The sequence below is a fragment of the Coleofasciculaceae cyanobacterium genome, assembly GCA_036703275.1.
GTDB lineage: Bacteria > Cyanobacteriota > Cyanobacteriia > Cyanobacteriales > Xenococcaceae > Waterburya.
In genome coordinates, this window is record DATNPK010000099.1 from 1 (window position 1) to 51002 (window position 51002).

At 38.0% G+C, this 51002-nt stretch carries 46 protein-coding genes and 2 tRNA genes; 25 read left to right on the top strand and 23 right to left on the bottom strand.

Going from position 1 to position 51002, the window contains the following annotated elements; translation table 11 throughout:
* Positions 1-224: hypothetical protein (locus V6C71_21790; protein HEY9771092.1), on the bottom strand; the 224-nt coding region annotated here is incomplete at its 3' end.
* Between the two features lie 255 nt (positions 225-479).
* Here V6C71_21790 and V6C71_21795 point away from each other — a divergent pair.
* Positions 480-1298: a Fic family protein gene (locus tag V6C71_21795; GenBank protein HEY9771093.1), complete on the top strand. Its 819-nt coding sequence runs from the start codon at positions 480-482 to the stop codon at positions 1296-1298.
* 22 nt (positions 1299-1320) lie between these two features.
* Here V6C71_21795 and V6C71_21800 read toward each other — a convergent pair whose 3' ends face one another.
* Both V6C71_21800 and V6C71_21805 read right to left on the bottom strand, forming a co-directional pair.
* Positions 1321-2475 (bottom strand): tyrosine-type recombinase/integrase, encoded by a 1155-nt coding sequence (locus tag V6C71_21800; protein ID HEY9771094.1) that lies wholly within the window; start codon positions 2473-2475, stop codon positions 1321-1323.
* Between the two features lie 181 nt (positions 2476-2656).
* Positions 2657-2730, bottom strand: a tRNA-Met gene (locus V6C71_21805).
* Between the two features lie 246 nt (positions 2731-2976).
* Between V6C71_21805 and V6C71_21810 the strand changes: the two genes are divergently transcribed.
* On the top strand, positions 2977-3906 hold the full coding sequence (locus V6C71_21810; protein HEY9771095.1) for a farnesyl diphosphate synthase: 930 nt from the start codon (positions 2977-2979) through the stop codon (positions 3904-3906).
* Between the two features lie 45 nt (positions 3907-3951).
* Positions 3952-4419 (top strand): divergent PAP2 family protein, encoded by a 468-nt coding sequence (locus V6C71_21815; GenBank protein HEY9771096.1) that lies wholly within the window; start codon positions 3952-3954, stop codon positions 4417-4419.
* Between the two features lie 107 nt (positions 4420-4526).
* On the opposite strand, the gene V6C71_21820 is transcribed toward V6C71_21815, so the two are convergent.
* Positions 4527-6227: a GTPase gene (locus V6C71_21820; GenBank protein ID HEY9771097.1), complete on the bottom strand. Its 1701-nt coding sequence runs from the start codon at positions 6225-6227 to the stop codon at positions 4527-4529.
* A gap of 291 nt (positions 6228-6518) precedes the next feature.
* Positions 6519-8744, bottom strand: coding sequence for a GTPase (locus tag V6C71_21825; GenBank protein HEY9771098.1), 2226 nt, complete (start codon positions 8742-8744; stop codon positions 6519-6521).
* A gap of 270 nt (positions 8745-9014) precedes the next feature.
* On the opposite strand from V6C71_21825, the gene V6C71_21830 reads away from it, so the two are divergent.
* Both V6C71_21830 and V6C71_21835 read left to right on the top strand, forming a co-directional pair.
* On the top strand, positions 9015-10559 hold the full coding sequence (locus tag V6C71_21830; protein HEY9771099.1) for a glycosyltransferase family 39 protein: 1545 nt from the start codon (positions 9015-9017) through the stop codon (positions 10557-10559).
* 42 nt (positions 10560-10601) lie between these two features.
* Positions 10602-11420 carry a sulfotransferase family 2 domain-containing protein gene (locus V6C71_21835; protein ID HEY9771100.1) on the top strand — a complete coding sequence of 273 codons (819 nt, stop codon included), beginning with the start codon at positions 10602-10604 and terminating at the stop codon, positions 11418-11420.
* On the opposite strand, the gene V6C71_21840 is transcribed toward V6C71_21835, so the two are convergent.
* Positions 11407-13173 (bottom strand): fibronectin type III domain-containing protein, encoded by a 1767-nt coding sequence (locus V6C71_21840; protein ID HEY9771101.1) that lies wholly within the window; start codon positions 13171-13173, stop codon positions 11407-11409. The genes V6C71_21835 and V6C71_21840 overlap by 14 nt on opposite strands.
* 826 nt (positions 13174-13999) lie before the next feature.
* A complete protein-coding gene (gene dapF / locus V6C71_21845) occupies positions 14000-14842 on the bottom strand; it encodes a diaminopimelate epimerase (protein ID HEY9771102.1) in 843 nt (280 codons plus the stop codon).
* Positions 14843-14880: 38 nt separating this feature from the next.
* On the opposite strand from dapF, the gene V6C71_21850 reads away from it, so the two are divergent.
* On the top strand, positions 14881-15093 hold the full coding sequence (locus V6C71_21850; GenBank protein ID HEY9771103.1) for an RNA-binding protein hfq: 213 nt from the start codon (positions 14881-14883) through the stop codon (positions 15091-15093).
* A gap of 79 nt (positions 15094-15172) precedes the next feature.
* Here the strand turns inward: V6C71_21850 and V6C71_21855 are convergent, their stop codons facing one another.
* Positions 15173-15628 (bottom strand): GatB/YqeY domain-containing protein, encoded by a 456-nt coding sequence (locus V6C71_21855; protein HEY9771104.1) that lies wholly within the window; start codon positions 15626-15628, stop codon positions 15173-15175.
* Between the two features lie 181 nt (positions 15629-15809).
* Between V6C71_21855 and V6C71_21860 the strand changes: the two genes are divergently transcribed.
* On the top strand, positions 15810-16769 hold the full coding sequence (locus V6C71_21860; protein ID HEY9771105.1) for a class I SAM-dependent methyltransferase: 960 nt from the start codon (positions 15810-15812) through the stop codon (positions 16767-16769).
* A gap of 309 nt (positions 16770-17078) precedes the next feature.
* On the opposite strand, the gene V6C71_21865 is transcribed toward V6C71_21860, so the two are convergent.
* Together V6C71_21865 and V6C71_21870 are read right to left on the bottom strand one after the other, a co-directional pair.
* Positions 17079-17152, bottom strand: a tRNA-Pro gene (locus V6C71_21865).
* A gap of 80 nt (positions 17153-17232) precedes the next feature.
* Entirely contained in the window at positions 17233-17382 is a 150-nt protein-coding gene (locus V6C71_21870) for a hypothetical protein (GenBank protein HEY9771106.1), read from the bottom strand.
* A 343-nt stretch (positions 17383-17725) separates the two neighbouring features.
* Here V6C71_21870 and V6C71_21875 point away from each other — a divergent pair, with 343 nt between their 5' ends.
* From V6C71_21875 to V6C71_21890, 4 genes are all read left to right on the top strand, one after another.
* Positions 17726-18862, top strand: a complete 1137-nt coding sequence (locus V6C71_21875) for a hypothetical protein (protein ID HEY9771107.1) — start codon at positions 17726-17728, stop codon at positions 18860-18862.
* Positions 18863-18871: 9 nt separating this feature from the next.
* Positions 18872-22225 carry a tubulin-like doman-containing protein gene (locus V6C71_21880; GenBank protein ID HEY9771108.1) on the top strand — a complete coding sequence of 1118 codons (3354 nt, stop codon included), beginning with the start codon at positions 18872-18874 and terminating at the stop codon, positions 22223-22225.
* A gap of 48 nt (positions 22226-22273) precedes the next feature.
* Entirely contained in the window at positions 22274-24247 is a 1974-nt protein-coding gene (locus tag V6C71_21885) for a hypothetical protein (protein HEY9771109.1), read from the top strand.
* A gap of 62 nt (positions 24248-24309) precedes the next feature.
* Positions 24310-24954 carry a hypothetical protein gene (locus tag V6C71_21890; GenBank protein ID HEY9771110.1) on the top strand — a complete coding sequence of 215 codons (645 nt, stop codon included), beginning with the start codon at positions 24310-24312 and terminating at the stop codon, positions 24952-24954.
* 177 nt (positions 24955-25131) lie between these two features.
* Here the strand turns inward: V6C71_21890 and V6C71_21895 are convergent, their stop codons facing one another.
* On the bottom strand, positions 25132-25554 hold the full coding sequence (locus V6C71_21895) for a nuclear transport factor 2 family protein (protein HEY9771111.1): 423 nt from the start codon (positions 25552-25554) through the stop codon (positions 25132-25134).
* Between the two features lie 118 nt (positions 25555-25672).
* On the opposite strand from V6C71_21895, the gene V6C71_21900 reads away from it, so the two are divergent.
* From V6C71_21900 to V6C71_21925, 6 genes are all read left to right on the top strand, one after another.
* Positions 25673-26689, top strand: coding sequence for an AI-2E family transporter (locus V6C71_21900; GenBank protein ID HEY9771112.1), 1017 nt, complete (start codon positions 25673-25675; stop codon positions 26687-26689).
* A 567-nt stretch (positions 26690-27256) separates the two neighbouring features.
* Entirely contained in the window at positions 27257-28285 is a 1029-nt protein-coding gene (locus tag V6C71_21905; GenBank protein HEY9771113.1) for an iron ABC transporter permease, read from the top strand.
* Between the two features lie 37 nt (positions 28286-28322).
* Entirely contained in the window at positions 28323-28817 is a 495-nt protein-coding gene (locus tag V6C71_21910) for a four helix bundle protein (GenBank protein HEY9771114.1), read from the top strand.
* Positions 28805-29914, top strand: coding sequence for an iron ABC transporter permease (locus V6C71_21915; GenBank protein ID HEY9771115.1), 1110 nt, complete (start codon positions 28805-28807; stop codon positions 29912-29914). Before V6C71_21910 ends, V6C71_21915 begins: the two co-directional genes overlap by 13 nt.
* A complete protein-coding gene (locus V6C71_21920) occupies positions 29911-30759 on the top strand; it encodes an ABC transporter ATP-binding protein (protein HEY9771116.1) in 849 nt (282 codons plus the stop codon). Before V6C71_21915 ends, V6C71_21920 begins: the two co-directional genes overlap by 4 nt.
* Before the next feature lie 155 nt (positions 30760-30914).
* Positions 30915-31652, top strand: coding sequence for a polysaccharide deacetylase family protein (locus V6C71_21925; protein ID HEY9771117.1), 738 nt, complete (start codon positions 30915-30917; stop codon positions 31650-31652).
* Between the two features lie 145 nt (positions 31653-31797).
* Here the strand turns inward: V6C71_21925 and V6C71_21930 are convergent, their stop codons facing one another.
* Positions 31798-32064 (bottom strand): hypothetical protein, encoded by a 267-nt coding sequence (locus V6C71_21930; GenBank protein ID HEY9771118.1) that lies wholly within the window; start codon positions 32062-32064, stop codon positions 31798-31800.
* A 230-nt stretch (positions 32065-32294) separates the two neighbouring features.
* Entirely contained in the window at positions 32295-32927 is a 633-nt protein-coding gene (locus tag V6C71_21935; protein HEY9771119.1) for an L-threonylcarbamoyladenylate synthase, read from the bottom strand.
* Positions 32928-33316: 389 nt separating this feature from the next.
* Here V6C71_21935 and V6C71_21940 point away from each other — a divergent pair, with 389 nt between their 5' ends.
* Positions 33317-33883, top strand: coding sequence for an HPP family protein (locus V6C71_21940; GenBank protein HEY9771120.1), 567 nt, complete (start codon positions 33317-33319; stop codon positions 33881-33883).
* 54 nt (positions 33884-33937) lie between these two features.
* Here the strand turns inward: V6C71_21940 and V6C71_21945 are convergent, their stop codons facing one another.
* From V6C71_21945 to V6C71_21955, 3 genes are all read right to left on the bottom strand, one after another.
* Positions 33938-36799, bottom strand: a complete 2862-nt coding sequence (locus V6C71_21945) for a hypothetical protein (protein HEY9771121.1) — start codon at positions 36797-36799, stop codon at positions 33938-33940.
* A gap of 22 nt (positions 36800-36821) precedes the next feature.
* A complete protein-coding gene (locus V6C71_21950) occupies positions 36822-37559 on the bottom strand; it encodes a hypothetical protein (GenBank protein HEY9771122.1) in 738 nt (245 codons plus the stop codon).
* A gap of 85 nt (positions 37560-37644) precedes the next feature.
* Positions 37645-37917, bottom strand: a complete 273-nt coding sequence (locus V6C71_21955) for a DUF3303 family protein (GenBank protein HEY9771123.1) — start codon at positions 37915-37917, stop codon at positions 37645-37647.
* A gap of 274 nt (positions 37918-38191) precedes the next feature.
* Here V6C71_21955 and V6C71_21960 point away from each other — a divergent pair, with 274 nt between their 5' ends.
* Positions 38192-38932: a DUF2993 domain-containing protein gene (locus V6C71_21960; GenBank protein ID HEY9771124.1), complete on the top strand. Its 741-nt coding sequence runs from the start codon at positions 38192-38194 to the stop codon at positions 38930-38932.
* 304 nt (positions 38933-39236) lie between these two features.
* Here the strand turns inward: V6C71_21960 and V6C71_21965 are convergent, their stop codons facing one another.
* The 4 genes from V6C71_21965 to V6C71_21980 all read right to left on the bottom strand — a co-directional run bounded on the left by V6C71_21965 (position 39237) and on the right by V6C71_21980 (position 40931).
* On the bottom strand, positions 39237-39470 hold the full coding sequence (locus V6C71_21965; GenBank protein ID HEY9771125.1) for a DUF6335 family protein: 234 nt from the start codon (positions 39468-39470) through the stop codon (positions 39237-39239).
* 318 nt (positions 39471-39788) lie between these two features.
* On the bottom strand, positions 39789-40082 hold the full coding sequence (locus V6C71_21970) for a hypothetical protein (protein ID HEY9771126.1): 294 nt from the start codon (positions 40080-40082) through the stop codon (positions 39789-39791).
* A 40-nt stretch (positions 40083-40122) separates the two neighbouring features.
* A complete protein-coding gene (locus V6C71_21975) occupies positions 40123-40443 on the bottom strand; it encodes a hypothetical protein (protein ID HEY9771127.1) in 321 nt (106 codons plus the stop codon).
* Positions 40444-40538: 95 nt separating this feature from the next.
* Positions 40539-40931, bottom strand: a complete 393-nt coding sequence (locus V6C71_21980) for a rhodanese-like domain-containing protein (protein ID HEY9771128.1) — start codon at positions 40929-40931, stop codon at positions 40539-40541.
* A 365-nt stretch (positions 40932-41296) separates the two neighbouring features.
* Between V6C71_21980 and V6C71_21985 the strand changes: the two genes are divergently transcribed.
* The 4 genes from V6C71_21985 to V6C71_22000 all read left to right on the top strand — a co-directional run bounded on the left by V6C71_21985 (position 41297) and on the right by V6C71_22000 (position 44691).
* Positions 41297-42169, top strand: coding sequence for an SDR family oxidoreductase (locus V6C71_21985; protein ID HEY9771129.1), 873 nt, complete (start codon positions 41297-41299; stop codon positions 42167-42169).
* 164 nt (positions 42170-42333) lie between these two features.
* Positions 42334-43200, top strand: coding sequence for an SDR family oxidoreductase (locus tag V6C71_21990; protein ID HEY9771130.1), 867 nt, complete (start codon positions 42334-42336; stop codon positions 43198-43200).
* A gap of 100 nt (positions 43201-43300) precedes the next feature.
* The gene (uvsE, locus tag V6C71_21995; protein ID HEY9771131.1) at positions 43301-44224 is read left to right on the top strand and encodes a UV DNA damage repair endonuclease UvsE; all 924 of its coding nucleotides are present in this window, start codon (positions 43301-43303) and stop codon (positions 44222-44224) included.
* 5 nt (positions 44225-44229) lie between these two features.
* Complete coding sequence (locus V6C71_22000) at positions 44230-44691, top strand: DoxX family protein (protein HEY9771132.1); 462 nt, start codon at positions 44230-44232, stop codon at positions 44689-44691.
* Between the two features lie 17 nt (positions 44692-44708).
* On the opposite strand, the gene V6C71_22005 is transcribed toward V6C71_22000, so the two are convergent.
* The 3 genes from V6C71_22005 to V6C71_22015 all read right to left on the bottom strand — a co-directional run bounded on the left by V6C71_22005 (position 44709) and on the right by V6C71_22015 (position 47836).
* On the bottom strand, positions 44709-45119 hold the full coding sequence (locus V6C71_22005; GenBank protein HEY9771133.1) for a VOC family protein: 411 nt from the start codon (positions 45117-45119) through the stop codon (positions 44709-44711).
* 108 nt (positions 45120-45227) lie between these two features.
* Positions 45228-45416 carry a copper chaperone gene (locus tag V6C71_22010; GenBank protein ID HEY9771134.1) on the bottom strand — a complete coding sequence of 63 codons (189 nt, stop codon included), beginning with the start codon at positions 45414-45416 and terminating at the stop codon, positions 45228-45230.
* Positions 45417-45688: 272 nt separating this feature from the next.
* The gene (locus V6C71_22015; GenBank protein ID HEY9771135.1) at positions 45689-47836 is read right to left on the bottom strand and encodes an AAA family ATPase; all 2148 of its coding nucleotides are present in this window, start codon (positions 47834-47836) and stop codon (positions 45689-45691) included.
* 599 nt (positions 47837-48435) lie between these two features.
* On the opposite strand from V6C71_22015, the gene V6C71_22020 reads away from it, so the two are divergent.
* Both V6C71_22020 and V6C71_22025 read left to right on the top strand, forming a co-directional pair.
* Complete coding sequence (locus tag V6C71_22020; protein HEY9771136.1) at positions 48436-49686, top strand: WecB/TagA/CpsF family glycosyltransferase; 1251 nt, start codon at positions 48436-48438, stop codon at positions 49684-49686.
* 152 nt (positions 49687-49838) lie between these two features.
* Positions 49839-51002: carbohydrate-binding domain-containing protein (locus tag V6C71_22025; GenBank protein ID HEY9771137.1), on the top strand; the 1164-nt coding region annotated here is incomplete at its 3' end.

The following is a 51002-nucleotide window of genomic DNA, read 5'->3' on the forward strand; positions in this document are numbered from 1 at the left end:
CCTTCCAAGGCGGTCTTGTGTGGGATGAATAGGAACGAAAGATTGTACCGAAAGAACCAGGAGTAGCCGTGTGCGGTGAAAGTCGCAAGCACGGTTTTGAATGGGAGTGTCGAGGAGCGATCCTCGGCTCGACCCCTAACATCTTTAAGCAGTTGTATTTTTTCCTCACGAGTCATCTTCGATGCTGACTCTTTTACTTTTTTGGTGAGTTCTCGAATATCCATAATTCTAGTGCCTCATATATTTAGATTTCTATTCTACCATCACGGTTTTCTAGCATGAAAATTGAAATACAATCGATGATAGAAGCTGCATAAGTCAAATTCATGACATTAAAAAATCCCCCAAATGAATCATGTAAAAATGCCAGTGTCAATTGTGAGTCAACTTTGTACGATGAATTTTTAGCGAGGCTTATCGAGCGACATACACATCAAAGGGAATTTAATATAGATTGTCTAATTGAGCGTTATTTTTCTATGAGCAGCCTGTCCAAATTTGAACAACTAGATCGACTCAAAAGCTGGTTAGATAGTTTTCGACCTCTTTCGCCAATTATTGTTGAGGAACTGAAAAAACTATACGACGTTCAGTTTATCTACAATTCCAATGCAATTGAGGGCAATACTTTAACTCAAAGTGAAACTGAATTAGTTCTATCCAAAGGTATTACTGTCGGTGGCAAAACTTTGATCGAACACCTAGAAGTAATTGGACATAAAGACGCGATTGATTATGTTGAATCTCTATCTCAGCAAAAGCAAGCTTTAGGAGAATGGGAAATCAAGCAAATTCATAACTTAATCCTGAGAAAAATTGCTCCAGAGGAAGCGGGAAAATATAGACAACTAGATGTCAAAGCAGCAGGAACAAACTACTTGTATCCAGCTCATTATCTAATATCTCAATTGATGAATGATTTTATTGATTGGCTCAACTCAGAGGCAGCGCAAAATTTGCATCCCGTGGAATTTGCTACTGTTGCACATTACCGCTTTGTTTCAATTCATCCCTTTCGCGACGGTAATGGAAGAACAGGGAGATTATTAATGAACTTACTATTATTACGTGTGGGATATCCTATTGTGGTTATTTCCAATCAGCAGCGAAATAACTATATTGACGCTATAGCTTACGGACAAAAGAATAGTGATGATGTCAGTCAGCTTGTAGATTTAGTTTTATCAGCGACTAAAAGCTCTTTAATTGAAACACTGAGATTAGTTGTTACTGCTGCTGACAGTCGTGGTAGGGGAAAACCTTTTTATCAAGAAATGATGGCTATTTTAGATGACTAATTTGATATGAATAAAATTGCGTTTACAGAAGATTTGGTGGTTCAAGATTAGTAAAATTAGTAGCCCCATAATGCTTATCAATCATTTTGGCAGATGTTCCTGTCCATCTTCCAATTGCTGTACTGTTGTAATGTGCTTCGACACACATAGTAATAAAGGTATGTCTCGTCTGATAACTCTTGCGATATGGAATTCCAGACTTCTTTAAAATTGATTTCCAAGCTCTGTTCGAGAAATTGTGATGATCTAAGATTTTACCTTGACGACTAGTAAATATAAAAGAATCTGATTTCGTTGAATCAGGTCTGATTTTTTGGAGAATTTCTTTTACCTCAGCATTTATCGGAAAATCTCTTTTCTTTTGAGTTTTCAATCCTTCTTTGCAAACCAATCCAGACTCAGACATAACAATAGCTTGTCGAAACTTAATTACACTCTTAGCAATATGTTTCCACTGCAAGGCAATTGCTTCAGAAGGTCTACATCCAGTGAAGAAAAGAAACCGAACATAAGGCGCATAGTAAGAATAATAGCGATCGCTTTCAAAGGTTTGAATAATCAGATCTCTTTCTTGTTTGGAAAAAGGATTAACATCAGCCTCTTCATCTGTTCCTTTTGGGAGTGAAATTGTCATCAAATCAAATGGATTTGTTTCAATCAAGCCTTCTTTGATAGACCATTTACAACAAGCTTTAAGTTGTGTTAGACATCTTTTAGCAGTACTGACAGTTTTATGTGTAAGCAACCAGTCTCGAATAGCTGATGCCTCATCTAAAGAACGAGTTGGAAAAGCTGCTATATGGTTTCGATATCTTTGGAAATCTTTAGCATAAGTACTTGGACTTACTTGAGGCTTTTTAAACTCGCTATATTTTTGCCACAGCTCATACAAGCTGAGCTTATCAGCTTCGGCAGACAAAGTTAAAGCAATTTTCTCGCGATCGCCAGCCGATTTATATTTTGCAAGTGTAGTGTCAAATTTTTCCTTGAAAATGTCTTGTTCTATTTCTGCTGCTTTTAACTCAGCAAATCTTCGATTGATAAGAGTATCTGATAGTCCAAGGGAAATATAGCGACGTTTGCCGCCAAAACGAAAGCGTAACTGTAGGCGATCGTGAGATTTAAAAACTACTACCGAACCTTTGGAGGATTTTTTGCCAGGAATTTTAGATGTCATCTCAGTAGATGGGTGTAATTATTACACCTTTATCCTGACAAAATTTACACCCAATTTACACCCAAAAATTGTCTAAACTCACCTGAAAATACCCCAAAAAATTTTCTTAGGAGAATTTGCCTTTTAATTACACAAGCCTCCAAAAGCTTCTCAAAAGCTGAATCCAGCGTTATTATTAAAGTGTCAGAGGGGAGACTTGAACTCCCGACCCTCGGCTTATGAGTCCGATGCTCTAACCAACTGAGCTACTCTGACTTGATTCGAGACAATAATGATAAATATAACAAAAATAGGTAATTAAGTAAAATTTATTTCCCGAGGCTAAATCACTATCGATTTGGTATTTATGTACTTATTTAGGATGGGCGATCGCAATTGATGAAGATCGATGCCGATCTCAACAAAACTCAACAGCAGTTATTGTAACCTCCAGAAATTTGGTTAAAATACCCAAGCAAGAGATAATGAATAATAGATTAGTGAAGTAAATTTTCCTGCTATATGGTACAAGCCGATAAGAAACCCAGAGAGTCAGAAACACTTACCATATTTGACTTGAACAGCTATTTAAAACAGCAAAAAGCGATAGTTGAACAGGCATTAGAGCACTCAATTACAGTGGCTAGACCCGAAAAGATATATGAGGCAATGCGCTATTCTTTGCTTGCTGGTGGCAAAAGGCTACGTCCGATTCTGTGTTTGGCAACTTGCAATCTGACTGGTGGCAGGTCAGAAATGGCAATGCCAACTGCCTGTGCTTTGGAAATGATTCATACGATGTCGCTAATTCACGACGATCTTCCCGCAATGGATAATGACGATTTTCGTCGGGGTAAACCAACTAACCATAAAGTGTACGGGGATGATATCGCGATTTTGGCAGGAGATGGTTTATTGGCTTATGCTTTTGAATATGTTGCTACCCAAACTAGAAATGTCGAACCCCAAAATATTCTGCGGGTGGTAGCTTGTTTAGGTCGTACTGTAGGTGCTGCAGGTTTAGTTGGCGGGCAGGTATTAGATCTAGAATCTGAAGGGAAAACAGATATTACCGCCGAGACTTTGAGCTTTATTCATACTCATAAAACAGGGGCGTTATTAGAAGCATCGGTTGTGTCTGGAGCCATACTAGCTAATGCTTCAGAAGCAGACATAAATCGACTATCGCAGTATGCTCAAAATATTGGTCTAGCTTTTCAGATAATTGATGATATTTTAGATATTACGGCCACAGATGAACAGTTAGGCAAAACTGCGGGTAAAGACCTAGAGGCGCAAAAAGCTACTTATCCTAGTTTATGGGGGTTAGAAAAATCCCGGCTCAAAGCACAGGAATTAGTGGATAGTGCGATCGGCCAGTTATCTGTATATGGGGTAAAAGCTGAGCCACTAAGAGCCGTAGCTAACTACATAGTGACTCGCGATCGCTGATAAAATCCACTTATATAAAGTTTTTTGGGGCAAAAAAGACAAACTATGCAGGAAGTTGCTGATATCTTACACAATCAGATATTGTTGATCGCACTTATAGCCTGTATTTCAGCTCAGGGATTGAAGTTAATAATTGATTTAATTACAAGTCGGAAGTTAAACGTTACTTATTTACTCTCTCCAGGCGGAATGCCGAGCGCGCACTCAGCTTTAGTTGGTGCATTGGCAACTAGTGTTGGCTTAACGAAAGGATTATCTTCCGCCGAATTTGCGATCGCCTGTCTATTTGCGATTATTGTCATGTACGATGCAGCAGGGGTTCGTCAAGCAGCGGGAAAACAGGCAAAAATACTCAATCAAATTATTGATGAATTATTTCAGGAAGAACATAACCTTAACGAAGAAAGATTAAAAGAGCTACTGGGACATACTCCTTTTCAGGTTTTAGTCGGTCTTAGCTTGGGAATTGGTATTGCCATGGTCTTTTCCAAATATGTTTGGATAGTTAGTTGAATTGGCGACACTTGCTAACTATAGTCATTCCAACTTAGTTTCCGTGTGTTGATAGATGTTGTTAGAACAGTTAATCCCTTAAGGGCGAAGGGGTTCTTCGCCCTTACCTAATCCTGTGTTTTTATATTGGGCATGACTATAAATGAACTAATTTTGGCCAATATTTGGTTAAAAGCTGCACGAACTTCTAACAGTTCTTTTAACCAAATATTTGATGATGCGATCGCTTGTTCATTTTGTTTTCTTGCTTCAGCAATTTTTTGTTCAATTTCTCCATAAACTTGTCGATCAAATTCGTAAAATTGAATTTCTACCTGATGTTCTAAGTCTTTGGCTAGTTTTTGAAATTGACTAGTAATTTGCCAACGTGCATCAGCCATATCTTGTTCGAGTTTTCTTTCTTTAGATACTTCGAGTAGATCTAAACCCAAAGCACCTACCGCAAAAATTGGACCTAAACATTTAGCAAAGTTACCAATATTTTTAGCCATTCCCACCGCTTGCCAAGGTTTAAACTTGAAGCCGATAGCTTTACCCATACCTAAAACTCTTTGATGTAAGCCACCGCCAGCAACATCAATGCCCCGTAAAAAAACTTTTTTACCAGCAGTGTTTAAGAAACCTCTACTGGCATTTTTCAAAATATTCGCACCTGCAAATTCAGCAATACCATTTAACTTACTAAACTGCTCTCTTAATGCGTCAATATTAATTCCCTCATATATGTGATTTACAAATATATCTAAGGACTTCTGAATATAGGCAATATAAGCTTGAACTAAATCACCTTCTAATACTTTTTCTACTTCTTGCTTTATATCTTCTACTGCTATATCAACGACAGCTTGCATTTCTCGTCCAGCTTTTTCATAGTATTGTTCTGCTTCTAAATTAATTGTTTTCAGCTTGTATTCCCATTCCGTTTCACTACTAACTTTGCCAACATAGTTAGCTAATTCTACTCCTGATTGAGCAATTGCTGAAGCTTGTTTTAAAGCAATACTTTGAATTTTGATTTTGACACGGTTACGTTCATTTTTTACTTGACGAGATAACTGATTGAGAATTTCAAAATATGTTGAATCTCCACCAGAGTTACGAGTAAGTTCGGCTTGTGCTTCGTTAACTGCACTCAAGGCGATACGAACGGGAGTATCTAATTTTGCTAAAAAACCACGACGTTCAACAAACTGATTTAATTCTTGAATAAAGGTTTCAAAACGACTAATTTCACATAAAAATTCATCATCTTCATCAATTCCATCGCAATAGTCTTTAGCATCAATAAAACAAACAGGAAAATCATCAAGAGAATAAGGCTTGACTGCTTCTGCCAAACTGTGACGATAGTTGACAATTTTTTCTGCTTCTTCTCCTGCTTCATCAGACATTTTATTAACTACCAGCATCATTTTCCAAGCATAGCCTTTTTCATAAGCTAGCTTTTTAAAGTTCTCTACCGTAAGAGAATCAAACAGCATATAAGTCAGAGAGAAAACTAATAAATCAGCTTGATCAATTGCCTCATAAGTAATAGCATCATGATCTTTACGCTCTGTAAATAGCCCAGGTGTATCAATTATCTTGATATCATTCCAGTTATAAGCAGTGGTTTTATCTGTAGCAATATCGGCATCAATTTTAATATCTCTTTTGCCTGTAAGTGCTGAAATTATGGTTGATTTACCTGCGCTGTATTGTCCGACAAAAGCAACACTAATTAATCCTTCTCGTTGATAATTCTTTAAATCTTGCTCTAATTTTTCTTTGATATGATGGAGATTTTCATTTGAGTTGTGTGACAGCAAGTTGTTGAAATTATTGCAAGCATTATTAAATTTTTGAGTGAGAGTAGCAGCGTTAAATTTTTAATTTTGATTTATGATTAAATACCTAATAATTTTTAATAGTAAGATATATGTTTAGCTTGCATTTAATTGAGAAAATAATCTTTTTAGTAAACCTCGATTGAGATATCTTCTTGAATAACTTGTTTTATCTCTTCTAAAGATTTTTTAATTTTAATTTTAGTTTTAGTTTGAATAGTTATGCTTTGTCCAAATTTTCGATCAACTTTGGCAATTACTTTATTGCTGCTTTCAATGGTTCAAAGGTTCGTATTCATCTTTTGACCAATCAATTATGCGTTTGGCATATCCACAGTTAAGATAATTAACAGTTGCATCTAGACTATTTTGTGCTTTTTCTAATTGATTTGATATATTATTTAAACCTCCTAATAGTTCATTAAAATAACTGTTGATATTTTTAGATACATCAGAACAATATTTTTCAAGATTTTCAACTGCCTTGTCAATAATAGCTCGTCTTTGCTTCAAGACTTGATAGCGAAGAGAACGTTGAATTTGTTCTACAGCTTTACGGCGTTTTTCTTGTTTCGATGTAAACAAGTTGGACATCAAACTTATACCTAAACCAATAGCTCCTAATGCAGCACCTATGGGAGCAGCAATTAGTCCTAAAGGCGCAAAAGCAGCTATCAATACTATTAATCCTCCTCCCATCTGAAGCAAAGTTTTTATATTAAATGTATCTTGGCTGTTTAATTTAAAGTTACCAACATTCAATTTAGAAGCAAGCTCTAATTCTCTACCTATCTCTTTTAATGATTCTTTGATTTCTTGCTTGAATTTCTCTACGGCTTCCTCATTAGATAACTGAAGTCGCTTTTCAAGTCTAATGTCTTGTATTTTTTGTTTCCAAGCTCGATTTAATTCACGTTTATCTGCTTCCCAATGGTTTTCGGAAAATTGAGGAATGGTATTAAGAAGATCCTGAAAAATAACTTTAATTTGTTGCTCTAAATATTCACAACTATCTCTTTGAGCTTTTCTAATATCCTCACGAATAGTTTCTTGCTTGGACTTTAAAGTATTACTAAAACTTTTATAAGCTTGTTTTTCTTCGGTTATCCATTTATCGGGTTTTTTAATTGAACCAATAGTAGAACCTAAAAAAGTTTGCGATCGCCTGATTGCACCGTGCTTAATTAAAGATTCCCGAATTGAGTCAAGGAAGTCTTGTATTCTACTAGCTTTATAAAGCTTATCTTTATTTTCTTGATGTTCTGCATCACTAGATAATTGTGCAGCTAACAGCATTACAGGAACAATATCAAAATAGTCATTATAGTTTTTACTTACATGACGGCGAATACGATCTATGTGTCCACTAATGCTACTTTCCCCATCCTTGGTAAATAGTTTATTAGGGTTTTTCAGAAAGTGTTGTAAGCGTTTGGAATCGCAAAGATTATGTTTAAGATTGAGAATAATAATTAAAGGTTTTGCTTTTTCTTTTAATTGCTCTAAAAACTTAAACTCTGTTTCTTGAATACTGTCATTAGTAACGACATAACCAATAACATCAGCTTCATCAACAATACTTTTAGCAATCTCCTCATCATCTCTTCCCCCAGCATCAGCAGCACCAATACCAGGAGTATCAATAATCCGAATGTTTTTCCATTCATAAATACGATTAAAGCGAGTCGTGCGCTGTTTTCCTACTCCAATTGATTCCCAACCATCTTGGGTAATAATTGAATGCAGTGTACTTTTACCTGCTTTAGTTCTTCCCATGAAGGCGATAGTAAAATAGCTTAAAGCTCTTTGTTTGGCTTGATGCGATTCTTTAACTCGATCTAATTTTTTAATAATTTCTGCTTCGAAAGATTTTTTACTGTCTTCAAGTTGCTTGACGACTTCTTTGCCAGTTATACCTTTACTATTGTTGTTTTTAATTCTGCTAATTACTGATTCCAAATTAGAATTTAAAGTGTTGAGAGTTTTTTCCGTTTTCTGAAAAGCTAATTCTGCATACTTATAATCTTCTTGAGCAATCTGGCTACAGCTTTCAACTGCTTTAATGTATTCTTCTCCAATCAGCAGTGTTTCCTGTTTGACCTTCGCTTTTCGACTATCGGCAAATTTTTCGGCGCATTGTCGATGCCAATCAATTTCTTCTTCTGACCAATTCCAAATTTTGCCTATTTTGTGAATTAACTCTTTTTCTAAAAAAGCAAAATCTCCATCAACATGAGCCATTGCCAGAATCTGTCGAATTAATTCTGATTGTTGGCTTGTAGAAATAAAATTTATAATTTTGTCTACGGTAAGATGATTCGGATCTTGTGCAAAAATCTTGTCCATCTCATCTTTAGTCTGTTGTGAGTTAGCGCGATCGCTTAATTCATTAAGATATTTAATCTCTTCAGAATGAATTTGTTTATCTGCACAGATAAGATGAGTAAGTAATAAAAATCCGTAATCTAATTGCTCTGAGACAAGTGGAGAGTTAGACATGGATAACTTAATTCTCAATGGTAATTGCTTTAATCTATAGTTCCCGATTCAATAAACAATCAATACAACCTGATTAGAGAACCCTAAGCCTATAACTATTGATTTATCGCTCTTGCTCAGATAAATAAATTTTTTGGGGCTGTTTACTCGCAGTATTTCGTTAGTCCAAACTACAGACATAACCCCTAAATAAGCATTAAAGCTATTGGCAGTTTGACTAGGTAAAGCTATTCGTGTAAAACAACAATCAATCATCAAAGATGTTTTACAGTGTTAAATATAAGTTTTTCAGAACGGATAAACTGGTCAAAACTTTGTCATCGCCTGAGTTTGGGCTTGGTTTTTATCGGTGTCTTGGTTCGCCTAGTTCAGTATCTGAGCAATCGTTCACTTTGGGGTGATGAAGTCAATCTGGCTTTGAACATTATCGATCGCTCCTACGGGGAATTATCTCAACCATTGGATAACAATCAGGCAGCACCGTTAGGATTTCTCTGGGTTGAAAAGTTAGCCACACAGATCGGGGGAAATAGTGAATATGCTTTAAGGCTATTACCCTTTATTGCCAGTATCGTATCTTTGAGTCTATTTTATCGACTGGTACGCCGATACAGCTCAGCTTTAGCTGCACCTATAGCGATCGCTTTGTTGGCTGGGGGTCGTTACACGCTTTACTTTGCTACAGAATTGAAGCCTTATTCTAGCGATCTAGCGATCGCCCTGATTTTATTTTGGTTACTAACTTCAGCGCCTCAGCAAATTTTGCCAGTAAAAACAAGAATTAGTTTTGCCTGTTTAGGCGGCTTGGCTATTTGGTTTTCTTATCCCTCCATTTTCGTTTTAGCGGGTTTGGCAGGCTGGAATCTGGTAACCGCTGAAAAAAGATACTTAGCTAAAATTCTCATCAATCGAAGCGGCATATATTTAACCTGGCTGGTTAGCTTTGGTTTATTCTATTTCCTAACCATTGCTAATACTTTAAACAACGAAGATTTAAATTCATCTTGGGAGTCGCGATATCCAGATTCTTTTGGCGATATTATCTGGTTGTTTGATGCTTTGGGCAGGTTTTTTTATCATCCAATGGGTTTTGTGGGCGTAACTGATGGGATCGGCATCTTTGCCTTTATTGTGGGCTGTATTATCTGGTATCGCCATAACCGAACTATCTTTTTAGCTTTAATTGCTCCTTTTATTGCCACCATAATTGCTGCTTACCTCCATAAATATCCTTTTCGCGATCGCTTGATTCTCTTTTTAGCTCCCTTGGGAATGATCATTGTCGCCGAAGGGATTGCGTTTATGCTGATCAAATTGAGCCGAGTTAATCGAGCTAATGCCCCAAAATTTGCTTGGCTGTTTGGCTTACTAGGAATTGTCTGTCTTTGCGCCTTAACTTTTCCCGCAATTTATCGCGCTGGCAATTTGATTATTCACCCTGAATTAAAACATGAGGTCAAACCAGTATTGAGCTATGTTGCCCAGCACAATCAACCAGGAGATAAAATTTACGTCTATGAAGAGGGAAGTCAAGCCTTTGCTTACTATCTGCAATTAAAAAACTATTCAGATTTAGATTACATTTACGGTACAGCTAACTTTTCCTCTAAGGAGCAAAAATTATCAGCTAAGCTGCGGGAATTGAGCGAAGATCTCCAACCGCTAAAAAATCATCCAGTTTGGTTTATACTCCGCGCCGAGCGTCCAGAAGAGCTAGAAATACTTCGCTATCTCGATCAAATCGGTCAGCAGCAAGATGCTTACAAACATACTGGAGCATCAGCCTATCTTTACGATTTGAATAATTTCAATTAATTATAGAGCAGCAGTAAATTTTCTTATCCCAGTCGACACTGAATGAATACTAGTTATCAATCCCTGTCTTTAAATCCACAAGCTCGCACTCAAAAAGTTATTGTGGCTCATTATCATCTATTTAAAAATGCTGGAACATCTGTAGACGCTATTTTAGCCAAGAATTTTGGCTCGAATTGGAGCAAGATTGAGTTTGACAAGATCGATCGCCAATCAAATTCTCAGCTAGTGCAAAATTGGCTATCAAATCATCAGTCAATCTCGGCTTTTTCATCTCATACCGCTCTATTTCCTTTGCCGACTATAGCTAATATTTCTCTGATACCGATTGTCTTTCTACGCCATCCAATCGCTCGCCTCTGGTCTGTCTATAAATTTGAACGCAAGCATAAAAAGATTCTCAATGAAAGTATCAAACTAGCTCAAGAACATGATTTTACTGGCTATCTCAACTATCAATTAGACCAGACTCACAATAGATCCTGTCGCAATTTTCAGACCTATAGATTTTCTTGGTTAAATCCTCAACAAAACTTGACCGAATTACAACAGGCGTTGCATGGTTTAGATTCTTTGCCCATAGTAGGAATTGTCGAGGAGTTTGACTTATCAATGAAGCGTTATCAACAGGCGATCGCTCAATATTACCCATCTTTTCAGGTAAAATCGGTACATAAAAACATTACCTCTCAGCCAAACTTATCTTTAGCCGAAAAACTCGATCTGATTCGTTCCAATTTAGATCGGGCAACCTATCAAAAATTGCTTGACTCTAATTGTGACGACCTTAAACTATATCAAGCAGCTAAGCGCAAATTATTGAACTCCAAGGTAACAAAAGCTTACCTTAGTTGTCTTTAAGCTTAAACTGGTCAAACTTAATCGCGGCAGAATTTGGCTGACGAGTATCATAGCGATAGCTACTAACTATTCCTGTTGCGGTATTAAAAATACTAAAGACTGTAATATCGTTACTGGCAATATAGGGTAACGGTTGCCCAGAATCATCAACCAAAGGAGCAATATTGGGGACAATAGGCGGTAAACCGTGGGGATTTCCCGTTGCAGCAAAGTTTTGCGGACTATAGGTGGGAATTTCGCGTCGATTATCTCCTAAGTGCGCTCCATAACTATTACCGACGTTCGAGGATTCTAAGAAATGCATCCCTGAATTACTTTGAAACCGATTCCAAAGATGGGAATGTCCATAATAAACTAGCTGTACCCCTGCCGATTCTAAAAGAGGAATTAAATCGCGAATGATATAGTCATTTTCAATCGGGTAATCATAATAACGAGACTGCACCTCTCCATCTTCCGAGTAATATAATTTGGGTTGCGGATCGGTATAGGGCGGAACAATGTTTCCTCCAAGGGTGTGGGGTGGATGATGCAGCATGACTATTTTATATTTAGCCTGCTGGTAAGCTTGGCTTTGCAATTGCTGGGTTAACCACTCATATTGAGGACTACCTTGGGCGATTGGTTCAAAAATATGTTGTCCATATCCCCAGGTTTTGGGCTTGTTTAAGTCGGTATTGCTTTCTTTATATCTACCCTGAACATCGGCTTCTAAGCTGGAACTACGCCAAATATTGGTAACATAAAGCGAGATTAGTCTAATATCGCCAAAGGTTGTCGCATAATAACGTTCCCCCCCAGTGCTACTTTTGGGCAGAGTAAAAATCTCTTCGTAGGTATCAGTGTTAAAAGAATTGTTCTTAATCCAGTCTGCCTCTACCCGCGGATTATTGGTCGGATTGACTTTAGCAGTCGATTGATAAAATTCTTTGGCTACCTGACGAGGATGAGGTTGGTTAAATTCTTGTTTGAGCGTACTATCAGGGGATACTTTTCCCATCACTTCGTGATTGCCTATTGCGGTAAAAAGAGGCGCGTGCTGAATTATTTGTCCTCCATGATAGGTAGTCGTAATACCATTACTTTCGAGCTTATAGTTGGCTTTCCCTTGCAGACTGGGAAAAAATGCTCCACCGCGAAGGTCATCAAACCATTCTGACGCGCGATCGGCAATATTAACTAAGTCTCCTGGAAAAAAAACCGCATCGACTTGACCGACAGTTTTTACCACCTGTTCTAAATTAGCAGTGGTCATCGGCATTAACTGATGATCGGAAGTAAGGAGAATTTGAAGTGAAGTACCAACTGTAGGCTGGCTGGCAAGGGTAAAGCGATCGCTCTTTACAACTTGTCGCTCCTGAATGCTTTCAACCTTATATGGTACTCGCTGATTGGGAGTTAAACCTGTAACTACGGCTTCGTGTCGCCAGATATCTCTAAAAGATTTAGCCTGAGGGTTATCTAGTTGAGAATCTCGATCTTCGCGTACGCGACTTAACTTAGTGGTACTAGCGATCGCTTGTTGTCTTAATTGCTTCCCATATTTAACCACATGGCGATCGCCTTTAAATTCTGTAAACCAGACTACATTCACACTATTTTCAGTAGGTAACTGTAGAAAAGGATCGCTCAAAAGCGAGATCTCGTTAGCTGTTTCTAGCTGTTTTTGAGAGGCAAAGGTCATAGATAAATTATTAATAGCGATCGTCGTAAAGATTGTCAGAGACAGCAATACTAGTTTAGCGATTTTCATTGACTCAACTAACTATTTGAACCTGTTTGTCGAGGTAGATTTATTTTTGGGTAAAGTAGGGCTTTCAATAGGTCAATACTTACTAGATATTATCGATCAGTAAAATTAACTATTAGTTCAATAACTTACCTATAAATCGGGTAAAAACGTACCTGAATAAAGCTTTTCAACCATTATAAATGGTGATTATCAAACGTCTTTATAAAGTTAAGGTTACGAGATAATCTAATAAAATTATGATTAACTAAATTTGTTATTTTTATTTTTTACAGCTTAAAATGTATGCGCAATAACGACTTGAGCTTTTATTTGTGATTAATTATCTGCTACTCTTAATAATGAATTAATTCCACTCAAACCTTTTGGTATCAGATAAATTGGCGTTTTATAGGTGCTTTAATGCTGGTTTTTAAGAGTTTGATAAAGCAAATAAAAGTCCTAGATATTTTTAACTAAAAGAGTCTATAATGATAATTAAGAAATAAAGTAATTCTACTAGGTTATTTAACCAAGAATATAGTAAAGCCGATCAATAAACTTGCTGCTGGATAAGCTTTTTTAGCTGTTTTTAGGTCGCCTGAGGATTATGGATTTTTGTGTGTTTTGTGGTATCCTTCATTGTCCCACGCTCGATTAATTGAGCAGTGGGATTTTTTATCTTTAGGGCTAGGAATTTCACGCTGTTTCTTACCAGATAAAGGTTAATAGCTAATAACTATATGCCCTAAAGGACTAGCCCTAAAGGATTAGCTCCTTACGTCGCGTCCTCCGCGTCGTCCTTTAGGACAAACCAATAAATCGTAATTAAGTAAATTTACATGCAGTCTTAGAAATACTTACCTGTAAATACTTCGGTAGCTGGACCTGTCATATAAACCCGATTATCGGCTGCGGACCAATTAATCTGTAAACATCCTCCAGGTAGTTCTACTGTGCAGGAGCGAGCGCACATATTATTTAACACTCCAGCTACCACCGAGGCACAAGCGCCAGTACCGCAGGCGAGGGTAATTCCAGCACCTCGTTCCCAAACGCGCATCTTAACGTAGTCTGGTCTGATTACTTGAATAAACTCGGTATTGGTACGCTGGGGAAAGGCGGAATGATGTTCAAACAGGGGGCCAATTTCTTCTAGGGCGATCGCGTCGCTGTCTTCAACAAAAGTAATACAGTGAGGATTTCCCATGTTGACAGTGGTAACCGACCAAGTGCGATCGCCAACTTCTAGAGGTTGGGCAATAACCTTGCCCTCAACAGCGCCAAGCGTAGTGGGGATTTTGGCTGCGGTTAATTCGGGTTCTCCCATGTCTACCGTAACCTCGCCATTGCTGGTTAGCTTAGGAACAATTACCCCTGCTAGGGTCTGAATTTTATAAGACTGATTAACTGCTGAATTTCCTTCTAGTTGGGCAATAAACTTCGCCAGACAGCGGATGCCATTGCCACACATTTCTGGTTCAGAACCATCACAATTGTATATTCTCATGGTGTAATCTGTCTTTTCTGTTCCTGGTAGCACAAAAATTACGCCATCACCGCCAATACCAAAATGCCGATCACACATTTTGATTGCTTGTTCAGGGTCAATAATTGGTTCGCTATTATGGCGATTATCAATCAAAATAAAATCATTGCCTAATCCCTGGTATTTGCTAAACTCGATTACCATCTTTGATTTTCCTCAAAACAATACGAGAACTGAAAAACATGACTGAATTTGATACTGCTTTACCTGGCGTAAGACAAATCCAAAACTTTATTCAAGAAAAGCAGGAAGTTGAACTCAAGCTAATTACCGACGATTTAGTCATTGGCAAAATTACTTGGCAAGATGCTGATTGTCTCTGTTTAATGGATCATTACAACCAGCAAACGCTCATTTGGCGACAAGCATTAGTTTATCTCAAAGCCAAAGGATAATAGCTATAGACTTTTTGAAGTACCTTTTTATTTTTAACAGTGTAGAGTGGGCAATTGCCCACCTTGTAATTAGCGAAAACTAAGACAGTTTACTTTTGACTAGTGCCTGAATTTTTTTGCCATCAGCTTTGCCTTTTAGCTGCTTCATGGCAGGGCCCATTACCTTGCCCAAATCTTTGATTGTAGCTGAACCAGAAGCGGCGATCAGATCGTCAATAATAGTTTCTAATTCGCGATCGCTTATTTGTTCGGGTAGATAGGTTTCAATTATGGCTAGCTCTTGACTTTCCTTTTCTGCCAGATCGTCTCTGCCTGCATTATGAAACTGCTCGATAGAATCACGGCGTTGTTTTGCCTGTTGGGAAAGTAATTCTATTTCTTGTTCTGAGGTAAGGCTATCTTGACCCTTCGGACGTAGTTCTACTTCTTTATCTAAGATGGCTTTTTTAATGCTGCGTACCGTTTGGAGGCGAATTTTGTCTTTCGCCTTCATTGCCGTTTTAATGTCTTCTCCAATTTGATCTTTAAGACTCATCTTCCTATCCATTACATGAGCTAACTATTATAAAATACTTTTTACGTAATACAAAAGAAATCATCTTAACTGCGATCGATTCATGAAAATTTAAGATGGGATCAAACTTTTTTTTAGATCGAGTCAGAGATGACTCACTTCAGACGTATAATGCTTTGATAAACCTAAATTGCAGCTTATAGTGACATCCACCACAGACAAATTAAAACCAGATTGGGCAGGAGAAGATTTACTTTCTCGCTTAGTCAACCTTTTAATTAAAACCAAGCCAATTTATGGCGTGATGCAACACCAAGCGCGACAGGTGTTGATCAAAACCGCCGAAAAAAATGGTATCCCCTGGCGCGACAATTACCAAAAGTTAGAGCAATCTTCCGCTAAAGATTTGTTAGCTGTTTTGACTAACCAGGAAATAGTTTATCCCGATTATTATCAAGTACCCTTTCATGCTTATGACAAAGGTAATCTTTGTTGGCAAGCAGCTTTTGAAGCAGCTTCGGCAACATACTCTATGGCATTACGGGTGTGGAAAGATGAGGAGATTACCTGGCAAGATGCACAGCAACGACTGCGCTATAGCTTTTATCAAATATTAGAGCAATATACTCCTGCAAAGGTTACTAATATTTTAGATATAGGTTGTTCTGTCGGTATTTCTACACTAACACTGCATCAATACTTTTCTCAAAAGCAAGACAGCGCGATTAACACCATTGGTTTAGATTTGTCTCCCTATATGTTAGCAGTAGCGAAAACAACCGATACTCAACAAGAAATCGACCAATGGATTCATGGTTTGGGCGAATCAACAGGGTTAGCGGATAATTCCCTAGATTTAGTAACTCTGCAATTTGTCATTCATGAATTACCTCGCCAGGCAACAAAAGAGATTTTTCAAGAAGTGTTACGCATCCTTAAGCCAGGCGGAATTATCGCCATAGTAGATAATAATCCTGCTTCGCCAGTAATTCAAAGTTTACCTCCTGTACTGTTTACCCTAATGAAAAGTACTGAACCTTGGAGTGACGATTACTATACTTTTGATGTGGAAGCTGCTATCGAGGAAGTAGGTTTTGAGTATCAAACTACCGTAGCCAGCGATCCGCGCCATCGAACTATGATTGGTATCAAACCTAGTTAATTGCCAAATTTATTACAGTATGTAGTCTTTTATAGCTTTAAAATTGTCGATACATCTATGACAATGCTATTAGCAATAACTAGTGTTTTTAACAAAGCGATCGCCATTGACTAAAAAATATTGTGAAGTATTAATGTGTTTGGCGATCGCTTTGCGCCATAGAGGTTTCAGAGACTAAAATTTGTCTACCAATTTTAGCTTTAAACCCCCTGAAAAATACAAAACAAACCTTGCTTATTGAGAATTAGGAACGGTTTCAAAATATTTCTACAAACAACAAAACCCTCTCAATGAGAAGGTTTCAATGTATCGGAGCGGCGGGATTTGAACCCACGACCCCCACTACCCCAAAGTGGTACGCTACCAAGCTGCGCTACGCCCCGTTGTTTGCCTGAAACTAAATTGTACGGGTTTGCGTGGTTTTATGCAAGCAGTTTGGCGAAAGGGGCAGGGCAAACGCATACTAATAATTGAGAGATCCTGAAAATGGTACTACCTTTTCTTTTTTGGCTGAATCAGTAAAGGCGATCGCCACATTGCTAATAGAGATATTAGCCACCGTCAAACTTACTCCATCGGGTAAGGAATTGAGATGAAATGAGCCTGATATCAATCTGAGTATTCAAGGTTTGTTGTTGGATATTTTTGGTAGCAACGTTCGTCAAACCAAGTCTATATTTTTGTATTGAGTCGAGATCGCTTTAAAACAATCGGCAATGAAATTGATAATTCGCTATGCAGTCGAGTATTTTTATTCCCGTCTCATTTCTATTACTTCAGTGACATTAGTCAATTTGCCAAATACAGCATAAATAGGCATCTTTAGCCTTCTTTTTGGCAAATTCATAGTAAATGTCAGTAAATTCCTAGTGGTGGTTTATTCAAGTCCAAAAATAGGATTGTAAGAAATTACATCAGTGATTTACCTTACCTGTATTTTTAGTAGATAAACAGTTTTGACAAACAACTGCACGGCGATCGCGACTGGAAATAGTGTTAAGTCTTGGCAACAGTTTGGTTTAAACTTAGCCTCGCGGATCTACGGTGGGCGAGATGTGGTAATTGCCATTGATTTAACCGAAAGTGTCGGTTTAAATGCTGAAGGGCGTTTACGCTTAACTCAAATTATTGAAGATAGTTTGCGATCGGGAGATACAGTCTATGTTGTGCCTTTTGCCTCTGTGGTTAATCCCCTACAACCTGATATTAATCCTTTAACCAAGCAACAGGGGATTAAATTTAGAGGGAAACCAGCAGATATTGAATCTATTCTCAACGTTCTTCCTTTTGAATCGGAAATTAATCTCAATAACACAGATATTCAAAACGCCGAGTTATTTGCTTATCGTGGACTCGCACAGCTTAATCAATGTCGTCTGGGGGAAAATACTGCACTTAAGCCCCAGTCTATTGTTTGGTTAACAGATGCACCTCTATTGACTAAGCCTGGAATTGATTCGGCTACTTGGGTGGAAACTCCCGCAACTAGTCCTTTTCGTCTTTTAAATTCTCCTGCTAGCAAAGAGAGACAAAGCTGGTTAGAAGCTTTACCTATCAAAGAGCGATCGCAAACTATTACTACCGATAATAATCGCTCTTATCAGCTTTCGGTAGTGGATCTTGCTCCTACTGTACAGGAATTTTGTACCCCTACACCAGGAGGCAAAGAAACCTGCTTGGTAACGCCTTACTTGGCTAAATTACTACTATTTCCCACCTTAATAACAATTAGTTTATTAGTTGCTGGTTGTTTTTGGGGGAAATATTTAATAAGTGTTAACAAAAGATGGAGACTTAAGATTAGCTTTGAATCTGATCGAGATAAGGAAGAACAAGTTTGTTATTTAAAAAATAAGCAAAAAATTGCTATTGGCGATGAAAATTTAAACTCGATTTATTGTCCTGGAAATGAGATCAGAGGGTATTTACACAGAAAAGGTAATCGTCTTCATTTGATTCCTTTGAAAAGCCAGCCAGTTTTTTATCGCGAACAAGAAGTAAAGAAAGATATAGCCATTGAACGTAATAGTTTTAGGCTTAATTGCCCTTTCGAAGACAAAAACTTCGACCTTGCTATTAAATTAATTAAATAAATAAGCTCTATGAATATTAAATCAGAAGCTCAAAGCCAAAAAATTAGACGTACTATCTGTATTGGATTGGGTGGAACAGGAAAAGATGTCTTAATGCGTATTCGTCGCTTAATTGTTGATAAATATGGTAGTTTAGATGCGCTACCTGTAGTTAGTTTTGTTCATATAGATACGGATAAAGCTAGTAGTAATGTTACAGGATTGCGGACAGGAAATTTTTATCACGGGGTTGATTTACGTTTTAGTAATGCAGAGAAGGTTGCAGCAACAATGAGCAGAAATGAAGTTGGCAACTTTCAGGGAGAAATGAAACGTAAATCGAGTAATTACGAAGGTTCACCAGGGGTTTATAAAAACATCGAATGTTGGTTTCCACCACAGCTATTAGGGGATTTAAAAGCAATTGATGAAGGGGCACAAGGAATTAGACCTGTAGGAAGATTAGCCTTTTTTCATAATCATCGTAAGATTAAAACCGCTATAGAAACAGCAGAGAAAAAAACCATAGGACATGAAAGTAGATTAATTCAACAGGGATTGCTTGTTGATAACAAACTCAGCATTTTTGTAGTTGGTTCTTTGTGTGGCGGTACGGGTAGCGGAATATTTTTAGATACCGCTTATTATTTGCAGAGAATGTATGGCGATCGCGAGGCACAAATCAGTGGTTATTTAGTAATTAGTCCCGAACTTTATGGTAATACTCCGAGTATGAATGCTAATGCCTATGCTGCACTCAAAGAGTTAAATTATTATGCCACTGCGGGAACTAATTTTAAAGCTTATTACGATTTACACAATCTTCAGTATGTAGAAGAATCTCGTCCACCTTTTGATTATGTTTATTTAATATCTAATCGTACTAATAGTGATTATCGCATCTTAGAAAAAAGTAAACTGTGTAATATTATTGCTCATAAAATAAATCTTGTTTTCGCAGGAGAATTATCTTCAGCAGTTACCGCAGATCGGGATAACTATTTAGAGCATTTCATTGAATTAGATAAACACCCTCGTCCTAACGTACAACGTTATTTAACCTTTGGATTAGCCAAAATATATTTTCCTCGTGATATTGCCGTACAGGTATCTTTAAATCGAATCAAAATTAAATTAGTCAAATATTGGTTGCAGGGAGAAGGACAAAGCCCAGATGCCAAAATACTCCTAGAAAGGTTTTTAAATCAATGGTATACAGAGGGCGATCGCTCTGAGGGATTAATTAACAAACTGCGTCAAGCAGCTACTGATAGTAATAAGACTTTTAGTAATGCTTTAAGTAGCTGGCGTAATGGTTTAGAAAATAGTATTGCTGAATGCGAAACTAAAGACGATCGCGAGAATTTAATTACTCAATTATCTAGAGAGATTCGCGAACAATTTCGTAAAGTTCAGCCAGGAGAAAGCGATAGTAACCGTGGGGTTTGGCTGACTAATATAAAACAAGCCCGTGAGGTTATTACTCAAGAATTAACTAAAGATATTACTCGGTTTTTAAGCGAACTACTTCATCCTAATCAGTCTTATTTTTCATTGGGTAATACTCGCTCTTGGCTAGAAGCTTTGACTACCGAATTAAATCAATCCTATCGCAATCTTGAAGAAAGAGTAAACAGCAACAGTAAAATTCACAGTCTCGAAGAGATTGAAAGAAAATGGCTAGATGCTGCCAAAACTATTGAAGATATTGAAAGTAAAGGAGGCTTGTTACCATTTAATAAAAAGAAAAAAAATAGTCAAATTCAAGAAGAAGCTAAACGCATCGTCGCAGAGGTTAATAAATTAATCAAGCATAATTTTGATTTTGTTTTAACCCGTGAAACTTTAGAAATTGTTAAAACTCTTCAGCACTACGTTAACGACTTAACTACTAAAACTAGTAATTTTTATAACCTGCTGAACAATATTCAACTGGCTTACAAAAAAACCGAAACCGAACTCAAACAACTAAACGTCGATGAAATGAGTGGGGAGGCAATCTTTGCTGATGCTGATACTGATGATTGCTATCAAAGTCTTTTACCCGATCGCGATCGCGCTACACAGCTAGCATTAGTAACAACTAAAATTACTGAAAAGATAGGCTTGGAAGAATCTTTAGCTACTTGTCTGGATGCGGGTTTGATTGACGAAACCCAATTAATCGAAGAAATTAATTTAATTGTCGATGGCTTATTTGGTTCACGCAGTTTAGATAGTGTACAGTCTGCGGTTAAACGCTTTTTAGAAAACTATTCTTTAAGCGATCGTGCAACTCGTCTCGAACAAATATGGAGAGAAGCCGAACCTTTATTACCTCTAAATATTAACGATCCTTACTTCGATCCAATTCCAGAAAGTAAAATTCAGATTAGTATCGGCTTTAAGGACACCGATAACCGTGAGGTTGCTCAATTTAAACATATTCTATCCAACGATATAGGGATATCCAAAGATAAAAAAGAGTTTAAGCCAATACAAGCCGAAGATGAAATCATATTTGTTCGCCACTACGGTGCTTTTCCCTTACGGCTAATTCAAGGCTTAGAACAAATGCGGAGACATTACCTAAACCAGAGAAGTTATGGTAAAAGTTTTCTACACAATGACTATCGCATCATGTTTACGGATATTGTTCCTCCAGATGCGCGGGAAATGAAACAGCTACAGGATATTTTTTATCCCTCTCTAGCATTTGGCTTACTTCCCTATAACCAGCAAACGGGTTTACATGAACTGCAATATTACGATCGCCTGCGAGATACCCGTCAAATTAATACCCTCAGTCGGGTTTGGGATGAGGCTTTAGAACAACTGGCAAATGTTAAAGATATGGCGGTAGCTTTGAATCAAGAATTAGATAAAGCGATCGACGATATTACCAACAACCCAAATAAATGGGAATCACATTATTTACCTAAGCTGCGAGAATTTGTAGCTTTAGTTGATGAGTTACCCCAAGACGATCCTAATTACCTATATAAAGAAATAGTCGTCGGTACGAGAGAAACCTTAGATACCAAAGCACAGGAAGGAATTATTAATCGTTTCTGGCGACGGATGGAAGAAAAGTTTAATCAGCAACTACAAGCAAAAATCCCCCCTTCTTTTTTCGATCAAAACCAACAAAAGTTATCAGGAACAACTTCTACTATAAATAACAGCCAAACACCAACTAAAGTTACCGAAGATTTAGTGATTGCTGAATCCTTACCAAATCATAATGCGGTTTTGGATGCAGAAATTGATGATAGCAATCTATTAAATGATAATACACAAATCGTAACCAAACTAGCACAACTAAGACAATTGAAGGATGCAGGAGTAATTACAGAAGAAGCATTTAAACTCAAGGAAAAAGAAATATTAGACTCATATTTTTAAACCTAATTACTCAACTAGAAACAGCAAATTACTACTGCCCTAAAACTTATGCTGAATATTTTAAATATTTTCCCACCTTCTTTAATGTTGCTGACGGTTATTTTAGTAATATTACCCACAGTTATGGCAATATTATTACGTCACTCTCTTTATCGTTATTTGATAAGTTCAGCGAATAAAGTATCGAGGCTATTAAGCTACGAAAGCAGAGGCAAGCAACCACAAATTGTCGAAAACTTAGAAGCTAGATTTAAACAAGCAAGCCAGAAGCTAGAACAAGTAAATACTATTGCCTTAATCGATGGTTTATACAGTCAGGAAAGATTAAACTTTTTAGGTATATCTCTACGTTGCGAACAGTGGGATTATTTTTGTCAGACATTACCCAATTTATTATTAGCTTTTGGTTTATTAGGAACTTTTTTTGGTATTAGTTCCAATTTATATAATCTCAGTCAAACCATTAATCAAAGTACTACAGATATTGATAATTTAGTGGCACAATTACAAATACCATTACAAAATATGGGAATTGCCTTTTCAACTAGTTTAGCTGCAATATTATGTAGTTCTATTTTGATTGTAGTTAATCTACGCTACAATACCAACTTCGCTAAATCTCTCTTAATTAGTTCTTTAGAAGACTATCTTGATAATATTTTTAAGGTCAAGGTTCAGGGTGATACTCGTTTAGATAAAGCTGTCGATCGCATGGTCAAACAACAGCAAGAATTTTTGGAAAGATTTCACGATAAGGTAGGACAAGTGTTAGAAACTACTATTGGTAATGCTGCTCATAAAATGGTAGCTGCCAATCAAGGTTTTCAAAATAATGTTGACAGTATGGTTAACAGGTTTAACGATATATCTAGTTCTATGGCTACAAGTACTGATAGCTTTCAAGCATCTGCTTTTAGCCTCAAAGAACAAATGCAAACTGTCACTAAAATAATACCTAAGTTTGAAACCGCAGCTAATAAAATTGAATTTAGTTCTCAAAAATATTTACAAGGTGCAGAAAAAATAGAAGCCAGTAAATTTTCCGAACATTTAGAAAGTCTTACTGCTGAGTTAGCTATCACGCAAAAAGCTTTTTCTCAGTCTACAGCTTTCTTAGGGAATCAGGTATATAAAATGAGCGAAAATCATCAGCAAGCAACTGAATTAGCTCAACAAGTTTACACTCAGTTACAAATTACTTCTAATCAATTACAAGAGAGTGCGGTAGGTTTTATCGAAGCAGCCGAAACATTTAAACAAAGTGACTTTGCCGATAAATTAACTACTGCCACCAACGAACTAGTAACTATTCCCCAACAATTTAACCAATCAACCGCTATTTTACATCAATCTACTGATGCTATAGGTAGAGCAATTGATAATATTAATATCTTCACTCAAGAAACTAATAGTTTAATCGCACAAGTAAATAACCTTAGTCACAAATCTGGTGAATTACTAGAAAGAAGCGATCGCAATATCCAGCAACAAATCGGCAGCTTTAATAATATCCAATCCGAATTAAGTAGTATAGTAACAACCTTAGAACAACATAAACAACAAGTTAATACTAGTTTTATTAACTTTGGAGAAAGAATATTTACAAGCTTTAAGAAACAAACAGATAGTAATCTTGTAGAACTACAAAAATTAACATTTGGAATTAATAATAATCTTAATTCTTTGCAACAAACTCAAATAGAAACAGCGAAACTAATAAATATCTTAGAAAACTATAAAAAAAACTTCCAATCAATAAACTCTAACTTATTTAACTTAGCCAGCACTTCAGAACAACAAAGGAAAGAAGTAAATTCAAATCTAAATGGTATTGGGATAATGAGCGATCGCCTATTAACTAGTTTTGAACAACGTTCTCAAAACAATATCAAAGAAATTCACAGTTTAATTACAGAATTTAAACAAATAATAAATCAAATAGATAACATACCCTCAGAAATGGGAAAACTTATTAACGCGATTGAGAAAGCTGAAAAACAAATAAATTTAGATATCAATTAATAGCTTTTTTAAGTTGTTTTTCTATATCTCTGTCCTTAGTCAAGGATAAATGTGAAAAAAATATGTCTAGACGTTCTCTATATACATCCCCAAGCCAAACCGAATCCAATAGCATTTTCCAATCATTTACTGACTTAATCTCTAATGCTTTTATGATTCTATGTTTATTACTATTACTAGTATTATTTCAGTCTCAAAAGCTCAATCAAGACCTTAAACAAGCCAATGAAAGGTTACAATCAGCATCACCAATTGTCATAGATGAAAGTTCAGGAAAATTTAAGTTTAAATCAGGAAGCGCCGAGTTGAATCCACAGCTTAAAAACTATATATCCACTGAAATTAGTCCAAATATTCAAAAGATTTTGAAAGAAAGAGAAATTAATTTTATTCAGGTAATTGGACATACCGATGGTGAAGGTATTAATCAAAAAAGTAATCTTGATAAAAGTTTAGAAATAGTCGCCCAAGGATCGCAACCAGTTAGTAAGTTATCAGCAGGTTCAAATGCTGATTTAGGACTAATGCGAGCTTTAGCAGTAGTGCAACAATTACAAAAAACAGGATTAAAAAACGTTGAATTTAGAGCCTATTCTGCTGCACAACTATATTTATCTTCAGGAAATTTAGCATCAATAGATCGTAAGCCAGATGAAACTAGACGCAGGATCGAAATTCGTTTTATTCCTCCTGGTCAATCAAAATAAACTATACAAAAGCTTGACTTTTACCCAGGACGAAGTAATAATCTACTTCCGTTTGCTTTGTTCCAGTCTCTCAAACTACCTTTGGGCCAAAATTAACTATTAATTATACACCTCGAATTAAGATTGGATACTTAATAAATTCAATCTTGGAATAATAGCGGAGCGAGTACATACAAATTATTTTTGTATTTCTTGCAAATTTTGCAAACCTAGTAATTCTTGAGGAGATGCTAATAGCTTGATTTTGGCTGTAGTGATTTGACCCTCCAAATTCAGAGTAAAGTACCAGGCTGCGTTGACGCTAAAAAGAGCGGTTTTAACCTTTCCTAATACCTTATATATTTCAAAATCAGCTTCAGTCTCACAGATCCCTTGTTTAGGTAGTAACTTCATTCCTTTAGCTTCTTTAGTTAAATAAGCTGCAATTTTTTCTCTACCCACTAATGGTTTTTCAAAGGGTGCTAGCAATTCCCCTGCTTCGGCAAATAAGGATGCGGTTATTTCAAACTCTTCTTGATTGATAGTTGCGAAGTAATCAAGCAGAGCTGATTCTGTTATCCCTTCGATGGTTAAAGAATGCTTTGTTTTAAAATAGGTCATAAAGCTGGTATTTGAGGTAACTTTAAATAAAACTTAGATTACAACTATGTGCGATCGCTTCTATCTAAAGATTTATTATTATTTATTAACTTTGTCTATTTGCGCCTGGGATTTTTAAATGTGGAAACACTTAAACAATAGTCAGTTAGTTCGCTACCTGCTATTATTTGCAATCGCTTGGGTATTCGTGCAGGTTCTAGCATACTTTGAAACCGTATTAATAATCTTTATTTTCGCAGCAATACTGGCGTTTTTACTCAACTATCCTGTTATTTGGGTATCTCGCTTCATGCCCCGATGGTTGGCGGTTATTCTCGTATTTTTGCTCACGCTGCTAATCTTAGGTATTTTAACAGCAACAGTGGGATTGACTATTATTTCACAGATACAGCAATTGCTCGAACAAGCCCCCCAACTTTTAGATAGTGCAATCGCCTTCCTCAAAAATTTACCTTTTGTGCGGAGTGAGAATATTACTATCGATTTTAATACTTTTGAAGCACAGTTACGCGAACAAGCTCTTAATCTACTCAGTACGGGACTAGCTACGATTCAAAACCTGCTATTAAGTCTATTCGATCTAGTTTTGATAATTGTTGTCGCTTTTTTCATGTTGCTAGATGGGAAGCCTTTATGGAACTTTGTCCTTCGCGTCATTCCTCGAGATCTACGGTCAGAGTTTACAGTTACCGTTTCTAAAAACTTTCTGGGCTTTTTTTGGGGTAGATTGCTACTGTCGATTTTCTTTGGAACGTCGGCTTTTTTAGTGTTTATCCTCTTAGGAGTTCCCTATGCTTTGACATTAGCAGCGATCGCTGGTATCTTCGATCTAATTCCTGGTATTGGTGCGACTTTAGGCATTGGTTTAATTTGTCTAATTATCTTACCTCAAGGAATTTTGCTTAGTCTCAAAGTATTAGTTGGCTGTATTTTGCTTCAACAGGTTGAGGAAAATCTGCTAATGCCTAGAATTATGCAGGGTTCGGTTAACATGAATCCAGTTGTCATGTTCTTAGCGTTGTTAATCGGTGCTAGAGTCGCTGGATTAGTCGGTGTGTTTTTATCAATTCCGATTGCAGGAGTATTGATTAGTCTTTTAGATATCGATGAAATGCGTAGTGAAGACGCAAACTAGTAGTACGTCTAGATTAATTTATTGGGTATTAAAAATTATTTTGGGCCCCCTAACCTTTCTCGCGCATTCACGGTTAAACCGCACCGAGGCCCTTGCGCCTTTCGTCGGCGCGGTGAGACAGTTGCGGTGGGCGGGTTCCCCGACATAAGCAAACTGTTGAACCCTTTAGGGGGTCGCTCGCCAAGCTTGGGAGAATCAACTTAGGATTTTAGCCTAGATGTGCTACTAGAGACGATAAAGTAAAGACTGGCTTTAGCTTCTTACAGTAGTTTTCATGCTTAATAGACTACGTTGTTGATTAACAAGTTTTTAGCTAAGAACAGAATTTTGTACGTCATACATCAAACCACCAACGCCTAGGCATAAATTTTACAGGCAAATGAGAAATAATAGCAATAATCTATGATATTCTATGAAGCAATAAACTGAAAAACTAGACTCAAAAACATTAGTACCGCTGTGCAAAAGTCACATTGTGCTAAAGCATACACCTTCGGATATCCTGCGGGAAGAGGAAAAGTCAAAAGTAATCACTAGCACCAAGTCACCCCGTCACCTCTGCTTTTAATGACAATCAATCAAAAATATTATTCAAATAGAACTAGAGCGCGGTTGTTACTTATAGCAGGTTTGTTATTAGGAAGTTTTATTCTGTGGCTCAGTTTTGTAGCCAGTATTGCCTGGGGTGCAGCCAATATTCCTTTTATTGATATATATCAAGCATTTACTGCCTTTGATGGTTCGACCAATCATCTGATTATTCGTACAGTACGCATACCGCGATCGCTCATTGCCATGCTAGTTGGTGCGTCGTTAGCCGTTGCAGGAGCGATTATGCAAGGACTTACACGAAATCCTTTAGCATCCCCTGATATTTTGGGAATTAATGCAGGGGCAGCTTTAGCGGTAGTGATAGGGACGTTTATCTTCGGCAGTAGTTCTTTAACTATCTATGCCTGGTATGCTTTTGCAGGAGCGGCTATTAGTGCGATCGCCGTATATTTTCTAGGTTCTCTTGGTCGTGGAGGATTGACTCCTTTTAACCTGACTATAGCTGGTGCAGCACTAACGGCATTTATCTCTTCTGTTATGAGTGGTATTTTAATTCTTAGCCAGCGTACTCTAGCAGAAATTAGGTTTTGGCTAGCTGGTTCGGTAGCAGGTAGGGACATGAATCTGCTGCTGCAAGTATTACCGTATATCTGCATTGGCTCGATCTTAGCGATCGCTCTTAGCAAACAAATTACCCTACTCAGTTTGGGGGAAGACACGGCTAGGAGTTTAGGACAGTCTACCGTATTAATCAAAATACTCGCTGCTGTTAGTATTATTTTACTAGCTGGGGCGAGTGTGGCGATCGCAGGACCAATTAGCTTTGTCGGTTTGATTGTTCCTCATCTAGTTCGTTTCTTAGTCGGCGTTGATTATCGCTGGATTTTGCCATACTCAGCAATTTTAGGCGCGATCGTTATGTTAGTTGCCGATATTTGTGGTCGGTTAGTGATTCAGCCCAGCGAGTTACCTGTAGGTTTGGTAATGCCTTTAATTGGCGCACCCTTCTTTATTTATTTGATTAGGTGGAAGATGAAGCGATGATGGGGACTGGGAGACTGGAAGACTGGGGGACTGGGAGATGAAGATTAAAACTCACGAGGATTTGGAAGTGTATCAAATAGCATTCCAGGCTGCTATGGAAATTTTTAAGTTGTCAAAAACGTTTCCTTGTGAAGAGAAATATTCACTTACAGAGCAGATTCGTCGTTCATCTCGTTCGGTGTGCGCTAATCTCGATGGACGACACAAGCTTCCGAGGTCTCCTCGGAAGTCGCGCCCTCCAGAGGCTTGGCGAAAAAGAAGATACAAGGCTGCATTTATAGCTAAACTTAGCGATTCTGAAGCCGTCCTAAAGGACGACGCGAAGGACGCGCCTCCAGGCGCTAATCCTTTAGGGCATATGCCGTGGCATACCGCTTCGCATAAAGCAGCAGAAGTACAGGTCTGGCTTAAATTCGCTGTTGAATGTGGTTACTTAGAGATTGATGTCGGTAGAAATGTCTACAAAGACTATAACCGTATATTAGGAAGCCTAGTCAACATAGCAAACAACCCCGATAAATGGATTTTGTAATCTTATCCAGTCACCTAGTCCCCAAGTCTCCCCGTCCCCCTCACAAACCAATGACCAAACAATGGCTAATCATTCGCCCTCAAGTCTTACCAATATCGTTCCGATGCGATCGCCGAGTGCCAGGAATTTTCTTGATTCTTACTCTGATAACTATAGTTGCAATGGTAATTAGCATTGGCTATGGTGAGTATCCAATTTCACCTTTAGATGTAGTTAAGACTTTATTGGGTTTGCAAACATCTAATGGAGATTATGCGTTTATTATTAACACGCTGCGTTTACCGCGAACTATCGTAGCTTTTTTAGTTGGGGTGGGACTAGCGATCGCGGGAACGATTACTCAAGGCATCACTCGTAACCCTCTAGCTGCTCCAGAAATTATTGGAGTGAATGCAGGGGGAGCTTTAGCTGCGGTTACTTTACTGATTTTACTGCCCAATGCTCCGGTATATCTACTTCCCTTTGCTGCTTTTGGTGGTGCGTTGATAGTGTCATTATTAATCTACCTGTTAGCTTGGCAGGGGGGTAGTTCGCCAGTCAGACTTATTTTAGTCGGCATTGGTTTTAGTTTAATTGCTGATGCTTTGACTGAAATTATGATTACCTTTGGCGATATCGATAGTGTTTCTCAGGCTTTAGTTTGGCTAGCAGGTAGTGTTTACGGACGTTCTTGGTCGCAGGTGTTTTCCTTGATTCCCTGGATTGTTATTTTTAGCTTAATGGCATTATTGCTAACTAGAGAATTAAATACTTTAAACCTGGGAGACGAAGTTGCTCGCGGGTTGGGTAGTCAGGTTGAGTGGCAGCGAGGTTTATTACTTTTAACCAGTGTAGCTTTAGCAGGGGCTTCGGTAGCGACAGCAGGTGCAGTTGGTTTTGTCGGCTTGATGGCACCTCACTTGGGAAGACAGTTAGTTGGAGCTTCCCATGAAGGACTATTGCCCGTCTCGGCGATGATGGGTGGAATGTTAGTGGTAATTGCCGATTTGTTAGGAAGAGTATTGTTTGCACCTCTAGAACTTCCCTGTGGCATTATCACCGCAGCCATAGGTGCGCCATATTTCGTGTATTTGTTAATTCAAAGTCGCCAAAGATGAACCAAAATTCACATCCAGTCTATCGCTTAGAAACCAAACAGCTTAGCCTCGCTTATGATGGTGCGCCGATAATTCGTAATTTGAATTTAGCAATTCCCGCCCAAAAAATTACCGTGCTGGTAGGTGCTAACGGTTGTGGCAAGTCTACCCTATTGCGAGGACTAGCCAGACTATTAAAACCTAAGTCAGGCATGGCTTATCTCGATGGAAAAGCAATTTCTCAACTCAAGGCAAAAACTGTAGCCCAAAAGCTGGGAATGCTGCCCCAAAGTCCTGTTGCGCCAGAAGGATTAACGGTGCGAGATTTGGTAGCTATGGGTCGTTATCCCTATCAAAGCTGGTTACAGCAGTGGTCAACTGAAGATGAATCACAGGTAGCCAAAGCCTTGGAAATCACCACTATGACCGAATTAGCAGATCGCTCTTTAGATAGTCTTTCTGGGGGACAAAGACAACGAGCCTGGATTGCGATGGTATTAGCTCAAGATACGGATATTTTATTGTTAGACGAACCGACAACTTTTTTGGATTTATCTCATCAGGTGGAATTATTAGATTTATTGGCTGAACTTCAAGAAAACCAAGGAAAAACGATCGTCATGATTCTGCATGACCTCAACCTTTCTTGTCGCTATGCTGATTATTTGGTAGCAGTACAGCAGGGTAAGGTATACGCTACAGGGACTCCAGAACAGGTAATGACTGAATCAATGGTGCGAGATGTATTTAATTTAGAATGCCGTATCGTCCCCGATCCTTTGGCAGATACTCCTATGTGCATTCCAATGGGGCGTAAGGTTAAAGTGAGAGAACCTGAATTGAATCAGCAGCGAAAATTGAATTAAATAGAAGTGCGCAAGTACAAAGGTGTAGTTTAGTTTTAATCAAGACGATCGCTCTTTAGTTTAGAATCGGCAAAAGCGCGATCGCCTATTTTTAATTAGTTTGATACAATACTCACCACGCGTTTATCTTGGCGGGAATAAACAGTAAGTAGCGAATGATGAAAAATTGGAAAAATTTATCTCAAGAACTAGTAAATGGGGTGGCGCAGCTGTTTCCTGATGCTATTTTTTATCAAAAAACTACTCAAAAGGTAGTGGCGTTAACTATCGATGATGCACCCTGTCCGCAAGATCTAGGCGATTGTGGCACGCGCATAATTCTGGAGGCGATCGCTAAACATAACCAAAAATATAGTTATCTAGAGCCAGCTAGAGTCACTTTTTTTATTATCAGTAGCCATCTCAGTCCAAATTCGCAGATTATCGCTGAAATTATGGCTCATGGTCATGAAATAGCTAATCATGGCGTAATTGATGAAACTCATGCTTTATTAACTCCCCAACAGTTTGAACAACAGTTAAAAGAAGCCCATGAAAAACTATTAGAACTTACGGGTAATGATGGAATTCGTTGGTATCGTCCAGGGAGAGGTTTCTATAACCAAACTATGTTAAAAGCGATCGCCAATTTAACCGCAGCCGACAATTACGATCTTCAACTAGTACTCGCTTCAATGATTCCCTTCGATACTTTCGATCTAACTAATCATCCTTGGTTGACAGCAATGTATGCCAAACAAATGATTTTTCCTGGAGCAATTTTAGTCTTTCATGCCAATTCAATTAAGGTAGCGAACAATACGGCGATCGCAGTAACAACTATTCTCGAAGATTTAAGGCAAAGAGGCTATCGTATCATCACAGTTAGCCAACTCTTAGATCATAGCTTTTAGAAGCATACCCAAGATGTTTTGGACTACCATATGCGAACGTACCGACACTAATTGTTACGCAATACAGTCTGCGGCTTCTGCCAGACTAGCTAAAATCGATACGATAACCCATACCCAAAAAGCATACCACTTTTACTTTTAATATTTAATCCACGCTAGATGTTGGAAAACAAAATTGCTCGATATTGACAACTGCTTCACCATGATCGGGAATCCAAGCTGCCCACTCCCAATTAGATATTTGACAAAGCAGCAAAGCTTCGTCTTCACAGTAAGGGCTGAATGATTCTAATAACTGTACCCATGTATCTGGCTGCGGCTGTGGCGTACCAGTTTTGGTTTCGGTTCTATTTAAAGGGACTGAACACCATTGAACTTGGGATTTTGACCCAACAGGTTTTTGTATAGTCATTTTATTATGTATTTGGTTCGTTGAACAGAGAATAAAAAATATTTCTGTATATAATGTTACTAAATAACAGCTTTTTCAATCAAGTCAACGTTTCATAACTTAACTAAATTACCAATCTCAATGCACCGCAGGATTCTTTTGCTCGACATGGCGTTAGATCGAGATACATTAGCGTTATCACCAAGCCCATCGCAAATACTTTTTGTGTCCCAAGTCCAATACGAAAATTACTATTTCATCATGTGGGAAGGAAGAACGATTTGAGGAATTAAAGGTCTAAGATCGTCTACAGAAACTGTCCCATAGGTCATAATAGTTGGTACTTCCACTGTGAAATCCACTAAAGTTCGACTCCTACCGTGTTTACTCTTGCCACCATCGACAATCAAAGAAACTTTATCGCCAAAAAACTTGGAAGCTAGATCTGCATTGGTTACTTGAATGCCAGCAAAAGAAGCAGCACCGACAATTGCAAAAGGTATTTCCATGATGAGATCGTAAATAAATCGATCTGGACAGGTGACAAAAACATTTTTAAATTTGTTTGTTACCGCCTCGGACAAAGTAGATTTGGCGCGCATAATCATCGTCACGGGATAGGGAAAATGATTCATCATTTGTAAAGCGACTTGATTAACTACTACCACTTCCTCTGCTTTTTCTTGGCGGGTAAATACAGCTAGAGGTTGCGGTGACGAAAACGCTTTAATTTGTCTGAGTCGAGTGACAGCCTCTATATCTTTGCCATTAGCAACTAAAGCATAAACAGTATCTGTAGGAAGAATGATGACTTCGCCAGCTTTTAGGCGACTCTTAATTTCGGGTATTAAATTCCGATTGAGTTGAACAACTTGACCATTCATTTGTATTAAAAACTACAAATTTTTATTACTAACGGTGTGGGGGTTTGTAGGGTTACCTTGTCTATCTCGTAAGAAAGAAATAATGGAATCAAACGCAGGACTGTTTCTTGGTCATTATCCGCAGTCTTTTTAATTAATTTATTTATTTAAATTGGAAATTTTGCCTCTGTTGCCAAAAGTTAGAACCTAAGAAGTGCGATCGCTTTGGCTACGGGTCATGTAATCGCGGCTAGAAGCAACCGTTAAGCAAATCATTAGATATATTCTGTATCTTTAAATACGTTATGCAATTTTATCATGATATATTGAGCATAACGAATAATTATCTTTATTAAGATTATTTTGACAATAAAGCGCGGGGATGGGTAATCGCTCCGCTTATTAATGCAATGCTTTTAAAAAAAAACTTCTATCGAAAATATGTTAACCAGTCTGTTTTGAGGCGTTGGCGGCGTAGATTTTATACTCTGGAAAAGAGCCGAAAACATCAGCCAAAATTTTCCTGGCAATACATTGGACTTTCTTATATTGGTAGTTTTATCGGGATAGCAGTTTTAGCTTATCTTTCAGTTTATAGTTCTTATCCTTTAATTGCCGCACCTTTTGGAGCAACTGCGGTATTGGTTTTTGGGGTTCCCGACAGTCCCCTAGCTCAACCACGCAACGTTATTGGGGGTAATGTAATAGGTGCATTGACTTGCGTATTTTTAGTACATTTATTTGGTACAGCCCCGTGGGTTATGGCTCTAGCAGTAGCCACCACCATTAAATTAATGCAATTAACCAGAACAGTGCATCCTCCAGCGGGAGCAGTCTCTTTAATCGGAGTTTTGAGTAATGCAAATTGGAACTTTATTTTGACTCCAGCTTTGGCAGGATCGATTGTTATCGTTTTGGTTACTTTAATCTTTAGTAATTTAGTTCCTGGCAGACCTTATCCCAAACACTGGTTGTAAACTATTATTCATGCTTGTCGCTCAAAATTAAAGTAAGTTGCACAAATATCGCTTTCAAATCCACAACTTTGTCGGTGCAATAGGTTTAATATCTTCATCCCAACCGCCTACCTGATAGGTTTGCAGTAGCCATAAACTCGCGCCGTGATTGAGGAAAATTTCGGCTAGACTATCGTTAGCTAAACGGGGCAAGAGCGATCGCCAACTAGTTAGAGCATTAATTACCGTACTTATGGGACGATCTGCTAAACGAGTTCCAATTAATGATTGATATGGATCGACCCAATCAGCGCGAATTTGCCAGGGTATTAATTTGGCTTTAATAGCTTTGTTTAGAGCTACTAAGCGCTGTAGTCTTTGAGTTTGGGGATCTTGAGGATTAGCTGCAATCCAGTCTTTTATTTGCGCGTTATTATTAATCTCAGTCAAGGTCATATTAATCGCTTGATAAAGAGCCTGGCAAGAATCTTGGACACAGGAATTAGCTGGTCCGACAAAAGTTGCTCCTGTGCCATCTCCAGTGCGGTAACGTGCCATCATGCGGTCTAGTTGATAGGCTAAAGCATTGAGAGGAAAGCGACGTAAACCGCCAAAGTTGTATTCATTCAAAACATCTAATTTAACGATGATATCGGTAATTGGACGACTGCCCAACCAACCAAACTGACGATCACCAACAAAGTTTGTCCAGTCCAAACTGCCTGCAATAATCCCCGTTGTGTTTTGAGTATAAACTTGAGCATAACCGATTTTAAAACATAGTTCTTGAGTAAGAGGTTCGCGGACAACCCTAGCTAGGCCAAAGGCAAAATGACCAAAAAAGAGGCCTAATGGGGCCAATTCCTGTTTTTTACCGCCAATACCGCCATAAGTATGCAGAAGTAATAAGCGATCGCCTTCAGAGAAAGAATTGATTAATTCTGTGTCGGGTAAATTACGGGGGTTCAATAAAATTGAATCGATCTGTCCTTTCTTTTGCTCTATTTCCTGCCAGTATTTATTGTGAATATAGTCGGTAGTTTTTTGTAGTCCCGAAATAACTTTAGCTGGCTGTAGTTGAAACAAAGTGCGGGGTGCGATCGCCTGTACGGTAAACATTCCCCGATCGTTTTTGGCCCCATAAATATACCAGCCTGTTTTGTTTAGGGGAGATTCAGTGATTTGATTGACCGTAGCAGGTAAAACTCCATGGCGATCGCGAATAACCTGGGGAAAATAAACTACGTCTTCTTGGCTATCAAACTGTCCAGAGGAGGAATTATAGTAGCGGACAACAGCGCAGTTATTAGACAATAATTTAGTTATGGATACTAAGGCGTAATACTTACCCGTAATTAAAATCGGTTCACGAGCAATATATAAAACGATCGCAGAGTCTCTAACTACTTCTACTGAATTTAAGGCAACCATAACATCATCGTTTGGTCTGGCACCAGCTAAAGATTCTAAAGCCTGTACCTGTCGCCAGTGGTTTAAGCGTATCGGATGAACGATACCCCGATCGATACTTTTATAAGCCTGTTCGGAAAAATCAATTCTAATTTTAACCTGGTTAACATAAGCCTGAAGATCGCGGCGATCGCCATAGCGCAAGTATACTTGTTTGCCGATTAAGTCTTGTTGTGCAGGGGGTGCATGATGCACTTCCAAATAAACCCCATCCACGCGAGAACGTTCGGTAACGTCGGGTAAAATTAAACGTCCTACCCATTCGCTAACAGGAAGATAATTATTAGAATACGATTGCTCGATCGGGTAATAATCGGGTTGATTAAAGTTGGCTTGAACGTACTTAGCATAATCGCTGATAACCTTAGTCGGTCTTCCTTGAGCGTCGGGAACAGCAGGATAGGGTTCATAACCATCAACGCGGGTAAGTATGCGTAGTATTATACCAAGAGTTTTTTCTAAATGATTGTAACCATCAGCAAGTATCGCGTTTTCGTCTAACGGTCCATTTACTGAATCATGTCCTACTTTCCCTAGAGAGACAAAGCTAATTTCACCACGAATTTTAGCCAAATTCCAATTCGACCAACTGATTATCGACCATCTTCGGGGAAACAAACAAGGAGAGAAACGAGCTACGCGATCTTTTTCGCCGACTAAATGATAAAGATGTTCTACCTGGGCTACTTCGTTGTTACCACTAATCACCCCTGCCAAAGAAATCACTTCAATAGGAGCAGCCAAAACCTTTTTCAGATAAGGAACTGCACCTAACGATATTTGTCCGCCACCGCTATAACCAATTAAAGTGATTAAAGCTCCACTACCTGGTTGATAACCATGACTCAACAGGCGATCGATAATTATTTGTGCAGTACCGCGATTATATATTGGACCATAACGACTATCTACAGATACCGCAACTTGGAACATATTGCGTAATAACACTAAGACTTCTAAATTAGCCGTGCGCTCGATCCATTGCCAAAATCTCGCTAAAGGTCTACCAATAGTTAAAGGAAGATTGATTACTGAATAAGGAATAATATTCTTAATTAATATGCGATCGCTCGGCAAAGATTCTGACAACCTATATAAAAATTTGGCTCCACGAGAGGAATATTCAAAAGAGCTTTTCCCAATACCATCAAGATAAACAATATAATGCGGTGCTGTCGAAGTTACTTTGTTACTTACTACAGGTTGATTACGTGTCAAAGATAAAATAGTCGTATCACGATTGCCACCATACCATCCCGCCCACCAGCCCAAAGCCTCAAAAGGCGCAAGCAAACCCGCCAACACCAGCGCAATGCCAAAAATGCGACCTCCATCGAAAAGCAAATTTAATAATTGATTCTGAATAAAACCATACCATCTCACCCACCAAGCATTAGCAGGAGATAAAAAGACAACTACACTCAAAGCCAGCAGAATTAATGCTGTACGTTTTAAAACATTTATCATTTATCAATAACTTGTTCAATGTCTAATGTTCCTCTGCTTCTTCGCCTAATAAATTAGGAATATCTGACGTAGCAGGAGGTATGGGCAAACCACTATAAAGCATTTGTTCTAAATAATCTGGTTCAGTAATTAGTTTAACCCCTGCAACCCAGTCAACTATTCTACTGGTAATACGGGCGATCGCTTTACCGATAACGCGTTGAGAAAGTTGCAGCACGAGCCAGCCACCAAGACAGGATTCAAAAGCCTGCCAAATTCCCAGATTAGAAATTGCTCCCAAACCAGTGGCGATCGCCATTAAAGTCCAGATTGATAATACAATTAATATCGGCATCCCAAAATAAGGAATTACCATTAAGAAACCGAATAATAATGGTGCATAGCTGAACCCTAAAGTTTTAACAACTTCCACTAAAGGTAGATTAGCCTCAAACAACCGCCTTGCAACTAACCAAGTACTCAAAACCCAAAAATTATAGTTAAAGACGAACAAAACTGCTGCGATGGCTACTGAGAGTAAAAAACGTAATGGACGCACTCGATTGATAAACAGCATGACGCTTTGACCAAATGTTTGCGATAATCCAGCTAACAAAACCACTAAAATACTGGCGAGCAAACTAAAAGGTAGATTATCAATCGAGCTAAAAGTTTCAGGATTTAATAACAATACTCCTGAAACCAACGTCCAAAAACGGTTTATTGCTGTGTCTGTAATAGTGGCGATTAGGCTTACGCCTAGCCTTTGGATCGTGAACATATTTGCTGATTGAATTGACTTATCTGTATTTTATTTTTGGCTCGACAATTTTTTATTTTATTTATTTCATCAATAATTTAATTTATCAGTAGTCAAGCAAAGGCTCGAACACTTTTTGCGTTTCTTGACTACTAACTACGGGAACAATTTCAAAAGTTACTCCTAAACCACGCCACTTTAAAATCCACTCTTGCACTAAACGCAGATCGTCACACTCCATAAGCTGAAAGCATCTACTGAAATTTGGCTCTACCCAACTATCGATGTATTTAAGACCTTCAGGAAACATTCTGCCTTCGTCTCGAAGTCGCTGGTAAATTGGCAGCATATCACCATCTCTAAACCGTTCAACAATCATGAATAACATTTGCTCGTCTTGATTTAACTAGATTTAACCTGCTCAATTTTAGCTGTATTAATTCAAGTTCAACGAAATCTAGCTAGATAAAATAACTCTAAACCAACCGATAGTATCGCGTTAACTGGCAAAATAAAATTGCCACAAAAGTATCTGTGACTCATTCTAATTTTCAAGCCAGACTGGTTATATTCTGTCTTTAGGTTGATCTGTTTTGAATAATTATTGAATTTAATAAGAATAGCTTTCATTCACCAAGGATAACAACATCAGTATGAGTTCACCAGACATAGGCAAACAAGCAATTAGTAAGGCAGCAGAAGTTGGTTTAAAATCTCAATTAGATCAAGCTGAAGAATTGGATGTTGATATTCAGACTAATCCCTTAGACCTAATCCAGGGAGACATAGAAGCGGTCAGCGTTTCAGGTAAAGGTTTAGTAATGCAGAAGGAGCTAAGAGCAGAAAAGCTGCGTATAGAAACTAGTAGCATTAATATTGACCCGATTAAAGCTGCTTTAGGCAATATCGAGCTAAATCATCCTACCGATGCCAGAATGCTAGTGGTTTTAAAAGAAGAAGATATACAAAGAGCTTTTGACTCTGAATATGTCAAAAATAAACTACAAAATCTGAAAATCAATTATCAAGGAGAAACAACCACTGCTAAAGTTAATCACGTAACATTTACTCTCCCAGAAAGCGGCAAAGTAAAACTAGCAGCAGATCTTGATTTAGTCGACAAAGAGCAAACCGAGAAGATTAGTTTTACTGCTGTTCCTGAAGTTAGTTCTGCTGGTAATAGCGTCTGTTTAAAATCGGTAGAATATTTAGAAGAGGCAGAATACAACCAAAATGTAGCCAAGGCAATTATTGACAGTACAGAAGAGATACTGGACTTACGCAATTTTGAATTAGATGAAATGTCCTTGAAGGTTCGTAAATTAGACGTGCAAGCGGGCAAATTGACTATCGAAGCAGATGCACAAATTGAGAATTTTCCTGATACTCCATAAACAAACCTAATAGAAGCATTAAATTATCTGTCGTAATGTGTCCAGGCAAAAATTTAGGACCAGGATTTAGAGTTATTTCGATTAATTTGCGCAGGTTTAGGTTTCTTGATGACGTAAATTATACTAGTTTAATTTAGAAACATGGCAGATAATTTTTGTAAGGGCGAACAATCGTTCGCCTTTATAAGCTTGGGCAGGAAGTCATTAAAATATAGGCGCAAAAAAAATTAGTTATTGGCACTGTTTTACGCGTTACCAATAGCTAGTTTTACTCATGTCAAATTGTAAAAATGGAGCTTGATTTTTAAGAATCAGCTAGGGTTTGGCTAGCATTGTCTAAGTCCAATCGACTATCATCGCGCTCTTCTAATTTTCCTTTTAAGTCTAGTTGTTCGCGATCGCTCATTTCTAAACCAGCTTCTTGACCGAGCTTATCGACATCGTTCATTTCTAAACCAGTTTCTTGATCTGATTTATTGGTCTCATTCTCTTCGGTAAGTGGCTCAGTTTGAGCGAACTTTTCTTCGCCTGTATTCATAGTCTTTTTTCCTTTTTAAAACATGACTAATCGCCAGTTACTGCTTATACCATTGAGCAAAAGTAATCAAAGATTTAACCGTGGACTGATCTGTCTGAGATCTTGGTCTAGAAAAATCTTCTAAAGGATTAGCTTCGCCCTAAAGGATTAGCTTCGCGTCCGTCCTACGCGACACGTAGTTAGTCCTTTAGGGCAATCGCCTCCTCCGCGTCGCAAGTAATGAAGGCACCTTATAGCAGATATATTAATTCGCTTACCAAACACGTCTAAGTTTTTGATGAGTTATCAATTGCGTTCTTTTAAGCTTCATATCTCCAGCTAATGCGCGAGAATGGGTATTACTAGCACAATGGCTGACAATAAACTGTGATTGTTGATAAATGTGTTATGAGACTTATAGCTTTTAGTGTTAGTTAAAGCATTTAGCTGTGAATCTACTGCCTCAATATAAGAGGTATCTTCCATAGTCATTGGAGATAATTCTCCTGATTCAATCGCTGCTTGGATTAAGTTTTCAGCAGTAAGTTCGCCACTCTGGTAGTTACTAACCAACACAGCATAGCTGTTGATACCTTGGTCTTCAAAATAGCCTCTGTATGCGGAACTTACCAAATCAAAAGCTTCGGTATGGCGTACATCATAACTTGTACTCTTATAAGTCAGACTGATCCTTTTCTCCAGGCTGAACCTCTTCTAAAGTCTCCTCGGTGCGTGTTTCAGGTTCAACCGCACCATCCTCAGACTTCATTTCTTCCATATCCTCCATTTGAGAGCCAGAATTCATTTCAGATTCGGAATCGGAAGTTGTTGGCTCGTCTTGGGTTTGATTTGAATCCTCATGCTGTTCGATTCTGGTATCATCAGACTCTTCCGTTCTAGTGTTATCAGGCTCTTCCATTTGAGCGATCGCACTAGGAACAATTAATACGGCAGAAAAGACTATTAGTAAACTGCTAATAGTAAATTTACCCATGATAAAAATATCCTCAATTTTTCTTTTTTGCCACTACAAAATTGCTCAATTTTTAATTGAACAATTCAAACAATTATGAAGCTCTACTCAAACAATTATGAAGCTCTACCTTCTGTTGGACCTTGAACAGCCTTCCAGCCAGCTAAACCGCCTTGAAGTTGCGATACACTTTCAAATCCTTGTTGGCGCAAATTTTCTGCTGCTTCTGCTGCTTCTTGATCGGTATTAGCGTAAACATAAAGTTCGCGATTTTCTTCAAGACCGTTCAGGTCGGAAATCAACATTGCTCCTGTAATCCGCTCTTCCAAAAAAGCTTCGCGATCGCGTGCATCAAGGATAGTTAATCCAGGTTCTCCCCACTGAAGACGTTCTTTTAATGCTTGGGCGCTGGATTTGGGAGTAGCTTCGGGAGGAGTTGGAAGTACTTTCTCTACTACCTTTTCTTTGAATTCAGAGATGGCATTGGCTTCTGCTTTTTGTTCAGACATAATTTTTTGCTCTCAATAATTAATTTACTGTTACAGCTCATTAAGACAATTTTTTGCAAATAAATACTCCATCTAAAGAATTAATTATTTTTGGACAGTCATTTTCAAAATATTACTTTTGACTCATAGATTTTAGATTGTTTTTATTTAACGTCATTAGTAAGCGTTGAAAGCAAATTGTTGCGTACACAGACTTTATAAACAATTTTTAAGTTTAAAGATCTTGTTTAAAGAGTTGAGTCTATCGTTACCCTAATGTATTCAAATTAAGCTCTAACTAGATTGGTTACTGGTTTAACTGAAGATAAGGACAAGCTGTTGTTTTCTATGCACCACAAATAAATAAGAACTGACAAAATAAGAATATGCGCACTACAGAGAGCCGTCCTACTCCCGATGATATTCCTCCACAGAAGCTAGATTATCCAGCTTCTCAACGAGATATGACTCCCGAGCCTGATAGCGATCTATCCAACTATAGTCCTGCTAACAAGCTAACTGGGAAAGTAGCCTTTATTACTGGTGGTGATTCAGGTATTGGTCGCGCTGTGGCGATCGCCTATGCCCTTGAAGGTGCAGAGGTTGCCATTTTCTATAATGTAAATGACACCGATGCTGAAGACACCAAAAAGATGGTTCAGGTAATTGGTCAAAAAGACTGTTTGACTATCAAAGGGGATGTGCGTAATTACGAAGACTGCGAAAATGCAATTAAGCAAGTAGTAGATCGCTTTGGCAAGCTAAATATTTTGGTCAATAACGCAGCGTACCAAATGACCCAGAAAAAATTTGAAGATATATCTTTAGAGCAGTTTCGTCGCACGATAGAAACTAATGTCTTTGGTTATTTCTACATGGTAAAAGCTGCTTTACCGCATCTAGAAACGGGGGATGTCATTATTAATACAGGCAGTATTGTGGGCAAAATGGGTAAGGGAATGTTAGTCGATTACTCTACCTCCAAAGGTGCAGTGCATACCTTTACTAAATCTCTAGCGTTAAACTTAGGCGATCGCGGTATTCGAGTAAATGCAGTTGTTCCTGGGCCTGTTTGGACTCCTAACATTCCGGCAACGATGCCGATTGAAAAAGTCGATCAATACGACACCGACGGCATTATCAAACGCGCCGCTCAACCAGAAGAACTCGCTCCTGCTTACGTATTCTTGGCTTCTTCGGACAGTAGCTTTGTCACAGGCGCACTTTACGACGTAACGGGTGGACAATTATCGGCATAGTATCTGCATAGCAAAGCAATTAACTCTTAGCAGTTAGTTTTTAATTATTTACGAGCAATCTCCAAAAACATCAACCAGACAAATTTACAGAGCAATCCTGTAAACATTCAAGACTCATTACTTTTCGCTCAAAACAAATCACACACACTAGCATTAACCAGATCATGACTATTTCTTCCGATCAAATTCCAGCTCAATCTCAAGACAAAAAGCCTGCTCATGAGTCGGAAATGACTCCTCAACCTGTATACGATCGCGATAGTTACAAAGGTAGCGATAAACTCAAGGGTAAAGTCGCTTTAATTACCGGTGGCGATAGCGGTATTGGTCGCTCTGTTGCCGTTCTTTATGCTAAAGAAGGAGCCGATGTTGCCATTGTTTATCTTGATGAACATGATGATGCCAAAAAAACCAAAGAGTTAGTTGAAGCCGAAGGACAAAAATGCTTGCTAATTCCAGGTGATATTAGTGGCGAACGTTTCTGTGCTGAAGCAGTTCAAAAAACTGTAGACGAACTCGGTAAGCTAGATATCTTAGTTAATAATGCTGCCGAACAGTATATGGAAAACCCAGAAACTTTGGAAGATATTGATTCTGCCAGATTAGGCAGTATCTTTAGTACGAATATCTTTGCCATGTTCTACTTCTGCAAAGCAGCTATTCCTCACTTAAAAGAGGGTAGCGCAATTATTAATACTACCTCGATCAATGCCTACAAAGGTAATGCTCCTTTACTTAGCTATTCCACTACCAAAGGCGCAATTCTTGCCTTTACGCGGTCTTTGTCTCAATCTTTGATCGAAAAAGGTATTCGTGTCAACGGCGTAGCTCCTGGTCCGATTTGGACTCCTTTTATTCCTGATGCTTTTCCTGCCGAACAGGTAGAAGGCTTCGGTAAACAAGTCCCGATGAAACGTCCTGGTCAACCTGTAGAAGTGGCTACTAGTTTTGTATTTCTAGCTTCGGAAGATTCTTCTTACTTTGCTGGACAAGTATTACATCCCAATGGCGGTGCAGTCGTCAATGCGTAGCAAGTAAAAAGAAATCAAGAGTAATTATCGTCACTATTTGAGGATCGTTAATTAGTAAGCAGTTATCAAAACTACGATAACTGTTTACCAGCGTAAATATATGTCTGTAAATAAATTACCAGAGTTAGGATTGGTTTGCGTCACCGCTTCTGAGGAAGTTAGATTTCGTACGGTTACTCGCAGAACTTTATCAAAGCTATCGAAGTCGGAACAGCAAGAAAAGCTAAGAGCAGTATATACTGCTAATGTAGAACGTTTAACTAAGGCGATCGCCTTTTGTCAACGAGTCAATATTCGACTTTATCGTCTTAATTCGGCTTTATTTCCCTTTGCCGACGAACCTGTAGGCGCAGAAGTCTTGTCAGAATTTGCATCACAGCTAAAACAAATTGGTAATCAAGCTCAACAATGGGGAATAAGGTTAGTATTACACCCTAATCAATTTGTAGTACTAAATTCTGACCGCAAAGAGGTAGTCAATAATAGCTTGAAAATTCTCAAAACCCATGCCCATATTTTAGATCTATTACAATTACCTCGTTCTCCTTGGGCATTAATTAATATCCATGGTGGAAAAGGCGATCGCGTCGAAAGGCTAATTAATAACATTCAACAGTTACCAGAAAATGTTTATTCCCGCCTTAGCCTGGAGAATGATGAATATACCTATAGTAGTGAGGCGATCGCCGAAATTTGTTTAGCTACCAATATTCCGATGGTGTTTGATGCTCATCATCATTTAATTCATGAACATTTAGCTAGTTACGATGACTCTAGTGTTAAGGAAATGCTTGGACTGGCTAAGAAAACCTGGAAACAACCTGAATGGCAATTGGTTCATATCTCTAATGGCAAACAGCACTTTCATGACACCAAACATAGTGATTTGATTGTCAATATGCCTGTCAGTTTTCGAGACGCACCGTGGATTGAGGTAGAAGCAAAGCACAAAGAACAGGCGATTTTCAAGTTAAAACAAGAATGGTTGCCATCTCTTGAGCGTGAACAGTTAACTATAAACTAGTAATCATGATTACCAAACTCTTCAATCAAATTATTCGACCAAACAGACAGACTTTAAAAGGTGTATTTGTTGTCTGCATGATCGTGGCAGGTATAACTCATTTTATCGCCCCCGATACCTATGTTAAAATCGTTCCTCCACAGCTACCCTATCCTGAAGCAATTGTCTATATCAGCGGCTTTTTTGAAATTTTGGGTGGTATTGGTTTACTAATACCTTTAGTAAGCCAAGCTGCTGCCTGGGGTTTAGTTTTACTCTTAATTGCTGTCTATCCTGCCAACATTAATATGGCAGTTAACCATATTCATATTAACCACGTTCCCGACGGTAACTGGTTTCAGGCAATTAGACTTCCATTTCAATTTGTGCTGATTGCTTGGGCATATTGGTATACAAAACCCGAGCGGCAAAGCGAATTAACCAAGTCCATGAGTGAAGCAGATCGCATTACCGAAAAAAGTGCTTGATTGATCCATTTTAAATTCTATTCTGCCCCAACCATCTGCGAATCCTGAACCAGCTCGATCAAATTATCTTCAGGATCTCGCAATAAAGCCAGCTTTACGCCCCAATCCCGAAAATCCCAAGGTGGGGAGACAATTTCTACTCCCTTACTTTCAAGATATTTGCAGGCTTCGTCTACATCCTTAACTCCAAAACTAAGGCCGAGCGCATCATTTTTTTGTCCAAAAGTTACAGGAGTTCCACTGCCAAAGTATTCTTTAATTTTACCGCGACACAGGATAGTTAGTTTGGTCCTCCCTTTAGTCAATTCTACATAGCGATCAACCTGGGAAATCATTGCTACTTCCAATCCTAAAATATCTCGATAAAATTCTAAACAGCGATCATAATCCTTAACATACAGTCTGGTATTAGCAAAATCAAATTTCATATTATAAGTTTAAAATAAACTGAACTCATATTCTAAATCAGTAGAGTGAAAAAAATAAAGAGCAACCAAAATGGTTGCTCTTTACTCTTTTAATTTAAAATTAACCCTTTAATTTAATTGATGTCCTGCTGCTACAATCAGTTGCTTAAAGGTTTCCTCCGATGCCTGAGAATTTATAGTTACTGTTTTAGAGTCAGAATCAACTTCAACTTTAGCGTTAGGCTCAGAAGTTAAAATAGTTTTCTTTAATTCATCAGCAGATTCAGAACTATTGATGGAAGGTACGTTGAATTGCATAGATTTATATTTGACTTTTTACTTAAATTTATTCACTTATCCAGAGTAAAACGAAGTAATAGCCATAAACTTCTATCTTGAGAGAGATTAAAGTTTAAAATTTAATCAAAATTTAATCAAAAAATTAGCTTAAATTCCAGCATAAAATAGTTTGATTGTAATCTTCCTAAAGAAAAATATCTTAGTTTAGCTTAATATGACAAAGGCATCCTTCAGGATGCCGTATCAGTATAGACGTTCGTGTCAGCAAGATCTATCTAAATAAATCAGCTTTAGTTAACTAGGTTGTTAACAGCTATTCCCAAAATGGGAACGTTGCACATTTTTAATTGCTCGATAGCTTGAGAAAGCAGCGTTTTATCTATCTTGCCTAAGCCTGTAACCATAACCAGTCCATCTGTTTTAGCTGCCAGCAGGTTGACATCTGCATAGCCGACAACAGCACACAAGTCGTAGATTATCAGGTCGTAATTAGACTTTAACTCTTCCATTAGAAGGTGCATTTGTCCTGATGCAAATAAACGGCTGCTGTCGCGATTCATCAGCTCATCAAAACCAGAAGTCAAAATGTACAGGTTATCTTCTAAAGGTGATTTTTTAATCTGCTTTAGTGCAAAACTCGCGCTGTTCTGATTGAGGATATTTTTTAGACCAATCTCAGATTCTAAACCAAGACTTTCAGTTAAGCGTACATTACTACGCACGTCCGCATCAACTAATAATACTCGTTTACCCATAGATGCGGCAGCCCTAGCCAGATTAAGCGCGACGGTAGATTTACCCTCCCCAGAAACAGCCGAGGTAATTGCTAAAGATTTTAAATTAGTATCAAAGTTTAGCAAACCTAGATTGGCAGCAAAAGAACGAAAGGCTTCAATAGAAGGTGAGGAAAATTCGGGGAAAAACAATTCTCGTTCCTCAGGATCTCGATATAGATCTGAAGATGGTAGTCTTTTAAGATCTTGAGCATTTTTGGCTTGATCGAGTAATGATAGCTGTCTTTTCTTGGAGGTATAGGGGATATTGCCGAGAACAGGCAGACTAGTAATTTCCTCCACTTTGGCAGAAGTATAAATAACTTTTTGATACTTATCCAACATTAAGGCTATACCTATACCCAACAACAAACCAAAAGAAGAACCAAGTAATAAACGATTACTGGTGTCAAGGTCATTATTGTATGGCTCGCCAGCAGGAGCTAAAAGCTGCCAAGGCGCTTGTTGTTGAGCAGCATCAATCAAAAGAGCATCTCTTTGCAGCGTAAATTCATCGAGCTGATTTTTGGCTAATGTGAGCTTTTGCTGGAGTTTATTATAGTCGTTAGATACTGTTGACCATGTTTTAAGTTGCGATCGCAACTTGCTTGATTCGCTTTGCGCTAATTTTTGACGATTTTCTAAAGTTCTAATTTCATTCTCGAGTTTTTGGCGAATAGCTGCTCCTGTTTGTTCGATCAGACCAACAATTCTTTGTCTTTCTTCATTCAAAACCTGCATTTCAGCGGTTCTATCCGAGAAAACAGTAGACTTGCGACTAATTGCTACATCTGTTTCTCGTAACTGATTTAATAGTCCTAGATATCGCGGAGTAGCTAGGTCAATTGCCGTTGGTGAAGTAGTTGGTTCTATTTGTAGCTCTCGATCTAAATTTTTGAGCTTTAAACGCATTTGTTGTAATTCGCTTGCTACTTGATCTTGCTCTTGAGCTATCAGACTAGAGCGATTAGTGATTGGATTGAGCGATACCTCAGGTTCAACAAAATTATATTTGTTTCTGAGGTTTTGCAGTTGATTTTCTAGCTGATCGACTTGAGAAGCAATTATTACAATCTGTCGTTCTAAAACGGTAATTCCTCGTTTAACTCCTGATGATCGCTTTTGGGCACTGTAATCTAAATAAGTTTGCGTCAGAACATCTATCACCTCAGAAACTTGTTGCTTATCCGAATGTTTATAGCTGACAGATAAGACATTCTTTTTATTTTGACTATCCCTAATAAAGTCTACAGTCAAGCCACTACTCAATGTTTGATAGTCAAGCTGAGGATATTTGCCTTGAAGAGAATCGACAGCGCGGGAGATTACTTGAGGACTCTTTAATATTTTTAGTTGAACATCGTCTAGCTCTACCAGGGTGATTTCTTCACGAGTTTCTCCAGACTTTTCATTTGTTGATGTCACCTTAGTTTCAACGTTGACAGTTTCTGGTAAAAGCTCGAAGCTAGCAACATAAACTGGAGGGAACAAAAGAGTTTTGAAAAAAGCCAGGGATGTCATAGCTATGGTAATGCTGGCAATCAAAGGTAATTTTCTCATCAAAGTGTTAGTTACTTCACCAAGATTTAAACCTCCTTCAGTACTTTCTAGTGCAGAAGAATTCTGAAGATAATATGTTTTTTGATTTTCAAAATTTGAATTCATAACTTTTAAAACTCGGCGTAAGTGTTAGTTGTATTAATAAATTTCCTATAAGTAAAACTACTAATAGTTAAGTCAAGTGAAAATTTAGACTGATTAACAGCCATATGCTCAAAAACATAAAACCCTAAGATAGGGCTGCAAAACAAGTTAAGTCAAAGTAGCTAAAATTATTGCTTCACGTATTTATACGTATTAATTAAATATAGATAGCCCTACTTGTTTTTACTTATTTTTGTCAACACTATAATTTTGCATTTAACTTATTATATATAGTCATTTTTAAAACTAAACTTTTTGTCTGAGAAAAACATTCATATTGAGATATTTTTTACCTTATCTTTATAAAACCTATAGTTATTATGATGAATTTGTTTGTTTGTTATCTGTAAGTTGACGTTTGAAAATGAAAAAAATACGATATATATTACGCGGGTCAATTTAAATAAACATTGGAAAATTTATAAGTATAGAATTCTGAATAAACTACTAACAATATCTATTTAATTTGAGATTTATTTGATCAAACATGATCAAATAAATCTCTCCAAATCTAACAGTGAAGGCTTTTAAGTATAAATAATAGAAATAAATCGAAAACTATGATACCGAAGAAAGAAGTTATTAATGTTCCTGTTACTTGTGTGCCTTTTGATGAGCAAATGATGTTGATTTTACGCTGGGCAAAAACAAGAGCCAGTAAAACTGTTTGTTTGGCTAATGTTCATATGCTTATGGAGGCAGAACGTAATGCTTCGTATAGAAAAGTTTTACATCAGGCAGATTTGGTTACTCCAGATGGCAAACCTTTGGTCTTAATGTTACGTCGCCTCGGAATTTTGCATCAAAACCAAGTAGCTGGAATGGATGTTTTTGAAAATCTGTGCGATTTGGCGGAAAAGGCGGGTATCTCGGTTTATTTTTTGGGTTCAACCTCAGAAATTTTAGATAAGATGAAGCGGAGAATTAATCAAGAGTACCCCATCTTAAAGGTCGCTGGGATGAACTCCATTCCCTTTATGTCTGTCGATGAGATCCGCGCTACAAAAGATCATAATTTGATTGAAGAAATCAATAATAGCGGTGCTGGAATTATTTTTGTCTGTCTGGGATGTCCTAAGCAAGAAGTCTGGATGTCGCAGTATCAAGGCTTGATCCAAGGTGTGATGATTGGTGTTGGTGCAGTCTTTGCCATGTATGCAGGACTTACTCCTCGCGCACCTCATCTAATGCAGGACGCAGGAATGGAATGGTTATATCGCCTGATTCAAGAGCCACGTCGTCTTTGGTATCGATACAGTTCCACAATTCCTCCTTTCATGTATCTAGCTACTAAACAGCTAATGACTCCTGGAGTCGCTAAAAGCTTGTTTTCTGGATCAGCAATGACAATGGATGTAGAGAACCTAGATTTTTCTCCGGCGAAAATTGGCAGTATATTAATGAGACAAAATCTCTTAAGCGCAGAGGAATTAGAACAAGCTTTATTACAGCAAAAGCTAGATCCCAACTTGAAACTTGGCGAAATTTTGGTACGTAACAATTCATTATCTCTCTCCCAGTTAAAGTTTTATCTCAAAAACCAAAACGTAAAATTTGGTCAACTGTTAGTTGAGAAAAAAATCCTTAAACCAAACAACTTAGAGGAGCTTTTATCTCTACAAAGTAATGCTGATAATAGGCTAGGAAAAATTATTATTGAACGCAAAAATATTTCCAAAGATCGGGTAGAAGAAATCTTAATTGAACAGTATCTAAGACGTAAAGGACTATTCCTCGCCGATCCAATACATTTTGAACCTATGTTAATGCGATCGCCAGATTTGGCTAGGATTAGCCAGAGCTTTAAGTAGTCAAATCTCCGCTTCTGTCTATTCCAGAGGCAGGGGTTGCTATCAAATCAAATTAATCTAAATCTGCAATCAAAAAGTAGAACAGTGTAATTACTTTGCAGGTATCTGCTGTAAAAAATTAATTATTTCTCCCATTTTAAGTTAATAAAATTATGAACGAAGTACTATTTGTTATCGATCCTGGATTTGATATCTATACAAGCAGCACCTTTGCTGACAACTCTTTCAAAATCACTAACTCCACAGACCAGAATATTGTTAGTATTTCTCTGGATTTGAGTACAGCCATTTTCCCCGATTTAGTTTACGACCCCACAGGTGAGGCGGGAGATTCTGCTTCCAAAAACTTTGTGATTGACGTAGATCCTACTAGTAATCCTGCAATCAGCGGGGTTACATCACATGAGTTTTTAAACCCTCGTGATGGAGGTTTTGATGTTCTGAGAATTAACTTTAGTGATTTTAAACCAAACAAAAAGTTAGAATTTTCTATTGATACAGATCCTACTAGTACTAAAGGAGCTGAACAATCAGATTCAAAGCATTATGGCAGTATATCTGGGTTAGAGTTAGTCGGTGCTACAGCAACAGTAAACCTTGCCGACGGTACTAGTTTGCAGGGACGATTTTATCGTATTCCTGGCAGTGAAACTGGTTCTCAGGTTACTTTAACTTCTGAGATATCTAACACAATTGCATCTCCAATAATTGAAGCAGTTGGCAAAGATGCTTTTGCCACCGTAGCAGATGCTAATCAAACTATCAAAATCACCGGTAAAGCAGGTTCAAAAGTTTCTCTCTTAATTGTTGAAGGAGCATTATACGTTGAAAATAATGGCTTTGATATCGATCCTTTTGAGGCGAATACGGCGATCGCGGTAAATGAAGTTACGGCGACAATTGGCACCAACGGTACTGTCAATATTCCTGTCACGCTCACCCGCACCGATGCACAAAGTGGGGGATATAATTATTTTCTAGCTAAGTATCAAGATAGCAATAGCTTATCGTCTACTTTGGTCTTGGAATTAGATCCGGCAAATACACCCGATCCTGGAACAAATCCAGAAGCAAAAACAATTCGCATCGAAGCTGAAAACTATAAGGCGGGAACTAACGGTACTGAGTATTTTGATTTCGACGCGACCAATAATGGTGTCGAATATCGTCCGAACGAAATGGTAGATATTGAAACTACAGCCGACGTTGGCGGTGGCTTTAATGTCGCTTGGATTCAAGCGGGTGAACATCTTACTTACGATGTCAATATTGCTGAAGCTGGTAACTACAATCTTGTCTTGCGGGTAGCCAATCCT

What these genes read in the sequence shown, in the direction of transcription:
- V6C71_21955 (HEY9771123.1), bottom strand. Translation starts at nt 37,917, where the DNA reads ATGATTGTTGAACGGTTTAGAGATGGTGATATGCTGCCAATTTACCAG.
- V6C71_21900 (HEY9771112.1), top strand. Translation starts at nt 25,673, where the DNA reads ATGTGGAAACACTTAAACAATAGTCAGTTAGTTCGCTACCTGCTATTA.
- V6C71_21950 (HEY9771122.1), bottom strand. Translation starts at nt 37,559, where the DNA reads ATGTTCACGATCCAAAGGCTAGGCGTAAGCCTAATCGCCACTATTACA.
- V6C71_21840 (HEY9771101.1), bottom strand. Translation starts at nt 13,173, where the DNA reads ATGAAAATCGCTAAACTAGTATTGCTGTCTCTGACAATCTTTACGACG.
- V6C71_21945 (HEY9771121.1), bottom strand. Translation starts at nt 36,799, where the DNA reads ATGATAAATGTTTTAAAACGTACAGCATTAATTCTGCTGGCTTTGAGT.
- V6C71_21880 (HEY9771108.1), top strand. Translation starts at nt 18,872, where the DNA reads ATGAATATTAAATCAGAAGCTCAAAGCCAAAAAATTAGACGTACTATC.
- V6C71_21960 (HEY9771124.1), top strand. Translation starts at nt 38,192, where the DNA reads ATGAGTTCACCAGACATAGGCAAACAAGCAATTAGTAAGGCAGCAGAA.
- V6C71_21890 (HEY9771110.1), top strand. Translation starts at nt 24,310, where the DNA reads ATGTCTAGACGTTCTCTATATACATCCCCAAGCCAAACCGAATCCAAT.
- V6C71_21935 (HEY9771119.1), bottom strand. Translation starts at nt 32,927, where the DNA reads ATGAATGGTCAAGTTGTTCAACTCAATCGGAATTTAATACCCGAAATT.
- V6C71_22020 (HEY9771136.1), top strand. Translation starts at nt 48,436, where the DNA reads ATGATACCGAAGAAAGAAGTTATTAATGTTCCTGTTACTTGTGTGCCT.
- V6C71_21940 (HEY9771120.1), top strand. Translation starts at nt 33,317, where the DNA reads ATGCTTTTAAAAAAAAACTTCTATCGAAAATATGTTAACCAGTCTGTT.
- V6C71_21855 (HEY9771104.1), bottom strand. Translation starts at nt 15,628, where the DNA reads ATGAGTCTTAAAGATCAAATTGGAGAAGACATTAAAACGGCAATGAAG.
- V6C71_21980 (HEY9771128.1), bottom strand. Translation starts at nt 40,931, where the DNA reads ATGTCTGAACAAAAAGCAGAAGCCAATGCCATCTCTGAATTCAAAGAA.
- V6C71_21815 (HEY9771096.1), top strand. Translation starts at nt 3,952, where the DNA reads ATGCAGGAAGTTGCTGATATCTTACACAATCAGATATTGTTGATCGCA.
- V6C71_21895 (HEY9771111.1), bottom strand. Translation starts at nt 25,554, where the DNA reads ATGACCTATTTTAAAACAAAGCATTCTTTAACCATCGAAGGGATAACA.
- dapF (HEY9771102.1), bottom strand. Translation starts at nt 14,842, where the DNA reads ATGGTAATCGAGTTTAGCAAATACCAGGGATTAGGCAATGATTTTATT.
- V6C71_21850 (HEY9771103.1), top strand. Translation starts at nt 14,881, where the DNA reads ATGACTGAATTTGATACTGCTTTACCTGGCGTAAGACAAATCCAAAAC.
- V6C71_21990 (HEY9771130.1), top strand. Translation starts at nt 42,334, where the DNA reads ATGACTATTTCTTCCGATCAAATTCCAGCTCAATCTCAAGACAAAAAG.
- uvsE (HEY9771131.1), top strand. Translation starts at nt 43,301, where the DNA reads ATGTCTGTAAATAAATTACCAGAGTTAGGATTGGTTTGCGTCACCGCT.
- V6C71_21985 (HEY9771129.1), top strand. Translation starts at nt 41,297, where the DNA reads ATGCGCACTACAGAGAGCCGTCCTACTCCCGATGATATTCCTCCACAG.
- V6C71_21825 (HEY9771098.1), bottom strand. Translation starts at nt 8,744, where the DNA reads ATGTCTAACTCTCCACTTGTCTCAGAGCAATTAGATTACGGATTTTTA.
- V6C71_22015 (HEY9771135.1), bottom strand. Translation starts at nt 47,836, where the DNA reads ATGAATTCAAATTTTGAAAATCAAAAAACATATTATCTTCAGAATTCT.
- V6C71_21915 (HEY9771115.1), top strand. Translation starts at nt 28,805, where the DNA reads ATGGATTTTGTAATCTTATCCAGTCACCTAGTCCCCAAGTCTCCCCGT.
- V6C71_22000 (HEY9771132.1), top strand. Translation starts at nt 44,230, where the DNA reads ATGATTACCAAACTCTTCAATCAAATTATTCGACCAAACAGACAGACT.
- V6C71_21795 (HEY9771093.1), top strand. Translation starts at nt 480, where the DNA reads ATGAGCAGCCTGTCCAAATTTGAACAACTAGATCGACTCAAAAGCTGG.
- V6C71_21930 (HEY9771118.1), bottom strand. Translation starts at nt 32,064, where the DNA reads ATGACTATACAAAAACCTGTTGGGTCAAAATCCCAAGTTCAATGGTGT.
- V6C71_21905 (HEY9771113.1), top strand. Translation starts at nt 27,257, where the DNA reads ATGACAATCAATCAAAAATATTATTCAAATAGAACTAGAGCGCGGTTG.
- V6C71_21835 (HEY9771100.1), top strand. Translation starts at nt 10,602, where the DNA reads ATGAATACTAGTTATCAATCCCTGTCTTTAAATCCACAAGCTCGCACT.
- V6C71_21885 (HEY9771109.1), top strand. Translation starts at nt 22,274, where the DNA reads ATGCTGAATATTTTAAATATTTTCCCACCTTCTTTAATGTTGCTGACG.
- V6C71_21800 (HEY9771094.1), bottom strand. Translation starts at nt 2,475, where the DNA reads ATGACATCTAAAATTCCTGGCAAAAAATCCTCCAAAGGTTCGGTAGTA.
- V6C71_21925 (HEY9771117.1), top strand. Translation starts at nt 30,915, where the DNA reads ATGATGAAAAATTGGAAAAATTTATCTCAAGAACTAGTAAATGGGGTG.
- V6C71_21920 (HEY9771116.1), top strand. Translation starts at nt 29,911, where the DNA reads ATGAACCAAAATTCACATCCAGTCTATCGCTTAGAAACCAAACAGCTT.
- V6C71_21910 (HEY9771114.1), top strand. Translation starts at nt 28,323, where the DNA reads ATGAAGATTAAAACTCACGAGGATTTGGAAGTGTATCAAATAGCATTC.
- V6C71_21975 (HEY9771127.1), bottom strand. Translation starts at nt 40,443, where the DNA reads ATGGGTAAATTTACTATTAGCAGTTTACTAATAGTCTTTTCTGCCGTA.
- V6C71_21965 (HEY9771125.1), bottom strand. Translation starts at nt 39,470, where the DNA reads ATGAATACAGGCGAAGAAAAGTTCGCTCAAACTGAGCCACTTACCGAA.
- V6C71_22005 (HEY9771133.1), bottom strand. Translation starts at nt 45,119, where the DNA reads ATGAAATTTGATTTTGCTAATACCAGACTGTATGTTAAGGATTATGAT.
- V6C71_21810 (HEY9771095.1), top strand. Translation starts at nt 2,977, where the DNA reads ATGGTACAAGCCGATAAGAAACCCAGAGAGTCAGAAACACTTACCATA.
- V6C71_22010 (HEY9771134.1), bottom strand. Translation starts at nt 45,416, where the DNA reads ATGCAATTCAACGTACCTTCCATCAATAGTTCTGAATCTGCTGATGAA.